The organism is Aeromonas sp. 2692-1 (assembly GCF_013085505.1).
Classification (GTDB): Bacteria; Pseudomonadota; Gammaproteobacteria; order Enterobacterales; family Aeromonadaceae; genus Aeromonas; species Aeromonas hydrophila.
In genome coordinates this window covers 1,981,204-2,038,874 of record NZ_CP038513.1, presented here as the reverse complement: position 1 = coordinate 2,038,874, position 57,671 = coordinate 1,981,204, and the positions used below count along the sequence as shown (strand labels likewise).

Genomic DNA, 57,671 nt, shown 5'->3' with positions numbered 1-57,671 from the left:
TGCAAACGACGATAAGACCACGTTTTCCAACACCAGCTTGATGAAGTATCTTTGCTAAAACTCCGCAGCATGTTTCTTGGTAACACAACTGCGGAAAATTGCTGTAATCATTGATCTTACTGCTTATTAAGTTATTAATAATTCTAAAAAACTCATTATTTCATTGAAGCTTCCAACCACCTGTCAAGGTCCTTGAACTTGGGGTTTCTCAGCTTCTTTGTCCCAACCACTATTGTCGGGAAATTCAGCTTTCCGTTCGAATAGAGGGAGCACAGTTCATCAGCAGCCGCGTCGTCTTCATGAACATCCAAAAAAACAAACTGGCTCCCTTTTTCTTGCAAGTACGAATGGTAAATCTTGGTTTTATGGCAGTCTTTATGACCGAACAGCTTAATCAACACGAACGGCTCCTTTTTTCAAAAGGTTCACTTTCATAAACCCCCTCGATTTAAAAATTATTCTACAAACTTCAATGACTCCGAGTTAATACAGAATCGGACCCCTGATGGCTCAGGACCGTCTGGAAAAGCGTGCCCCAGATGGGCTTCGCACACATTGCATAGCACTTCGATTCTGCGCCCGAAGGTCGTATCCAGTTCATATTGAATTACGTTGTCTGCGACTGGCTCAGAAAAACTCGGCCATCCCGTTCCCGAATCGAACTTTAGGTTCGAGTCAAAGAGTTCGGTGTCGCAGCCCACACAGGCGTACCTTCCAGCTTCATAAAATGAACAGAGTTCTCCGGTGTGCGCGCGTTCGGTGCCTTTCATCCGCATGACCCGAAATTGCGCTGGCGTCAGAATTTCTTTCCACTCTTCCTCGCTCTTTTCTACTTTTTTGGGAGGCGCGGGAGTGCCGTTATCCAGGTAGTTGTAAATGCTTTTCCAATTGAACATATATTTGCTCCTTTATTTTAGGGTTCACTCTTTAGCTATCAATCCACGAGAAGAAGTCTGTAGCACTACCAATGAATTCTCCATCCACAAAAACTTGCGGTACAGTTTGGAGATTTGTTCTTTCCTTCAACTCCAGGTAAGTCTTCGGATCGTCGTCTACGCGAATTTGTTTGAAATCGACCTTTTCAGCAGTTAGGTAATTCTTCACGCGTGCGCAAAATGGACAATGGTCTTTCGTATAAATAACAACATTCTTAAGTGCTTTCATTTTTTCCTCGTTCATTTGGTTCATGATTTAGTCTCTTTCAAAATGGCAAGAGTATCCGCTGGGATTCCTCTGCAAATAGTTTTGGTGATATGCCTCAGCGTCGTAGAATTCTTTTTCCAGGGTGACGGTCGTGACCACTTCATTCTCGAAGCGACCGATCTCATTGACCTCATCAATCACGTTTTCGATAATCGCTTTCTGTGCATCGTCACGATAGAACGCTGCCGAGCGATACGAAGTGCCAACATCATTTCCTTGGCGATTCTTCGTAGTCGGATCATGGATTTTGAAAAAGTAATGTAGAATCTCTTCGAGAGATATTTCGTCTTGGTCGTATTCCACGCGAACCGCTTCGGCGTGCCCCGTTTTCCCTGTTATAATATCGGCGTAGGTAGGATCATCAAAATCTCCGCCAGAGTAGCCCACCTTCGTTGACGTCACACCGTCCAGACTCCTAAGGAGGTCTTCGAGACCCCAAAAACACCCTCCGGCAACGATCACATAATCTAGTTTCATAAAGCCTCCTTAGTTTTCATCCACTTACTGATTAGACTGACTTTACAGCATGTAAAATAGATATAATATGTTCAATAGTTCGTATAACATGACCTATTGGACAGTTTACGTAGGAGCTATATATGGATGTTCTCAGTGAAATTTTAGATAAGGTAGAGCTTACTAGCAGCTACTGGTATAGAACCTCATTTGCGGGAGACTGGGGCATCAGCCTCCCGCAGGAAGAGAATCTAGCGAGATTTCACATCGTGACTCATGGCGAGTTTTGGTATGAGGTGCCAAAACTTAAACTTAAAGCATTGGCGGAGCAGGGCGATATTTTGATCTTTTTCAAAGGGATGGAGCACACCATGGCCAGTGCACCAAAAATCAAGGCCGAGCCTGCGGTCGAATTTAGAGCTAAAGCCAACCTCACCGAAGCTCAAGTTTTGGAATACGGTGATCAGAGCAAGCTCAAAGCCAACGTCGTTTGCGGACATTTTTGTTTTAATGGCGGACCCGATCATCCATTCTTAAATTCGCTGCCAAATGTCGTGCATATCAAGAGTGCTGATAACTCCCACTCGCCTTGGCTTGCCATGCTTTTAAGTATTATAGAGCAGGAAGCAAAATCAGGGCTTCCTGGAAGCAACACGTTAGTCAGAAAGCTGACCGAAATTATCTTCGTGCAAGCGTTAAGAATCCACATGTACAAATCCAATAAAAATGCTGGATTCTTCAAACTGATCGAAAATCCGCAACTCAGCAAAACCTTGGAGGCTATTCATCATAGTCTCGATAAAAAATGGGGTCTTGACGATCTCGCCGGGATTGCGGGGATGTCGCGTACGAGCTACAGCGTCAAATTTAAGGAGCTGTCAGGCATGACACCTCTTGATTATTTAACCTATTGTCGGCTTGAAAAAGCAAAGCAGCTGCTTAAAGAATCCGGTAAGTCTGTTCCCGAAGTGAGTGAAGCCATTGGGTATCCGGCACATGAACACTTTCAAAAGTTGTTTAAGAAAAAAATTGGCAAAACTCCTAGCGCGTACAGAAAAGAAAATTCTGAAAAGGTGTAAAAATGAATATCTATAACTCTCCTGTTACCAAAATAGCTTTCTGGGTCATAGTCATTGGTGGTGCGGCTTGCCTGCTTATCCCTTTGTTTGCACCTCTTCTTCCGCTGCAATATTTGAAAGGTTATGGCGAAATAGGAGATGTTCTTGGAGGTATTTCAAGCCCATTTGTACAAATTCTGGGTTCAGTGCTTCTCTTTCTGGTGTTAAAAGCTCAGATTGACGCTAATGGCATCCTCCATCAGCAAATCGAAAAGGAATATACGAAGGAGCAACTGAGGCACGAGTTGAATCAGCTTCACGAACTTTATATGTTCGTCGAAAGAAACATTAAAAATTTTAGCTACGATCAGGAAAAGATGATTGATGGCAAGTCGCAAATGATCCTTTTGCATTCCCGGCGAGCGATTAAATGTTTCATTGAGGATCTAGAGAGCTTAGATGTTGATATTCACAAAGATGACGACATTTTAAGGTTCGACGGGGTTAAAGAAATTATGAGCATTTTGAACAGCGTTGACCTATATTTCGACAAAATCAAAGACAGCGAGATTGCACCTTATCATAAGAGTTTTTATAAAACGCTTATGCAGCACGAACTTCTCTTCAGCGTTTTTCCTTATCAAGATCTCGACAATCAAGCGTACTTAAAACAAGAGCATTGCCCAGAGTGTGGTGAATATCATGCAAATTATCCGCCACTGATTTATGACCGGTTACAGAAAATTAAAAAAAGTTTCTCCTGATGTATTATGGATATTTATTCGGTATCGGTCCTACCAAAAAGCTATTTGTAGTATCTCGAGTACGTGCTGTGGTGTAGTAATTCCAATCTTAGAAAACTCAAAGCTTATTCTGAAACTATCGGAATTGTCGGTTGGGTGAGACTTAGTCGCCCCGTAAAGCCTTATCGGGGCGGCAAAGATAACTTTTTATATCACTGCTATTGATGACGTCCTTTGTTTACTAAAGTTGTAAGCCCTTATTCTTTGTTTTAGACCTTCAACCACTCCGGGCTTGTCACTAAATAACTGTGCGAAATAGTAGATCACTCAGGTAAGGGAACTCAATGCGGTTTGCGCGATCAGATCAGTCGTCAAACAAACCAAACCCACAAACGCATTGAGTATGAACAAAATAGCATTTTTGTACGGCGCTGAAACGCGCAGGTTAAAGAAAATTATTCATAAAACACGAGATAGAGACCTTTGCCGCCGTGCGAATGCCGTCTTGCTGGTGTTGAAAGGTAAAACCAAGTCAGAGGTTGCGAGCCTACTGCAAGCTGGCCGCTCATCGCTTAACCGCTGGTTGAAATGGTATGACGTTGCCGGTGTTGATGGTCTAAAAACTAAAGGCGTTGGTCGCCCCGTTAGGCAGAATCGGGATTTTATCTGTGGCGTGCTGAAAATATTGCTGAAGTACACGCCAAGGACGCTTGGATATCAGCGTTCACGCTGGAGTACTGAGTTGTTTGCGCTGTTACTGAACAAGTTATGCAACATTCAGATCCACAGTTCAACAATCAGACGCTGGTTGCCCAAAGCAGGAATTGTCTGGCGGCGAGCTGCGCCAACGCTTTATATCCAAGACCCGGATAAAAAGGAGAAACTGGCGGCTATCCGGGAGGCGCTGGCAGATAACAGTGTTGACCACCCGGTGTTTTACCAGGATGAAGTTGATATCCATCTGAATCCTAAAATCGGTGCAGATTGGGGGCTCCGTGGCGAACAGCGTAAGGTAGCAACACCAGGACAGAACAAGAAACATTATCTGGCGGGAGCATTACACGGCCAGACAGGGCAAATCGTTTATGTAGGTGGCGAGCGCAAGACCAGTGACTTATTTATTGAGTTGCTGGAAAAGCTTAAAGGCCAATATCGTCGGGCTAAGAGCATTCGGTTAATCGTGGATAATTACATCATCCACAAGAGCAAAAAAACGCAGAAGTGGCTGAGTGACAACCCAAAGTTCAAGTTACTGTTCTTGCCGGTTTATAGCCCATGGCATAACAAAATTGAAAAACTGTGGCATGCACTGCACGAAACGATAACCCGGAATCATCAGTGCAAAAACATGGATGATTTACTGGAGCAGGTTTACTACTTTATGGACACTGCCGCACCGTTTCCGGGCGGCAAGCATGGACTAAAGCGGGTGTATCACAATTAGGATCAGTTATTTAGGGAAGGTGCGAATAAGTCATATGGCACGAGAGCATTTACTGGTAACCCATTGATATTAAATGACTAAAATTTTCATTTTTTGTTCTTGGGATACTTGTTCGCACTTTCCCTAGAGCGAGGTAGCTGATAGGCTAACCCCCCCCTTAAGAACGCTTCAAAAACAACCAACCTCATCTTTTTTCGAACTTTTTTCATTTACCCCACTTGAAAAAATCGAAAAACTGTCCATTTACTATTATTGAGAACAATTAAAAAATTTAAGAATTTCAACATTCCGCTGCTTCGCAGCGAAGATAATCCAGATTTTTAATTCCTTCGAGCTAGCGTTCCTTAAAGTAAGAAAATTGCACTTACAATAAGAAATTACTAGAATATAGTGTGTCAACACTCATCTTTTGAGTGAATTATCTTTTATTAAAGTAATTAGCACACCTAACTCAGCAAGATCTAAATGTAGTGCGTGAGAGGCAATGATTATTTTCATGTTTTAACACGCCTCTCACACTGTCGACAGCTGTCGATTACAAATAAAAACTCAACACAAAAGATAAAAAATATCTTTTCTAGTTAATTCCGCCTTAGTCATATGAGCCGTGATCTTCAAATACGATTCCATCATCAAAATGTTCTTGACATAGCTTATCTACGACTCGCTGAGCCTTGTGATGCAAGACCATCTCTAGAGCTGGTAATGTCAGTGCAGGAAAAGTCTGCCCTTGGATAGTGAATGTATGCTTGTCACTACCCGCATGCATATCATAAGTTGTGGATGTATCGACCTCATTTAGGAGATCATACCCAATACTCTCTGCAAGAAGTACCCATATCCAACAACGATATAAGTCTTCCTTTTCATAGTTGCTAATCAACTTGTGCATTGCGTTAATAGACCCTTTTAAAGCAGCTTTAATCCACCAGTAATGTGCATGCTGCATATACCTAGCATCTTCGCATTTGACTGCTACAGTTTCATGATACGTGTAGTCTTTTAATACATTCATATATAAAGAAACATCAAGCCGATGGGTTGACAGTAACTCTATAGCCTCCATATCAAATCTCATCGCTGATTTTTTCAAGTGATGAAGCCAATAAACGTATCGTTCTTTATCTTTGCCAACTAATGAATTAATATCAGCTCCATTAAAGCCACTGGCTATTCTGTACAATTTTTGATGAAGTTCAAAATCGGTAAATGACGAGGCATTTCGGTCTGCAAATGCACTTAACTGGACCAATCCCTGGTGTACTAATGGCGAATTAAATTCATTCTGTTTAAACATATTCATTAATTCCCCAGCATAATGGTCTGAGGAGCTAAAGCGGCTAGCAGTAGTCGAATTAGGAGGAAGTTGACCATGCTTAGTCATGTCGTCGTCGTTAACACGACGCCTTAAAATCTCTCTTACACGTAGGCTTATAATACCCGCCTGCACTAACGATGTGGCCAATTTCTGAGCGGCAAGCTCAGGAATACTAATACCCAGAATATTAGCTCTAGCCTTAATTGCACTTACATCCAACGCAACCTGCCATTTCGTATTACTGAGCAGAATCGCATCAGCTTGCAATGACGCGTAAGTACTGTAGCCATAGGCCGCAGCAATCATCTCGTAGATATGACTACGTTTGAGGGAGATGCCTAGTACATCTTTGAGCTCAAGCTGGGTTGTGTGGACGAACGCTTTGATGGTCATGATCCAATCTCCTAGTCCTACCCTGGGGTATACATCGCACGTTTAATCCATCCAAGGTGAGGATTTGAGGTTGAGATCATGTTGCTTGAGAGTAGTAACCATTTTGACTCGTGCGAAAGTCTGGCCGGTCAGCCGAGACAAATGGTAATCCCCCCATTTTTAGGGGCATTCAAAAGTAGAGGTCATGCGGCCTGTGCCAGACGCTGTTTCGGCGTGTAGCCACCCAGCGCCATATTGGGCCGCTCATGGTTATAAACCCACAGCCAGTTCGTGGCAAACTCCTGTAGTTCATTCAGTGACTCAAACAGGTAATGGCCCAGCCAGTCGTAGCGCACCGTGCGGTTAAACCGTTCGATGTAGGCATTCTGCTGCGGATTTCCTGGCTGGATATAGCCCAGGGTTATCCCCTCCTGTTTCGCCCATCGCTTGAGCTCTTCGCTGATGTATTCCGGGCCATTGTCACATCGGATAATGGCGGGCTTACCTCGCCACGTGATCACCTGCTCCAGCGCCCGTTTGACTCGTGAGGCGGGTAAGGAGAAATCCACCTCGATGCACAGCGCTTCACGATTGAAGTCATCGATCACATTAAACAGCCGCACCGAGCGGCCATCGCTGAGCTGGTCATGCATAAAGTCCATCGACCAGCACTGATTAGGCTGGTCGGGAACCGCCAACGGCTCTGGCTTAGCCCGAACCAACCGTTTCCTGGGTTTTATCCGCAGATTGAGCTCCAGCGCCCGATAGATCCGGTATACCCGTTTGTGATTCCAGCCAAAGCCTTGGACGTTGCGCAGGTACAAAAAGCATAACCCGAAGCCCCAGTTGCGCTGGCTGGCCGTGATACGTAGCAGCCAATCGGCAATTTCCTGGTTTTCATCGACCAGCACGGGCTGATAGCGATAGCAGCTTTCACTGACCTTGAAGATCCGGCAAGCCAGACGGATGGATATGGCGTAGTGAGTCACGGCTTTGGTCGCCATCTCCCGGCGGGCAGATGGCGTTACCACTTTTTTGCCATGGCCTCGGTGATGATCTCTGCCTTGAGGCGCTCCTCGGCGTACATCTTCTTGAGGCGGCGGTTTTCGTCCTCCAGCTCCTTGAGTCGAGCCATGAGGGAGGCATCCATCCCCCCGAATTTGGAACGCCACTTGTAGAAGGTGGTCGTGCTGATGCCATGCTCGCGGCAGAGCTCCGGGACGGGAGCTCCAGCCTCAGCTTGTTTGAGGATGGCGATGATCTGGGTATCGCTAAAGCGTGATGTTTTCATGTAGAACCTCCTGCGTTCAAGGTACGGGAAAATTCTACTTATGAGCACCCTGGTTTTTCGGGGGGATTACCAAATCATAACCTAGTAAGTGGCACTGTCCAAGAGTCCATTCTCGCCCCGAGCCTCTCCGACACCCAGTAGACCAGCACTGTGAGTTGTGTCATGAGCCGAATGATGGCTATTATCGGTTCATACTGTGAGCCGAATAAGGTGTCAATTCGGCTCATTTGTGGCATTGCACTGCTTGCCCGCGACACAAAATCAGCGAGATTATCGATGACCGTAGACTGGATCTGGCAACACGATGAGTGGCCCAATTTTTGCTGGCAAGACCGGCAGTTACTGCCAAGGCTACGTCTGGCGCACCGCAATCTGGGTAAGTATTCACCGGAACAGTATTGACACAGGAAAAATGAGACGATCGTCTCTTGATCCCACTTTCCTGCTTGCTTGATCCTGCTCCTTAGATACGCTCCCCCCATGAGCAAAAACACCATGCATTCCGCGGGAATGCCCACCACTCCGGAGCAGGCCAACGAGCTGATTTATAAGCTCCTCGACCGCATCGCCGAGCTGGAGGACCGCCTCAATCAGCACAGCGGCAACTCCTCCAAGCCGCCTTCCAGCGACGGCCCCGGTGCACCGCCGCCGGCCCGCAAGCGTCCGGCGTCCGGCAAGCAACGGGGGGCGCAGCCCGGTCACAAGGGACATCGCCGCGAGCGGCATCCGCTTGATGCCCGCCTGACCCTGGTCCCGCATTACCCTGCCGCCGATTGCGCTTGCTGTGGCGGGGACATGGTGGCCCATGCCAAACCCTATCAGGTTCATCAGGTGTTCGAGCTGCCCGAGGTGAGCTATCTCGTCACCGAACACCAACTGTATCGTGCGACCTGCTCACGGTGTATCGGCACGACCCAGGCCGCACTGCCAGACAACGTCAGCAGCAGCCAGATGGGGGCCAATCTGCTCAGCTACATCGCGCTGCAAAGCGGCCAGTTTCACCAGAGCGTCAGCCAGATACAGCAGCAGCTCAAACAGCATTTCGGCCTGAGTTTTAGCCGGGGCGCCATCAGTGAGGCGCAGGGGCGGGTGAGTGCCATGCTCACCCCGACCTACCAGGCCATCAAGCAGCAGGTGCAGACGGCCACCCACGTTCATGCCGATGAGACCCGGCATCAGCGGGGTGGAGAGCGCCGCTGGATGTGGCTGGCGCTGAGCAAGATAGCCGTCTGCTTCATGACGGCCTATGGCCGTGGTCAGGAGGCGGCCAAGCGGCTGCTGGGCGCCGAGTTTGACGGGGTGCTGGTGACCGACCAGTACGCCGGCTACCGGTTTATCGACGCCGACCAGCGGCAACTGTGCTGGGCCCACGTGGCCCGCAATCTCGCGGCCATCGCCGAGAGTAGCGAGCAGTGCAACCAGCCCATCGGTGCCCGGTTGGTCTTGCTGGCGGATGCGGTGTTTCGTACCCGGCACCGTTGGGAAAGCGGTGCGTTGAGCAAGCAGAAATACCTGCGCAGGCTCGCGCGTTACCGGCAAAGCTGGCGAAGCCAGTTGGAGCGCGGCGCCCTGTTGTGCAGCAAACGCTACCGTGGACGATGCCAGTTGCTGCTGCGGGATGACGAGATGCTGTGGCGGTTTATGACTGACGACGAAATAGCGCTGACCAACAACGAGGCGGAGCGGGCGCTGCGTGGCTATGTGCTCTGGCGCAAGGGTAGCTACGGCGTGTGGTCTCACCGGGGCGAGCTGTTTCGCCAGCGCATCCTGTCGTTGGTGGAGACCGGCAAGCGATTGGGCCGCTGCCCACAGGAGTGGTTGAGGGCCGTGGTCAGGGCGTGCATCGAGAAGACAGATTATCCCATCCCGGCAGAACTGATGCCGTCAACCCCGTCCTGGTGAATAGATACCAATCTGGGACTACTCCAGGGCCTTCATTTATCAGCTCACAGCACAACACTGGCGCATCAGACACATGCCCTAGATACGCTGCTGGCCAATGTCGTCGCGTCCTCGGCTATCGAGAATCAACAACTGAACTCTCAGTCGTTACGTGCATCTCTGGCATGTCGCCTCGGGATACTGGAGCAGTCCCCCTACCCGACCTCAGTTAGATCCGAGGGACTGGCCGCGATGATTGTGGATGCAATTAACAGTGATGAGCAGTTGACGCTTGAACGCCTGCTGCAATGGCATCGCTGGCTTTTTCCCACAGATGACCGGAGATCGCATCAGATACGTGTTGGCCAGCTGCGTGGTGATGAGCCGATGCAGGTGATATCCGGAGCACGAGATCGACTGACCGTGCATTTCGAGGCACCACCACGAGAGGGGCTGGAGGAGGCATTGGCGACATTTGTCGACTGGTTCAGAAGCAGTCTCGATGAGCCCTGCCTAGATCCATTTCTGCGAGCCGCCATCTGCCATCTCTGGTTTGTCACGTTACATCCGTTTGATGACGGTAACGGACGGATTGCCCGAGCCCTCACCGATCTTGCACTCTCTCAGGCCGACAACCAGAGCATCAGTCTGTATGCAATGTCGACCGTGATTTTCGAGCGTCGAGCTGATTACTATCGCGCTCTGGAGCAGACTCAGAGAGGAGGCTTGGATGTCACAGAGTGGCTGGTTTGGTTTTTGGACACACTCAACGTCACGCTGGAACAGGCCCAAGAATCATGCACACATGCGCTTGCTCGAAACCGCTTCTGGCTGCTACACGCTAGTGACCAATTGTGCCCTGAACAGGTGATGATACTGAACCATTTGCTCGACGGTTACACACAGGACGGCCTACCGTATATTAGTGCCAGCCAGTATCAAAAAATTGCTCAGGTGAGCAAATCTACAGCCACGCGCCACCTTACTGATCTACTGGAAAAAAACTGCCTAGAAAAAGGGGCAAGTGGAGGCGGTAGAAGTACCCGTTATAGGCTCAAATTGACAAATCACTGATAAAGGGACTCAAATAGCCGGGACTACGCTGGCCAACATTCAGGATCCAGCTCTATATCCACACATTTGAGCTACGTCACGGCCACACGATATCCAACCATTCACTCGAGAATGACTTGACGCAAAACATACCAGAAGGACAGAGGGGAATTTTGCATTAGTTTAGGTGGTAATGGACCTCAATAAGGGGGCTGTAAACAAGCTACTGTGTTTCCAGCCCCACATACGTTGAGAATGCTATTTTCATCAAATTTGGAGTTTACGTTTTCGGTATGGGTGTTTTAAGCACCTACATACAACAATTTAAATTCCAGAATTGCCAGCAACACATTGAAACAAGCAAGATTAATCTTTAATTGTTCAGCATTAAAACTAAACTCACATCAATCATGGCTTTGCTTTTAACAGCACATCAACAGCCATTTTAAAATTCTTTAAAATAGTAGAGTCATTCACATTTTCAGACCCCATCTCTGCAAGAAACTCCTCAGCAGATTGGTAGTCATTACCTGGTCTATAGTAACTGGGCATGTTACTTTGGGCCCAACCAGAAAGTACCTGGTCATAAGTAACAGCCCTATCATTCTCATCATCGCCCAATGATGCCACGATATCATCATAATACATCTTAATAGATACATTATCTAATGCACTTGCTACAGATTCTGCAATGTCATGATTTAAAATCACAAATGCAGGGAAGTCATGGAGTTCATGAATATGGTTATAGTTTTTGAGCACAACATGCTTATCAAGGGGGCGGATAATTTTATTCAGGTTAAATCTACCCCTCAAAAGTTCAAGAGCTTCATTATGAGTCTCGATATCAATCGCACAAATATCATCGTTTACTTTTCTCATTACAATACTACCTTACATGTTAACATGGAATATTTCGCCACTTGTGTTTATCTATTGGTAGTTGAAGCTCCGCGAATAGCGGGGAGCTTATTACCAAAAATGACTTTTAGGTTAAAGTGCACCCATTCATCATTTGTAGATGTGAATGTATAGCATGCACCTTGTTGAAGTTAATTTAGGCTGATTTCATATAAATGGCAATAGCAAACAACAAAAAAAATCGAAAATATTTTATTCTGAAATTTTAATTGGTTTTTTGCTCTCTTTTTATTGTCAAAATGAGGGATTTCAAACGATGGAAATCAAAAAAACATTCACAGAAAAAGTTTTTTCTCGTGAAAAAAACAATAGGTTTCCACAGAATAATCCCACCATAAAAAGTAAAAAAAAACGGCATGAAACTCTCGCAAAAAATGATGCGATTATGAAAAAAAATGCTTAGGTGTTTTGGCAAAAATCGTGGCTTTTTTACGTGCGTAAACTGAGGTTTCTATGAACCTACATGAGCAAAAAATCGATTAGTAACAGACGTAGAAGGAGTAGACGTTACCGTGTGATAGATCTGATTTTTGTGTCCAGATCTCATGCAGGAGTCGGCACAATTCATGCTCATGTTTGTTGTAGCCTGAGCACGGAGCGTGAGTTGGTAGGGTAAGGCAGGTATGTGAAAGAAAAGTGCTTGCTCCAGGGCATCAATCTCCCCACCTCTAGGGAAGGTGCGAATAAGCGGGGAAATTCTTCTCGGCTGACTCAGTCATTTCATTTTTTCAGTTTGAGCAGATCTTTTCTCCCGTAAATGCCTTGAATCAGCCTATTTAGACCGTTTCTTCGCCATTTAAGGCGTTATCCCCAGTTTTTAGTGAGATCTCTCCCACTGACGTATCATTTGGTCCGCCCGAAACAGGTTGGCCAGCGTGAATAACATCGCCAGTTGGTTATCGTTTTTCAGCAACCCCTTGTATCTGGCTTTCACGAAGCCGAACTGTCGCTTGATGATGCGAAACGGGTGCTCCACCTTGGCCCGGATGCTGGCTTTCATGTATTCGATGTTGATGGCCGTTTTGTTCTTGCGTGGATGCTGTTTCAAGGTTCTTGCCGGGGCGCTCGGCGATCAGCCAGTCCACATCCACCTCGGCCAGCTCCTCGCGCTGTGGCGCCCCTTGGTAGCCGGCATCGGCTGAGACAAATTGCTCCTCTCCATGCAGCAGATTACCCAGCTGATTGAGGTCATGCTCGTTGGCCGCGGTGGTGACTAGGCTGTGGGTCAGGCCACTCTTGGCATCGACACCAATGTGGGCCTTCATGCCAAAGTGCCACTGATTGCCTTTCTTGGTCTGATGCATCTGCGGATCGCGTTGCTGCTCTTTGTTCTTGGTCGAGCTGGGTGCCTCAATGATGGTGGCATCGACCAAGGTGCCTTGAGTCATCATGACGCCTGCTTCGGCCAGCCAGCGATTGATGGTCTTGAACAATTGGCGGGCCAGTTGATGCTGCTCCAGCAGGTGGCGGAAATTCATGATGGTGGTGCGGTCCGGCAAGGCGCTATCCAGGGATAACCGGGCAAACAGACGCATGGAGGCGATTTCGTACAGAGCATCTTCGATCGCGCCATCGCTCAGGTTGTACCAATGCTGCATGCAGTGAATGCGTAGCATGGTTTCCAGCGGATAAGGTCGCCGGCCATTACCAGCCTTGGGGTAAAACGGCTCGATGACTTCCACCATGTTTTGCCATGGCAGAATCTGCTCCATGCGGGACAAGAAAATCTCTTTTCTGGTCTGACGGCGCTTACTGCTGAATTCACTGTCGGCGAAGGTGAGCTGATGACTCATGATGAACCCTGTTCCATGGCTCCAGATGACAAACATGATCTCATTGCGTATTCCGGCGAAGTTGAACAGCCATTCCGGCCAACGTGAACACCCTGATCCTTAACGCGCTCACGTCACCCCGTTTCTAACTCGAGTGTTCAGATTGGGTCAACTCACTTCTCCTCTTTCTCATCGATTCTCCCTTCAGTGACAGCCGGTGAGCGTTGTGCATCAGCCGGTCCAGGATCGCATCTGCCAGAGTGTTGTCCCCCAAGCTCGCGTACCACTCTTCCGTTGGCAGCTGACTGACCACGACCGTCGAGTATTTCCCGTACCGATCATCCATGATCTCCAGCAGGGCGTTGCGCTGCTCGGCATTCACCGCTTCCAGTCCCCAGTCATCCAGGATCAGCAGCTCTATCCTTGCCAGTTGACCCAGCAGTCTGGCGTAACTGCCATCTACCTTGGCCTGGCTCAGCTCAAGTAGCAGACGCGGCAGCCGGTAGTAACGAGTGCTGTGCCCCTGCTGACAGGCTTGGTAGCCCAGCGCACAGGCTAGGTAGGTTTTTCCGCAGCCACAGGGGCCGGTAATGAGCAGGTTCTGGCCCCGGCGCAGCCACTCTCCTTGGGCCAGGTTTGCCACCTGTGACCGCTCCAGGTTGCGTGCAGACTGGTAGTCCACCTCTTGCACCGTGGCCTGGAGTTTGAGCCTCGCCTGCTTGACCAGCCGAGCTTGTTTACGCTGCTCCCGGCTCAGTTGTTCGTGTTCGACCAGCAGGCTTAGCCGCTCGATGAAGGGCAGCCCTTCGTAGGTACTTGCCTGTTCCAGTTGTTGTTGCACGGCATCCGCCATGCCGGTCAGTTTCAGGTGTCTCAAGCGGGTCAGCGTTTGTTGGGTCATGGGACGTATCCTCTTTAGTGGAAGCTCTGGGGGCCACGGATGTTCTCGTGCTCTTGCGGTAACTCTGGGTAGCTCAGCGGGCTTGCGGGCAGTTGGTCGCGGCCACTGGTCAGCACCGACTTGAGCTGTTTGAGTCGCACCAGACCTTCCCGGTTGGCCAACTGGCAACAGGCTTCAACCCGTGATGGCGGATACTCCCGGCTAAGACTCAGCAGCCCCAGGCAGAGTCGGTATGCCTGCTCGGCATGGGCTTTCTCTTCCAACCGTTCGCTAACCCAGCACAAGGTGCTCGGTCCGATGTCAGCAGCCCACTGTTTAAGACGCCCTGGGGTCCAGCGTTGCTGCTTGCTGTGACGTTCCGGCATGTGCTCAGGGAGCGTGCTCATCCCCGGGATGGTTTTACGTGGATGGCTCGCGACCAGCTGTTGCTGGTGATAGACCTGAAGCAGTGTGTCGCCTGCATGGAGCTCCAGTTGCTGACCCACATACTGGTGCGGCACCGAGTAATGGTGCTGCTCATAACTGACGTGATAGTCGATGTTGACCTTGACCGTTTTGATGGCGACATAGCGATAGGGATGCACCGGCAGTGGTCCCAGTGCCGGGCGGTCCAACTGCTCAAATGCGTCACGTCGGTTACCGGGCAGTTGCTTGAACGGACGCTCGTTGAGTTCGTTCAGCAAGGCACGGATGCACTGGTTGAGTTCGGCAAGCGAGAAGAAGGTCTGATGGCGTAGACGGGCCAGGATCCAGCGCTCGACGATCTGCACACCCACCTCCGCCTTGGCCTTGTCCTTGGGCTTGTAAGGACGAGCTGGCATCACCGCCACCTGATAGTGCTCGGCCAACTGCTGGTAGCTGGGGTTGAGCTCGGGATCGTATCGGCAAGCCTTGCTGACACCGCTCTTGAGGTTGTCGGGGATCAGCAGTGCCGGTGTCCCGCCGAAAAACTCAAAGGCACGGACATGGCTTTGCAGCCAGTCCGGCAGTGACTGTGACCAGGTGGCCTCGGCAAAGGTGTAGTTGGACGCACCGAGCACGGCGACAAAGACTTGTGCCTGACGGACCTCACCCGTAGTCGGCGACACGATGGGCACCGTGGGCCCGCAGTAGTCGATAAAGAGCTTTTCCCCCGCCTTGTGGATCTGGCGCATGGAGCGCTTTTGCAACTGACACCAGGACTTGTAACGGTCACAGAACTGGGAGTAGCTGTAACAGCTATTGGGATAGCGCTGGGTGTACTCCTCCCAGAGCAGCTGTTTGGAGACCCCCTTGCGCTTGAGCTCCTGATGGACAGAGGGCCAATCCGGCACAACATGGCGGGCCGAGATGGTGGTATCGGCCTGCGGATAGAACAGGGCAGCCAGTCGGCCATCATCAAGCTCGGTAGGTAAGGGCCAGGTAAGGCCGAGCGCCTGGGCACTTTTGAGGAGTTTCTGGATGGAGCCGACACTGACCTTGGTACAGATACTGATTTGGCGAACAGAGAGGTCAGCTTCCAGCCGCAGTCGCAGTACTTCACGAATTTTACGCATTGCAATCCTCTTGGCAGACATAGGCTCTTCCCTGGCAAAAGGGAGAGCGTATCAAAGGTTTTTAAATCAATGCGTTAAGGATGATTCCGGTGAATGTGAACAGTGATTCCGGGATGTTGAACACTGTTTCCGGAAAGGAGGGGCGAAGTGTTCAGGTTGAACCGGAATGAGCGTTCACATTGGTCCGGAAATGGTGTTCACGTTGAATCGGAATTGGTGTTCATGATCGGCCGGAATATGCACTCATATCAGGGACTTGTTCGCACCTTCCCTAGTGCCACCAAAACACCGTCAATGAATGGTCCAATGGAAACCACGGGTAGATAACTGGATCACATGCACCACGACCAGTGGTGCAACCTAGAAAAAATGGCTACTGAGCTATCCTGCCTGGGGGGCGAGTACCGACAGATCTATGAACAATCCTCGCTACGCGAGAATGATAGCCATAGCTATTCACCTTTTCAGGTGAGAGGGATACGCTTTATCTATATATATAAAAACAATCCCTCTCAGCTACGCAACTCAGTTACCCTGCTGGACCAACCTCAGAGTTTCTCTCGCTCCTAGGCGGTTGGCTGCTCACGTTCGGCCATGAAGTCGGCGCTCATACAAGGCTCATCAAACCACCTATCCCAGGACTCACCTACAGGTGTGATTATGCGAGTACGACCAACCACGACGATCTCAACATGCGTGACCTCATCTGGCAGGGCCACTGCCTCGGGCAGGTATACCCCCTGGCCACGACCACACCTAAAAACTGTTGATTCCATCACGCGTCCTATGAACACAGTACCATGTGAACCGAACATAGCTAATGGGCCCGGTATGTCAACTGACACCGGATGCACACGTTATGCAATACGGCTATACTGTATATAAAAACAGTAACCAGTGAGCCACCATGTTCGCCATCCCACATCCAACCCCGGACGCTCTAGAGCTGCCGCTTTTTCTGTCCCCTGTGGTTTGCGGCTTTCCTAGCCCAGCACAGGACTATATTGAGCAAACCATAGATCTGAACCAGATCTGTATTGAGCATCCCGCTGCCACCTTCTATGTCAGGGCCAGCGGCCACAGCATGGTGGAAAAGGGCATCAATGACGGGGATCTTTTGATCGTGGATAGGGCGCTCAAGGCCCGCCACGGCGCTATCGTTCTAGCCTGCCTTGATGGTGAATTCACTGTCAAACAGCTGCAAGAACGCCCGTTCCCTGCCCTGCTACCCGCCAATCCGGATTTCCAGCCCATCCATCTATTGGACGGGCAAGAACTAGAGATTTTTGGCGTCGTAACCTATGTACTCCACAAGACCAAACTAGGCTAAACCATGCCCAACGCCATTGCCCTCGTCGATGTGAACAACTTCTATGCGTCCTGCGAGCGCCTGTTTAGGCCAGACCTCAAGGGGCGCCCGATCGTGGTGCTATCGAACAACGACGGCTGCGTTGTGGCTCGCTCGGCAGAAGCCAAGGCGCTTGGCATCAAGATGGGTGTTCCCTACTTCCAGATCCGTCAGTTCTTCGAGGCCGTAGGCGGTGTTTGGTTCTCGAGCAACTACGCCCTCTATGGTGATATGTCACAGCGCGTAATGACCACGCTGGAAGGCATGGTGCCAACTGTCGAGGTGTACAGTGTTGATGAGGCGTTTATTGAACTGAACGAATCATGGGCGGGAGACCTAACAGCATATGGTCGTCAGATCCGTGAACGAATACAGCAATGGACTGGACTCACAGTCGGCGTCGGGATCGGGCCAACCAAGACACTCGCCAAGCTGGCAAACTACGCCGCAAAGAAGTGGCCTGCGACTGGTGGAGTGGTTGATTTGCGTGATGAGGCACGTCGAGCGCGTTTGATGGCTATCACTCCAGTCGGGGAAATATGGGGAATAGGTAGAAAACTGACCACCAGGCTCGAAGCGCACGGGATCAATAGTGTGGCGGACCTAGTCGCTGTCGATGGTAAAAACCTACGGCATCGTTATGGGGTCGTTGTTGAGCGAACCGTGCTAGAGCTACGCGGCTATCCATGCGCCAGCCTGGAGCAGGACACACAAGCCAAACAGCAGATCATCTGCTCCCGATCATTCGGTGAACGGATCACACACATGAATTCCATGCATCAAGCACTCGCGGGATATATGGAACGTGCAGCTGAAAAACTCCGGGCAGAAGGAATGTGCTGTCGCCATGTCACCCTATTCATTCGTACCAGTCCCTTCAATGACAAAGAGCCCTACTACGGCAACCACGTGAGCACCACGCTGGCTGTGCCTACCAACGATACCAGGGAGCTGCTGGGAGTGATCCACTCACTGCTCTCTCATATCTGGCGGGATGGGCACCGCTACCAAAAAGGGGGCGTGATGCTAGCCGACTTCACTCCTATCGGCAGCCAGCAGGGAGATTTGTTCGACCATCATCAACATAAGCCCCGCAGTCAGGACCTAATGCAGATGATCGACCGAATCAACCAGGGACGATTAGGAAAAATTCATTTTGGATCTTGTGGGAGAGACAACAGTGATTGGATGATGAAGCGTGAAAAACTCAGTCCCCGCTATACAACCGCATTGGACGAATTACCCATTGCAAAGTGACAACCCGGATTTGCACTCAGCAAGGCGCTCTTGCGCCATCATCAATTCGCAACCGGTGATTCGGTCAACGCCTTTCACGTCACGCATTGGTGGTTTAATCACATGTCCGTTGAGCATTCCAGTTAGCATCCACTGCCGCAGTTGGCCCAATGAGAGCCCCAATTGCCTGGCAGCATCCACCATTCGCCATGACTGCTTAAATTGCAGATCGTCGGACACAGGGTCAAAGTTTCCAGCCTGCAATTTTAACAAAGCCCGGTGAGCAAGGGTCTCTGCCATTGGACCGAACCGCGCTTCGCTATAGGTGACTTTCTGCCCTAAGTAGCTTGCCTGCCACAGGCCACGAGATGGTTGGGTAATCCCCCCGAAAAACCAGGGTGCTCATAAGTAGAATTTTCCCGTACCTTGAACGCAGGAGGTTCTACATGAAAACATCACGCTTTAGCGATACCCAGATCATCGCCATCCTCAAACAAGCTGAGGCTGGAGCTCCCGTCCCGGAGCTCTGCCGCGAGCATGGCATCAGCACGACCACCTTCTACAAGTGGCGTTCCAAATTCGGGGGGATGGATGCCTCCCTCATGGCTCGACTCAAGGAGCTGGAGGACGAAAACCGCCGCCTCAAGAAGATGTACGCCGAGGAGCGCCTCAAGGCAGAGATCATCACCGAGGCCATGGCAAAAAAGTGGTAACGCCATCTGCCCGCCGGGAGATGGCGACCAAAGCCGTGACTCACTACGCCATATCCATCCGTCTGGCTTGCCGGATCTTCAAGGTCAGTGAAAGCTGCTATCGCTATCAGCCCGTGCTGGTCGATGAAAACCAGGAAATTGCCGATTGGCTGCTACGTATCACGGCCAGCCAGCGCAACTGGGGCTTCGGGTTATGCTTTTTGTACCTGCGCAACGTCCAAGGCTTTGGCTGGAATCACAAACGGGTATACCGGATCTATCGGGCGCTGGAGCTCAATCTGCGGATAAAACCCAGGAAACGGTTGGTTCGGGCTAAGCCAGAGCCGTTGGCGGTTCCCGACCAGCCTAATCAGTGCTGGTCGATGGACTTTATGCATGACCAGCTCAGCGATGGCCGCTCGGTGCGGCTGTTTAATGTGATCGATGACTTCAATCGTGAAGCGCTGTGCATCGAGGTGGATTTCTCCTTACCCGCCTCACGAGTCAAACGGGCGCTGGAGCAGGTGATCACGTGGCGAGGTAAGCCCGCCATTATCCGATGTGACAATGGCCCGGAATACATCAGCGAAGAGCTCAAGCGATGGGCGAAACAGGAGGGGATAACCCTGGGCTATATCCAGCCAGGAAATCCGCAGCAGAATGCCTACATCGAACGGTTTAACCGCACGGTGCGCTACGACTGGCTGGGCCATTACCTGTTTGAGTCACTGAATGAACTACAGGAGTTTGCCACGAACTGGCTGTGGGTTTATAACCATGAGCGGCCCAATATGGCGCTGGGTGGCTACACGCCGAAACAGCGTCTGGCACAGGCCGCATGACCTCTACTTTTGAATGCCCCTAAAAATGGGGGGATTACCTCAGCATCTCGCTGAACTCCGCCAGCTTACGCAGACGTTCAGCGTTTTCTTCCTGATATCGGAGCTCAGCAGCCTCACGCTCTGCAAACACCTCATCAAATTTGCTCTTAATCTCGACCAGTTGTTCGAATGGCAGTTCACGCAGAGCAGCCCGGAGACTACGAATGTTCAGCAGTGTTTAGATAAAATCATTCATGGATATCACGCCTAAAAAGTTATTTGTTTATCGCCTAGCATTATCTCCTAGCTGTAGTTTGGTGCCAATATTTTTCGATAAATTATTTGAGTTGCACAGGGAGGGTATGTTTGTTCGTTCAATGTGTACTGTATGCAATCCTCTCACCGGAGATCGACCTTCAACGGGTTCCATTAGTTACTGCTAGACTAGTTTATTCATGCTGGCAGGGACCTGGTGATGACGACAATCATTCTGCTAAGGAAGGTGCGAATAAGTACCCTATGTGCCAAAACTAAAAAGTTTAGCCATTTAATATCAATAATTTAGAATGGTGTGTTTTTGTGCCAAGTGACTTGTTAGCACCTTCCCTAGGACAAGGTGGAGTTTCCACTGTCTATGTCGTTAACAAAGAAAAGAGCTATACGATAACCTAATGTCAGTCAGCTCAGCTTGGCTGACATTGTTTTACTGACTGTTTTCACCGCCCCACTTCTGTGATCCAACAGTAACAATTCATCGATAGCTTCAAGATTCAACAGCAATACCTGATTCCGCGACCATATACCTATCACCACATCAATCTCACACCATTATCGGTAGTGAGAAATGGAACAACGCAGCTCTCCTACAACTGGTATAGCTGCTGGCGGCATAGCCGCAGCAAACACGAAAAAACTCCATTGGAGCCCGTTCGTAGACACCTCAACCCACACCGGTGATACTGCTCATATCTTGCACAGAACTTAGCCACTTACGTTCAGCGCAAAATGACTTTTTCAGGACCCACTCCAGCGAGGGTTCTTTTGAGGTAGCCATGGCACGCAAGCTTGATGATATATTGACCACAGAAATGCCCGACGTTGTCACTCAGGCCAGGGAAAAAGCAGATCTAATGCGGCTGGAGATTCATCTCACCCAACTGCGTGAAATGCTGACCCAGGCTGGCACCGAACCCATGATTTGCGATCAAGATCTATCAATAGAGGACGTTACACTGATGGACCTTAAACGCTGGGTCGAGGCTGCTGGGGGAAAACTACAGCTCAATGTTGAAATGCCAAACGGATCTCAGATCTCGTTTGCCGTTTAACTAGGGAAAGTGCGAACAAGTATCCCACGAACAAAAAATGAAAATTTTAGTCATTTAATATCAATGGGTTACCAGTAAATGCTCTCGTGCCATATGACTTATTCGCACCTTCCCTAGAAATCCATCTCTGCACACCGTAGCAATTATCGGCGGACAACAGGGAGATCTGTACCTCGGTGATCGCAGGGGCACACATCATCGGTATCGTGAAATGGAGTTTTGACCCAGGCAAACATCGATTGTCGGCTGACAACGAGGTGATCTGCACCAGAGCGCCAGTAGGCTGGAACTGCTACAGGTAGCGTGAAATGGAAATCTGACCCCAGCGAACTCGATGGTCGGCTGACAACGGGGTGATCTGAGCCGGAGTGCCCGCTGGCCCGAACTGCTACAGGTATCGTGAAATGGAAATCTGACCCCAGCGAACTCGATTGTCGGCTGACAACGGGGTGATCTGAGCCGGAGTGCCCGCTGGCCCGAACTGCTACAGGTATCGTGAAATGGAAATCTGACCCCAGCGAACTCGATTGTCGGCTGACAACGGGCTGATCTGCACCAGAGTACCCGCTGGCCCGAACTGCTACAGGTATCGTGAAATGGAATTCCGCCCCTGGTAAACATCGATTGTCGACTGACAACGGGCTGATCTGCACCAGAGTACCCGCTGGCCAGTACTGCTACAGGTAGCGTGAAATGGAATTATCACCCTGGCAAACATCGATTGTCGGCTGACAACACGCTGTTTTGTGCTGCTCGACATCGGGGCTTATCAGCTATAGGTATCGTGAAATGGAACCCTCGCTGCTGACTGGCTGCGATTGTCAGCTGACAACGGGCTGATCTGCGCCGGAGTGCCAGCTGGCCGGAACTGCTACAGGTAGCGTGAAATGGAAATCTAACCCTGGCAAACATCGATTGTCGACTGACAACGGGCTGATCTGCGCCGGAGTGCCAGCTGGCCGGAACTGCTACAGGTAGCGTGAAATGGAAATCTAACCCTGGCAAACATCGATTATCGGCTGACAACGGGGTGATCTGAGCCGGAGTGCCCGCTGGCCGGAACTGCTACAGGTAGCGTGAAATGGAAATCTAACCCTGGCAAACATCGATTGTCGGCTGACAACGAGGTGATCTGCACCAGAGCGCCAGTAGGCTGGAACTGCTACAGGTAGCGTGAAATGGAATTCCGCCCCTGGTAAACATCCATTGTCGACTGACAACGAGGTGATCTGCACCAGAGCGCCAGTAGGCTGGAACTGCTACAGGTAGCGTGAAATGGAAATCTGACCCCAGCGAACTCGATTGTCGGCTGACAACGGGCTGATCTGCACCAGAGTACCCGCTGGCCCGAACTGCTACAGGTATCGTGGAATAGAATTCTGACCCTGGCAGACAATGATTGTCGGCTGACAACGAGGTGATCTGCACCGGTGTGCCCGAGTGCGGAACCGCTATAGGTATCGTGAAATGAAACCCTCGCTGCTGACTGGCAGCGATTGTCAGCTGACAACGGAGTGTTCTGCACCTCAGCCCCGCTGACAACCGCATTATCGGTATCGTGAAATGGAATTCTGACCCTGGCAGGCAGTGATTGTCGGCTGACAACGGGCTGATCTGCACCAGAGTGCCCGCTGGCCGGAACTGCTACAGGTATCGTGGAATGGAATTCTGACCCTGGCAGGCAGTAATTGTCGGCTGACAACGGGCCGATCTGCACCTGAGTGCCCGCTGGCCGGAACTACTATAGGTATCGTGAAATGGAACCCTCGCTCCTGACTGGCAGCGATTGTCGGCTGACAACACGCTGTTTTGTGCTGCTCGACATCGGGGCTTATCAGCTATAGGTATCGTGAAATGGAACCCTCGCTGCTGACTGGCTGCGATTGTCAGCTGACAACGGGCTGATCTGCGCCGGAGTACCCGCTGGCCCGATGTGCTACAGGTATCGTGAAATGGAATTCCGCCCCTGGTAAACATCGATTGTCGACTGACAACGGGCTGATCTGCACCAGAGTACCCGCTGGCCAGTACTGCTACAGGTAGCGTGAAATGGAATTATCACCCTGGCAAACATCGATTGTCGGCTGACAACGAGGTGATCTGCGCCGGAGTGCCAGCTGGCCGGAACTGCTACAGGTAGCGTGAAATGGAAATCTAACCCTGGCAAACATCGATTGTCGGCTGACAACGGGGTGATCTGAGCCGGAGTGCCCGCTGGCCGGAACTGCTACAGGTAGCGTGAAATGGAAATCTAACCCTGGCAAACATCGATTGTCGGCTGACAACGAGGTGATCTGCACCAGAGCGCCAGTAGGCTGGAACTGCTACAGGTAGCGTGAAATGGAATTCCGCCCCTGGTAAACATCCATTGTCGACTGACAACGAGGTGATCTGCACCAGAGCGCCAGTAGGCTGGAACTGCTACAGGTAGCGTGAAATGGAAATCTGACCCCAGCGAACTCGATTGTCGGCTGACAACGGGCTGATCTGCACCAGAGTACCCGCTGGCCCGAACTGCTACAGGTATCGTGAAATGGAATTCCGCCCCTGGTAAACATCGATTGTCGGCTGACAACGAGGTGATCTGCGCCGGAGTGCCAGCTGGCCGGAACTGCTACAGGTAGCGTGAAATGGAAATCTAACCCTGGCAAACATCGATTGTCGGCTGACAACGGGGTGATCTGAGCCGGAGTGCCCGCTGGCCGGAACTGCTACAGGTAGCGTGAAATGGAAATCTAACCCTGGCAAACATCGATTGTCGGCTGACAACGAGGTGATCTGCACCAGAGCGCCAGTAGGCTGGAACTGCTACAGGTAGCGTGAAATGGAATTCCGCCCCTGGTAAACATCCATTGTCGACTGACAACGAGGTGATCTGCACCAGAGCGCCAGTAGGCTGGAACTGCTACAGGTAGCGTGAAATGGAAATCTGACCCCAGCGAACTCGATTGTCGGCTGACAACGGGCTGATCTGCACCAGAGTACCCGCTGGCCCGAACTGCTACAGGTATCGTGAAATGGAATTCCGCCCCTGGTAAACATCGATTGTCGACTGACAACGGGCTGATCTGCACCAGAGTACCCGCTGGCCGGTACTGCTACAGGTAGCGTGAAATGGAAACCTGGCCCTGGCAGACAGTGATTGTCGGCTGACAACGAGGTGATCTGCACCGGTGTGCCCGAGTGCGGAACCGCTATAGGTATCGTGAAATGGAACCCTCGCTGCTGACTGGCTGCGATTGTCAGCTGACAACGGGGGATCTGCACCTCAGTGGCCGCTGACAACCACATTATCGGTATCGTGAAATGGAACCCTCGCTGCTGACTGGCAGCGATTGTCAGCTGACAACGGAGTGTTCTGCACCTCAGCCCCGCTGACAACCGCATTATCGGTATCGTGAAATGGAATTCTGACCCTGGCAGGCAGTGATTGTCGGCTGACAACGGGCTGATCTGCACCAGAGTGCCCGCTGGCCGGAACTACTATAGATATCGTGAAATGGAACCCTCGCTCCTGACTGGCAGCGATTGTCGGCTGACAACACGCTGTTTTGTGCTGCTCGACATCGGGGCTTATCAGCTATAGGTATCGTGAAATGGAATTTGGCTCATTGCAGGCAGCGAGTGTCGGCTGACAACACGCTGATCTGTGCATGAGTACCCGCTGGCCGGAACTGCTACAGGTATCGTGAAATGGAAATCTGACCCCAGCAAGCTCGATTGTCGGCTGACAACGGGCTGATCTGCACCAGAATACCCACTGGCCCGAAGTGCTACAGGTATCGTGAAATGGAACCCTCGCTGCTGACTGGCTGCGATTGTCAGCTGACAACGGGCTGATCTGCGCCGGAGTACCCGCTGGCCCGATGTGCTACAGGTATCGTGAAATGGAATTCTGACCCTGGCAGGCAGTAATTGTCGGCTGACAACGGGGTGATCTGAGCCGGAGTGCCCGCTGGCCTGAACTGCTACAGGTATCGTGGAATAGAATTCTGACCCTGGCAGACAATGATTGTCGGCTGACAACGAGGTGATCTGCACCGGTGTGCCCGAGTGCGGAACCGCTATAGGTATCGTGAAATGAAACCCTCGCTGCTGACTGGCTGCGATTGTCAGCTGACAACGGAGTGATCTGCACCTCAGCCCCGCTGACAACCGCATTATCGGTATCGTGAAATGGAACCCTCTCTGCTGACTGGCTGCGATTGTCAGCTGACAACGGGCTGATCTGCACCAGAGTGGCCCGCTGGCCTGAACTGCTACAGGTATCGTGGAATGGAATTTTGACCCTGGCAAACATCGATTGTCGGCTGACAACGGGCTGATCTGCGCCGGAGTACCCGCTGGCCCGATGTGCTACAGGTATCGTGAAATGGAAATATGGCCCTGGCAAACAGTGATTGTCGGCTGACAACAGGCTTATCTGTGCCTGAGTACCCGCTGGCCGGAACTACTATAGGTATCGTGAAATGGAAATCTGACCCTGACAGGCAGCGATTGTCGGCTGACAACGAGGTGATCTGCGCCAAAACCCAAATAGGCCGGAACTGCTACAGGTATCGTGAAATGGAACTCAGACCCTGGCAAACAGTGATTGTCGGCTGACAACGGGCCAATCTGCGCCTCGGTGGCCGCAGGCGATCCAATTATCGATATCATGAATGGCAAAAAGGGCACTACATAAGCCTTAATGAGGTCAGATTGGAGTTAGCAATCGAGGACTAAAAATCATTTTTTGCCGTGTGGTGGCTCCCTACCAAAAAATCTGAACAACAAGCACCCAATCAGGCTAAAAAAGAAGCTTTCCGACAGAAAATCTACGCAGCTGTTTATTTTTATTAGTATTTTTATATAATGCACGCACGTCCCAGTGGCACAGCTGGATAGCGCGCGCCCCTCCTAAGGGCAAGGTCGCAGGTTCGAATCCTGCCTGGGACGCCATCTCGTAACCTCATCTCACCACCCAATAATGCATTTCTGCATGCCTTGCAAGCATTATTTTGCGCTATTTCAGCGCTATTCAAATCCATAAGAACTCTTAACTCATTGTTTTTTAACAAAATTTTTTATTTAAAAGCTCTTATAACCATCCCCTCCTAAGGGACAGGCCACTGGTTCGACTCCAGTCGGGAGCGCCATACAAAACAAGGGGTTGGCATCATCACGATGCCAACCCCTTGGTCGTTTTTGAGTCGGATGACACACCCGCTATCAAGCCAGATGGAAGAGCAAGGAGAGCTCCATGCTGATCGGGCTGTTATCGGGGTGCGATGGCATTATCTCTTGCATATAAGCCCACCACTGCTGGCAAATAGCTGTACTGGCCACCTCGCACCAGCGCCCCTCATCTTCAATCTCGACGTAACCAAACAGCTGACAGCTCTCCGGATGGAGAAAGATGCTGTAGTTGCTGGCCCCATGCGCCTTCAGAGTTGCGGCCAGCTCGGGCCAGAGCTCATCGTGACGGCGACGGTATTCCACCTCACAGCCAGGGTGCACCGACATCAGGAATGCCTTGCGGATCATCTTATCGCTCCTTATGCCATACCCATGCCGACCAGATTGGCGGCACCGACTATCACCAGCATGCCAATGCAGAGGATCCGCACCGGACGAGTGCCGACCCCTTTCCATTCCGCCATCAACAGCCCCACGATTCCGCCACACAACACATAACCGCTCATGTGCAGCATCCAGTTTACGAAGGAGAGATGTTCGGGAATGCTGGCTTCGCCCCAGGCATAAAAGAAGAACTGCAGATACCACATGATGCCACCGGCCGCGGCCAGCAAGCCATTAAGCAGCAGACTCCGCGCTGGCTGGGCCAGATCATTGCGCAGTGACAGTTCGGAGCGCGTTGCCAGCCGGATGAAGCAGTAGCCCATGTTGACGATGGCCCCACCGCCCATGATGATGCCGTAGCTCGGCAACACGGCGTAGAGCGGGTTGATGCCAAGCGCTAGCGATGCCTGCCGGATGGGAGCAGCGGCTTCCAGACCGAAGGCAAATCCCGAGGAGAAGATGCCGCACATCACCGCCAGCAGCAGCCCCTTCTTCAGGTTGAATTCCTGGGTAGTCGTGCCCAGGGCAATCTCTTTCTGATGCCCAGCCCAGGTGACTATGCCTATGCCGATCAATGCGACAAAGACACCGAGCAGGGTGATTTGGCCACTGGCCGTGGTGAGCAGTTGAACAAATTCCCCACGCAATATGGGTGGCATCAGGGTGCCCATCACCAGGGTCACACCGATGGCGATCCCTATGCCCAGAGACATGCCCAAATAGCGCATGGTCAAGCCATAGTTGACATTGCCTATCCCCCACATGGCACCAAACAGAAACATGCCCCAGAATGCCTTGCTGTCCACCACGCTGTAGAAGGCGCCGAAGTCATCGATCAGCGTGGAGGTGACCAGCCAGGGCAACAGGATCCATGAAAACAGGCCGGCGAAGGCCCAGGTGGTTTCCCACGACCAGCGCTGGACCTTGCTGAGGGGAGCATAGAAGGAGGCCGCCGAGGCGGCGCCAACCAGATGCCAACCGATTCCCGATACGATTGCAGACATGAGATGTTCCTTGCTTGAGGTTTGATTGTGTTTTTGCTTCCCGATGGAGGGAAGCGTCCTTGATGACAACCGCGCTGTTTTTGTTGTTTTTCTGACGCCCGCCACAGATGGCGGGCGTCAGCAGAGGGTGAACTCAGCGACGAGTGAGCAGCTCCTGCACCTCGTACTCCTTGACGGCGTCGAGCCAGTCGACGCCCACCGCAACCCCTTCACGGGCGCAGGCGTAGTCCCAGACGGCTTGCCACGGCAGGCTGCGGGTCTCCTCCATCAGAGCCAGGCGGGTCGAGTAATCCCCCTTGCATTCGGCTTGACGCAGCATCTCAATGGGCTCGAGCAGAGCACGCAACAGCGCCTTCTTCATGTTGCGGGTACCGATAACCCAGGCCGCGATGCGGTTGATGGAGGCATCGAAGAAGTCGAGGCCGATATGCACCCGCTCTAGCAACTCATTGCGGATGATTTCATTGGCGATGGCCTGGGTTTCGTCATCCAGAAGCACCACGTGATCGCTGTCCCAGCGCACCGGGCGGCTGACGTGCAGCAGCAGGTGCCGGACAAATAGAGAGGCCGCGCTGATCTTGTCGCTGATGACCTCGGTGGGGTGAAAATGGCCGGCATCCAGACACAGGGCTATGTCACGGGAGCTGGCATAACCCAGATAGAACTCGTTCGACCCGACCGTGTAGGACTCGGCTCCTATGCCGAACAACTTGCTCTCCACGGCATCTATGTGGTGCGCCTCGTCGATCCGCTCGGCCAGCACCTCATCCAGTGCCGCCATCAGCCGTTGACGCGGTCCGAGCCGGTCGGCGGGCAGATCCTTCATGCCATCCGGGATCCAGATGTTCATCACGGACGGCGTACCCAGCGCCTGACCAAAGGAGGCCGAGATGCGGCGGCTCGCCTTGCAGTGATCGATCCAGAACCGGCGGATTTCGGGATCCGGATGTGACAGCGTCATGCCATCGGCGCTCAGCGGATGGGAGAAACAGCTGGGGTTGAAGTCCAGACCCACGCCTCTCTCCTTGGCCCAGCGCACCCAGTTGGCAAAGTGCTTGGGTTCAATCTTGTCCCGCGCAACCGGGCTCTCCGCCTCCAGATAGATGGCGTGCAGGTTGAGCCGCTTGGCCCCCGGGATCAGTGACATCGCCAGATCCAGGTCGCGACGCAGCTCGATGGCATCGCGCGCCTTGCCCGGATAGTTGCCGGTCGCCTGAATGCCGCCGGTCAGGGCGCCGGCATCCGCTTCGAAGCCACCGACATCGTCCCCCTGCCAGCAGTGCATGGAGACGGGAATGGTGGCCAGGGTAGTCAACGCCTGATCCACATCGACGCCGAGGGCGGCATATTGCTGTTTGGCCAGGGAAAAGGCGGTTTCAATATTCGGGTTCATACAACTTCCTCGATTAACGTGTCTGAATGGGTGTGCGCGCAGAGCGCGGCAAAGCGCGTCCGGTAATAGTCCAGCTGCGGGACCTCATGCGGATGCAGGGTGTCGATGCGGGTGTTGTGGCGTATCAGGCGGCGCACGTCCGTCAGATCCTGTAAAAGGCCCAGCCCCTTGAGCTGCCAGCCGATGTTGCCGAGCGCCGAAGCCTCCACAGGCCCGGTGAGCACTGTGCATTGGCAGATGTCGGCGCAAAGCTGGTTGAGCAACCGGTTCTGGGAACCACCGCCGACGATATGCAGCCTGGTGATAGACTCGCCGGTGACGTTTTCCAGCTCCCTGAGCACCTGGTCGTAGCACAGCGCCAGACTGTCCAGCACGCAGCGCACCAGTTCGCCCGGGGTCTGCGGCGTGCCCTGTCCCGTCTCCTGACAGAAGTGCTGGATGGCGCTGCGCATGCAGGCGGGATTGAGAAAACGTTCGTCGTTGGGGTGGATGAGGTAAGCAAAGGGCTCGGCCTGTTCCGCCTGCGCCACCAGCTCTGCGAAGCCCAACTGCGGCCACAGCGCCTGCAGCCCCTGCACCAGCCACAACCCCATGACGTTCTTGAGCAGACGCCAGGTCCCCTCCACCCCCCCTTCATTGGTGAGGTTGGCAGCCAGGGCGGCAGCATCGGTCAGCGGGGCATTGCGCTCGACCCCGACCAGCGACCAGGTGCCCGAGCTGATATAGGCAGCGCCGCGCCCGCTCAGCGGGGTGGCGACTATGGCCGAGCCGGTGTCGTGGGTGGCAGGCAGGATGACGCTGACCTGACGACCGGAGGGGCTGATCCAGTGACCCAGCCGGGTGCCGGGGGCAGCGATCGGCTGCAGCCACTTGCCCCCTTCGCCGATCAGCGCGATCAGTTCGGGATCCCAATCCCTGCTGCGAGCATTGACCAGCTGACTGGTGGAGGCATTGGTAAATTCACAGCTGAACTGGCCGGTCAGCCGATAGTGCAGGTAATCGGGGATCAGCAGCAGGCGGGTGACCTTGTCCAGCCAGGCCGGTTTTTCATCGAGCAGGGCCCGGATCTGATAGAGGCTGTTGAACTTGAGGAACTGGATACCGCTGCGACGATAGATCTCATCGCGGGACAGTTGCTGCCAGACCCGCTCCGGCACGCCGTCGGTACGGGCATCGCGATAGGCCACAGCATCACCGAGCATCTGGCCCGCCGCATCCAGCAGGACAAAATCGACCCCCCAGGAGTCGATACCCACCGCATCGAGCACAATGCCGGCGTCATCAATTTTTTCCAGCCCGAGCAATATATTGGAAAAGAGCCGCTCCGGTTCCCAGCAATCATGCCCATTGCTATGCACCATGCCATTGGTAAAGCGATGCATCTCCTGCATGGTGATATTTTCATTGACCGGATCATAGCTGGCCCATATTACCCGCCCGCTGGAGGCACCTAAATCCACTGCTGCAATATTGACTGACATCGAACCGACTCCATAAATTTCGATGTCGTTACTCTAGGTTCCCTGATGGTTGGCAACCTTTCTGTTGTGGCCAAATAAATATGTTCAACTGGCATAAAAATCGAGAAATAGAGGCTGAATGACAATTGTGTGAGTGATATCAAATAATGCTACAGCGTAAAGGGAGGCAATCGAGACCCATCAATAAATAAATGCGAGGTAACTGTGAAAACCCTCACGAAATCCGTGCTATTTGATTGACCAGAGCCGGCTCCTGCGCATATTCACTGATTATTACCTTATGAAGATAGCGACCATGTTTCGCCTGCAGCAGACCGATTTTTTTGACCACAACAAAGTCATCAACGTATTGCCACGCGCTCCGCAGGAACCCTTTCCGGAGCACTGCCATTCGTTTCATGAACTCGTACTGATCAAGTCTGGCTGTGCCATCCACATCACGGACGGCAGCGCCGTGCATATCCGCCGCGGCAGTGTCTTCTACCTGCGCGAAGACGATGCCCACATGTTCGATCAGATGAAGGATCTCTGCCTGACCAACGTGCTGTTCAGGCCGGAGGGATTCCACTTCGCAGACGGGTTGCAAACCCTGCTGCAAACCAGCTGCCATCCTACCAGTGGCGGACTGCAACTACCCCCTTCCCTGCAACCACAGAGCGAGCTGCTGCTAAACCAGATAGCGGCAGAAAACAGCCGGCGAGATGCCTGTTCTCCGGTGATGATCGAAGCACTGTTTTCCCAGTTGGCCGTGCTGCTCTGGCGTACCCATCAGCAAGGAGGGGAAGCTGGCGGCAAGGGGGAAGGAGATCAGGAAAGGCTATTGGCCCTCATTAATTATCTCGATGAAAACTATCAGGAAGAGATCGACTGGAGCGAACTGTCTGAACGTTTTTCCATTCCACTGCGCACCCTGAACCGAAAAATACAGGAACATACCGGCTTGACCCCCAACAATTATCTCGGACGAGTACGACTCTGCCATGCATCCTGGTTGCTCAGCCATACCAACAAATCGGTTACCGATATTGCCTTTGAGAGTGGATTCAATGATGGGAATTATTTCTCGAGTAAATTTCACCATGCCTTTGAACTGACACCACTGCAATATAGAAAACGCCATAAATAAACTTCACTTCTTGGCCACTATATTTTCCTCACTGGCCAAAGGTTAAAGGCCTTCCGCCACAACAAGCTTAATATCCCCTTAATTTCATCTAAAGAAGAGGGATATCTGATGGCTTTTGCATTGTGTCTACCCCAGCTCAGCCTGTCCGGCAGTGGCGCTATCTACGATCTGGTGCAATTGATGTGCAACCAGCCCGCCCGTCGTCCGCTGATCGTGACCGAGCGGGCCCTGATCTCGTTCGGCCTGCTGGACGGTCTGCTCGGGGCGCTGCGGGATCAGGGCTTCACCCCCCTGGTCTATGACGGCGTAGAGCCCAACCCGACCGATAAGGTGGCCAGTGCGGCACTGGCAAGCTGGCAAGCCGGACAGTGCGATGCCCTCATCGGCTTTGGCGGCGGCAGCGCCATGGATACCGCCAAGGCGGTGCGCGCTCTGGTTGCCAACCCGGGCAAACAGATCCATGACTTCGAAGGTATCGGCAAGGTCGTCCACACGGGCCCCTTCATGGCCTGCATCAGCACCACCTCGGGCACGGCCGCCGAAGTGACCAGCAATGCGGTGATCACCGACACCCGGCGCAAGGTCAAGATGGTCATCATAGACCCGGCACTGATCCCAACTGTGGCAGTCAACGATCCCACCCTGATGGTGGGGCTGCCCCCGGCCGTTACCGCCGCCACCGGCATGGATGCCCTGACCCACGCCATCGAAGCTTATGTCTCCATCGGTGCTCATGTGCTGACCGATCACTCGGCCCTCGCCGCCATCCGGGTGATTGCCGAATATCTGCCGCAAGCGGTGGCGAACGGCCAGGATCTGACCGCTCGCGAGATGATGGCACACGGCCAGTTCCTGGCCGGCATGGCGTTCAACAGCGCAGGGCTTGGCTATGTGCACTCCCTCGCTCACCAGCCCGGCGCCACCCACAACCTGCCGCATGGCGTATGCAACGCCATCCTGCTGCCGGTGGTCTGCGAATTCAATCTGGCCGTCAGGGAGGATCGCTTCGCCGACATAGCCGCCGCCATGGGTGTGGATACCAGCGCCATGAGCAAGGCTGGTGCCGCCGTTGCCGCCATCCAGGCCATTCGTGCCCTCTCCGCTCGGGTGGGTATTCCCTCTGGCCTGCATCAACTCGGTATACAGCCAGGGGATCTCGCCGGCTGGATCGATGCCGCTGCCGCCGATCCCTGTTCCGGCTGTGCCCCCAGAGTAGCCAGCAAGGCAGAGCTGCTGGCCCTCTATCAGGCCGCGTTCTGACCACGAACCCGACCGACAAGCGGCCGCCCCCGGGCGGCCTCTCTGTTTTCGGCAGCCTGCATCCACTGGCATCCAATCCCCACCCCTTTGTGCACTTCTTGAAAATCCGGCCAACTCCCCTCATGACTTGGCGTCCCCGTTGAGGCTCGGCGGCGCGCCACTGGTTACAGTGGGCCCCATTCACAATGGCTCTTCAATGCAAGGTAGAGGGAATGATGCAGCAGATTGAATTCAACGCAGCCGTGCGGGCTGAAATCGAAAAAGTCGTCGAGGTATCCGCCTATTTGTGGCAACGGGAGTGGGCCGAGCGCAACGGTGGCAACATTTCCGTCGATCTCACCGACATCTTTGGTCCGGCGCCCGCAGACCTGAGCCAGTATCCCCACTGCCCCCTGTCCATGGTAGGGGGGGAAGGCGCCTTCCCGGCCGACAGCGCCGGTCATGTCTTCTTCGTCAAGGGCACGGGGGAACGCATTCGAGAGCTGCGCAGCCCGGAGCTCGCAGGCTGCATCCTGCGGATCGATGACGAGGCCCGGGGTTACCATATCCTGTGGGGAGGCCGTGGCTTGCACGACTACCAGCCCACCAGCGAATTCATCTCCCACGTGGAGATCGTCATGGACAAGCAGCGCAGGGGCGCAGCCGATCGCTGCGTAGTACACACCCATCCACTCGAGCTGATTGCACTCTCTCACCATCCCCGTTATGCCCGCGACAGCGCCGCTTACACCCACGCCTGCTGGAAGATGCTGCCCGAGGTGCGGGCCTTTGTGCCACGCGGCATAGGTGTGGTGCCCTACTGCATGCCCGGCAGCCAGACCATGGCGGATGGCACCACGGCCGCCCTGCGCCAGCACGATGTGGCCATCTGGGAAAAACATGGGGCTGTGGCCACTGGCACGGATGCGCTGATGGCCTTTGACTTCGTCGATGTGGCAAACAAGGGGGCCAAGCTACACCTGATGTGTCTCGCCAGCGGTTTCGAGCCGGAAGGAGTCAGCCCGGAAGCCATGCTGGCTCTGCAGGAGACCTTCGGTCTGTAGCAAGCGACCGGTATAGGCCCTGCCTGCGGGTCTTAGGCTGATGCCACGCTCAAAACCACTGCGCCTAAAGGAGGGCCGGTCTGCTAGACTGGCCCTCTTTTTGTTCATTCATCTGCAAAGGAGTGTCGGATGTCTGCTGCTTCGTGGTGGGACAAGTCCACCGGGCTGGCGCTGCTGACCATAGTACTGTGGGCCTCGCTGGCGGCGCTCACCTCCCGGGTTACCAGCGTGTCGCCGCTGGTGCTGGTGGGGCTGGTGCTGTTCTTCTGCGGGGCGGGTGCCCTGCCATTCTGGCGTCAGTGGCGAGCTCGTCCGGTCAACTGGCTGGTGACCATCAGCGCCCTGCTGCTCTATCACCTGCTGCTGTTCATGAGTTTTCGCCACGCCCCCGTGCTGGAGGCGAACCTCATCAACTACCTGTGGCCACTGTGCATCATCCTGTTCACCCCATTGCTGCTGCCGGGTCACCCGCTGCACGGTCGTCACCTGCTGGCCGGCGCCCTGGGCCTGGCCGGCTCAGTGCTGGTAATGGTGAACGGCGAGCTGCAGCTGCAACAGGCCTATCTGCCGGGCTATCTGCTGGCGCTGGGGGCCGCCATCGTCTGGGGCGCCTACTCGGTGCTGTCGCGCCGGCTGCCGCCGGCCCCGGCGGTGATGACGGCGGCGGCCTGTCTGCCCGCCGGGTTGCTGGCACTGCTGCTGGCCTGGCTACTGGAGGGACCGCTGCCGGTGGCCCGCATCCCGACCGGTGACTGGGGCCTCATCATCGGGCTGGCACTCGGCCCCATGGGGGCGGCTTTCGTCACCTGGTATCTGGCGCTGCGAGACGGGGATCCGCGCCGGATCGGCGCGCTGGCCTATCTGACGCCGCTGCTGAGCACGCTGCTGCTGGTGCTGCTCAATGGTGAGCAGCTGACCCCCCGTCACCTGGTGGCCGGCGCCCTCATCATAGGTGGCGCCCTGCTCGGCATGCTGGGCAAGCCCCCTGCCCGCCAGCAGCAGGAAGCCCCCGCCCCACTGCAATAATCCAGTCCCCCTCGACAGTCAGCCTAGGCCGCCGGGCTGACTGTCATAAAAGCGCCATCTCTGCTGCTTAAGCTCACGCCGACGCCCATCGCCGTGGTTCAACAAGCAGGAATGCTGCCGTGAAAATTGCCCATTACGCCTCCCTCTCTTCTCTCGCTCTGCTGCTGGTCGCCGCCGTGCAGGTCGGTGCCCTCTGGCACGGCTGGCAACAGCTCAACCAGGCCGAGCAGGCCCAGTACCAGCACGAACGGCTGCAGCAGCGGCTCACCGGCACCCTGCAGGGCACCCTGCGCGACTACCTCGCCAGCGGCGATCCGCTGCGGCTGACCGAGGCCGAAGCGGTGCGCAAGCAGGCGCTTGCCCAGCTCGCCCAGCAGGATGTGGCGCTCACGGCCCAGTTGCGCACCCTGCTCGAACAGATGGGTGCGCGCATCGACAGCGACTATCTGGCGGCCGGCAAGCTCTCCGGCAACAGCCAGTGGCTGCTGCAAAATGCCGAGAACGAGCTGACCGATCAGGCCAGGGCGCTGCTGCGTTACGGCCAGCAAGGGGCGATGGGGAGCGACCCGGCCAGCGCCGAGCGCTATCGCCAGCTGTCCGGTGACCTGCTGGCAGCCCTGCCGGGGCTCGCTCACCTGCGCCAGAACTACATGGAGCAGGCCAGCCCAAAGCTGCTGGAAGGGTTGCAGTTCGAGCTGGCAGCCTTGCAAAAACAGGCTGAGCAGCTGGCGGCCCTGCCGCCGCTCGGCCTGTTCGAGGCGCCCCCCGCCGACGAATTCACCCTGGGTGAACCGGAACGCAAGGAGCTCGGGGATCTGCCCAAAGCCGAACTGCTCTCGCTGCTCAAGCGCTACCCGCAGGAGCTGGAGAACAGCCGCAAGGCGCTGCAACAGCAGCAGGCGGGCCGTCTCGCGGTGCAACAAGACATAGGCCAGATGCTGCAGGCCACCGGCCACATAGGCAGCGAACTGGCCGCCGCCCGCCAGGCGGTCAACCAGCGGCTGGCCGCCATCCTCGGCAGTCTGGCGCTCTGTCTGGTGCTGGTCGCCCTGCTGTTTGCGCTGGTGCAGCGCCGCTGGCTGGTAAGGCCATTGCTGCGCCTGCGCACGGCCTTCCTGCAGCTCGACGAGACCGGGCAGGCCGAGACCCTGCCAGAGGGGCGCGAGCGCAACGAGCTGGCCGACATTGTCGCCAGCTACAACCGCCTCATCCTGCGACTGCAGCAGGATCAGCAGCAGAAAGAGGGCCAGCTCTCGGCGGTGTCGCAAAGTCTGCAGGGGATGGTCAACCAGGTGCAGGAGATCCATCACAGCACCCGCACCACGGAGCAGGCGGTGGACGAGAGCGACCTGATGATGAGCGAGCTGAACCAGCTGGCTGGCGAGGTGCATCAGGTGGCTGCCGAGATAGCGCAGCACGCCCAGCACAACGAGCACTCCATGAGCCAGAGCGAGCAACTGGTGGGCGGCATGTTGCAGGCCACCGCCCAGACCGGGCTTGCCATCGACGAGAGCGGTGGCGCCCTGGCCCAGCTCAAGCGCTCGGTGGAAGATGTGACCGCCATCGTCGACGTGATCGGCCACATCTCCCAGCAGACCAACCTGCTGGCGCTCAACGCGGCCATCGAGGCGGCGCGGGCCGGCGAACAGGGGCGCGGCTTTGCGGTGGTGGCCGACGAGGTGCGCCACCTCTCTGCCGATACCCAGCGCTCCCTCGGCCAGATCACCGAGATCCTGACCAGACTCACCCAGGCGGGGGAGCAGCTCGGCACCGTACTGGCGCGCATCACCGCAGAAGCCGCCGCCCAGCGCCAGCAGGCGGAGCAGCTGCGCCAGACCACCCAGGCGGTGCGGGAGATGGCGCGCAGCACGGCGGTCATCGCCCTGCAGGGGGCCGACAACGCCAAGAGCCAGGAGCACAAGCTGGCCAGTTTTGCCGATCTCATCGGCCGCATCAGCCAGCACGCCCGCCAGGGCAGCCGCCTTTCGGTGCAGGTGTCGGAGCACATCCACCACCAGGCCAGCCAGATCCCGCGCATCCTCGGACACCAGGCCTGAGCCGCGCCGGTTTAGCCGGCACCTCCCTACCCGGCCCCTGCCATCGCGCAGGGGTTTATCTTTTTTTGTGGCACAAAATTATCTGTTATCCGCGGGTTAACGAAGAAAGATCCCTCTGCAGCGTGCGATCCGTCCGGATCGGCCGGCAATTTCATCTGAAAACGTTGTCATCACCGATATCAGCGGGCTAGGAGTGTCCACAGCAAGCGTCATGATTATTTGCACTCGGTCATATTTTTGAAACTTGGTGGGAACTTTCCATTGATATTTCGCACCGCGAACGTACTCTTGGATTGTCCGATAGCCAAGGATCGGAACACAAAAAAACAAAATATGTGATGAACAGAACTGCACCACCGCAGATGTGCCAAGACGTCGCGGCCGCAGCCGACATACTCGAACTTTTTGCCCTTCGGGGTCTTGATTGCAATGCCAATACCGAGCGGCGGGCGCTTGCCTGACTGCCGGACAAAAAAAGCTAAGTCCATAAAATCAGGAGCAATACAAAATGGAAAAAGTGATCTTCAAACGTGCCGCATTGAGCGCAGCCATCGTTGCTGCCATGCTCGCCCCCGGTATGGTGTTGGCTGCCGACGAAGCCGGCCCCACCTATGCAGCCGCCGCCAGCAAATTCTATGAAGAAGGCAAACTCAACGGTGGCCTCTTCTACTTCCAGCGTGATCGTCAGCGTATCGATGGCGACCCCACTGCCAAGAACAAAGAAGGCAAGTACCAGTCCAACCTGAGCCACGCCACCACCCAGGCCTCCCTGAACTTCAACTCCGGCTACGCCTGGGACGTGGTGGGTATCGATGTGGGCGGTTTCGGTGCCTATGACCTGGCCGTGACCGAGAACCACCCGGTCAACCAGGAGAACGAATTCTCCTTCGCCGGCAACAAATGGGGCGAAAACTACAAGGATGGCTCCCCGGAAGGCGGCTTCAGCTTGGCCAACGCCTCGCTGAAATTCAAGGCGCTGGACGGTGCCCTCACCGCCAAGGGTGGTCTGACCCAGCTCTACGTACCGGGCGTGATCGGCGTGAACTGGTCCTATCAGCCGGGTACCTACCGTGGTGGCCAGATCGAGGGTAACTTCGGTGGTCTCTACCTGACCTACGCCATCGCCGACGAGTACAAATCTCCCTGGTACAAAGAGACTCAGAAGTTCTCCCGTGCCAAGGCATGGATGGATCCGTTTGCCGATGAAAACGTCATCGACTACATCCAGGGTGTCGCCGCCCGTTACACCTTCGAGAACGGCACCGCCATCACCGGTTCCTACGGTAACTCCGAAAACTACATGGACAGCTACCACTTCAAGCTGGCCCATAAATTCGACGTGCTGAACGGTCTCTCCACCAGCTACCAGTTCTACGGTTCCGACACCAAGACCTATCAGAAGGGTGGTGCCGACATCGAGACTTACGACGGTCTGGCATGGCAGCAAGCGCTGACCGCCGCCTGGGGCATGGGCCCGTACGGCTTCCGTCTGGAAGGTCTGTGGACCAAGGCCGAGGGTAACGAAGGCAACTACCTGCCCCGTCTGACCCGTGGCTACGGCAACTCCCAGGGCGCGAACGAAATCTGGTGGGACTCCCGCTCCGACTGGAACGCCAACAACGAGAAAGCGCTGTACTTCGGCGTGACCCGTTCCCTGGATGATCTGGTGGGTGCACCTGGCTGGTCCGTCGGTGTCTCCGGTGCCTACGGCTGGGATATCCAGAAAGGCGACGGCACCAAGGCCACCAACGGTGAAGATACCGAATGGGCAGCCAACTTCGACGTCATGTACACAGTGCAGGATGGCAAGCTGAAGGGTACCCTGTTCAAGCTGCACTACACCGATTACAACAACGACATCAGCCAGGGCGGCGGTTGGACCGAATACCCCAACATCTTCGCCTCCGAGAAAGACGTCAAGTTCCACATCATCATGCCGTTCACCATCCTGTAAGCAGGTGGTTGAAGTTAGCAAACCGGGCCGATTGGCCCGGTTTTCTTTTTTCTGATCAGCGGGTTAACATGCAAAACCGCAGGCGCTTCTGCCTGCCTCGTCACACAAGGATGCGCCCATGTCCCGCTTCGTTCTGATCACCGGCTGCTCCAGCGGCATCGGCCTGGCCGCCGCCAAGGCGCTCGGCCAGCACGGCTACACCGTCATCGCCTCCGCCCGCAAGGCCGAGGACGTGGCGCAGCTGCGCCAGCTGGGTTTGCTGGCGGTCGAGCTGGATCTGGCCAACGAGGCCAGCATAGAGAGGGGCGCGGCCGAGGCGCAGGCACTGGCCGGCGGCCGCCTCTATGGCCTGTTCAACAACGGCGCCTACGGCCAGCCCGGCGCGCTGGAGGATTTGCCCACCCAGGCGCTGCGCGAGCAGTTCGACACCAACCTGTTTGGCTGGCACCACCTGATTCGCCAGCTGCTGCCGGCCATGCTGGCGGCCGGCGAGGGGCGCATCGTGCAGAACAGCTCGGTGCTGGGGCTGGTGGCCATGAAATATCGCGGCGCCTACAACGCCAGCAAGTTCGCGCTGGAAGGATATACCGATACCCTGCGCCTGGAGCTGGCCGGCAGCGGCGTGCAGATCAGCCTGATCGAGCCGGGTCCCATCGACACCCGCTTTCGGGCCAATGCCCGCGCCGCCTTCCTGCGCCACATAGAGCCCGCCGCCAGCCGCCATCAGGCCGCCTACCAGCAGACCCTGAGCCGGCTGGAGCGTGAAGGGGGTGCCCGCGGTTTTACCCTGCCAAGCGAGGCCTGCATTGCGCCGCTGCTGCACGCACTCGGCAGCCCGCGCCCCAAACACCGCTACCCGGTCACCTTCCCGACCCGGCTGTTCGGGGTGCTGCGCCGCCTGTTGCCCAGTCGCCTGCTCGACCGGATCCTCGCCAAGTCGGCCTGACGGCGACCACTTCGCTGCCCGGCACGCCCGCAAGCAGCCTGCAGCCAGGGACGACGACGAGCGTCGTCGCCTTTCGTCTCATCCCCACCAACCGGCACCAGAATGCGGCACCAGAGTGGCTTGAATCAGCCAAGCCGCCATCCCTGGCAGTCCCCGCTCAGTAGTGCTGGCCGTTGCTGTAATAGCAGCTCTTGACGATGGGCAGCACCTGCACCACCACATAGGTCTGCTCCCCCAGCACCGCTTTCAGGTGACGGGTGATCAGCGCCGCCGCCGCGTCCTGCAGCTCCTGCGGGCGTTCGAACCAGACCAGCTCGACGAACGGAAAGCCGGCCTCGACCTCCCCCTCGCGCACCCAGTGGCTGTCGATGCTCTCCAGGGTGACGAACTCCGGTTTGCCCCCGGTGAGGGCACAGAGATCCGCCAGCAGGGGGGCGCTTATCTGCTTGAGGGTGTCGACGGAGACGGCCCGAAAACGAAGGTGGGGCATGGGAAAACCTCTTGGCTGTGACAAATGAGGACTTATCATAGGGGTTATTGTGACGAAGAGAAGCCATCCGCTGACATAAGGTGCCCCATGAGACTCCATCGCCTGCTGCTCCCCTTCCTGCTCTGCCTGCTGCTGCCGCTGAGCGCCTTTGCCGACCCCGCCTTCTATAAGGTCAGCAAGGGCGATCAGCAGCACTGGCTGCTGGGCTCCATCCACGCGGGCAAGCCCTCGCTCTATCCGCTGCCCGACCCCATCGAGCGGGCCTGGCTGCAGAGCCGCGCCTTGGTGCTGGAGGTCGACCTGACCCACATCAGCCAGCAACAGTGGCAGGAGATGGGGGCCATCACCCGGCTGGTGGACGGCAAGACCCTCAAGGAGCACGTGCCGCTCGATCTCTACCGGCGCACCATCATCGCCGCCGGCCAGAACGGCCTGACCGAGAACATGCTGGCTCCACTGCGCCCCTGGTTCGCCGCCATCACCCTCACCCAGGCGGCGCTGGAGCGCACCGACTTTCGCAGCGCGCTCGGGGTGGATCAGCACTTTGCCAAGCAGGCCGGCGACAGCGGCAAGCCCATCATCGGCTTCGAGACCCTGCTCGAGCAGCTCGGCTACCTCGCCAGCGTCGGTGACAACCAGACCCTGATGCTGGAGAGCACCCTCGACGAGCTGCCCGAACTCGAGCGCGGCTTTCGCGAGGTGATGAAGGCGTGGGAAGAGGGGGACGAGGCGACCCTCATCAACCTGCTCAAATCGGAAATGGCGCCACCCAAGCTGCAGGCCTGGCTCGAGCAGACCCTGCTGGCGGAGCGCAACCACAACTGGCTGAAGAAATGGTCCACCCTGCCGAACGAGAGCTTCATCGTGGTAGGAGCGCTGCATCTTTACGGCGACCAGGGCTTACTCGCGTTGCTGGAACAACAGGGCTGGCGCATCACCCCGCTCACCGAGCCGGGTCCGCGCAAGCAGCCCCGCCAATAAGGCGCAGGCGGGGCCACATCGGCCCCGCCAGGGTCTTTATATGGGAGGGCGCTCACAGATCAGGCTGCCGATTTAATAACCACAGAAGGACTTGATCGAGATCATCTCTTTGCTCCCAAAGAGGTATCTATCATGCCTGTCATCAATGGGATGACTGGAGTGCATGAGATGGAATTTTGGATGAACCTGATGTTCGGCAACAGCGTGGGACTGATGTCCATGTTGGTGATTATCGGTACCTTCCTGCTGATCAGTTCCTACGCGGCCTATTTCATCTACAAGGTGATGAACGCCAAGCCGCCGAAAGAGGGCCAATAAGCCTGCGTCAGGCGATCCCCGATCGCCTGATCCCACCCTTGCCTCCCCTTTGCTCACGGGCTGAGCAACCCGGCGCCACCAGCGCGCCCGCCACTTTCAGATCCGCCCCCGCCCGCTATAATGGCCGCTCATTCCACCTGCGGGGAGCCTGCCGTGTCTCATAACGACGAACTCTCACTGTTTCGCAATGAAGTGGCCGATGTGCGCCCCATTCGCAACGACCATATCCGCCTCCAGACGGCGGGCAGCAGCCCGACCGACGCCCAGCTGGCGCGGCGCCAGGCCGCCACCGCCGAGCAACTCGCCCTGGATCACCTCAGCATGGAAGCGGTCGAGATGCTCGATCCCCACGCCATCGTCGGCTTCAAGCGCGACGGGGTGCAGGAGGGGGTCTACAAGAAGCTGCGACTCGGCAAATACGAGCTGCAGGCGAGCCTGGATCTGCACCAGAAGACCCTGAACGAAGCGCGCCAGAGCCTGGTGCAGTTCATTGCGGATTGCGAACTGCGCGACATCCGCTGCCTGCTGATCCTGCACGGCAAGGGAGAGCGCAGCACGCCGCGCGCCCTGCTCAAAAGCTATGTCAGCGCCTGGCTGCCGCAACTGCCGGCGGTGATGGCCATGCACAGCGCCGAGCGTCGCCACGGCGGCGGCGGTGCCCTCTACGTGCTGCTGCGCAAGAGCGAGCGCAAGAAGGCAGAGAACCGCGAACGCCACCAGAAGCGCCTCGGCTGACTGCCTGAGGGTGGCACCAGGGTGGATGGCAGTGCTAGCATCGGGCGGCCCCGATCATGCCAGGTACGGGGTGCATACCATCAGGGACGATAACAAGGACAATCCCATGTCATACCAGAAACTCGAACAACATCAGCAACAGCTGCACCGCCTCTCCCACCTCTCCGCCATCTGCGGCTGGGATCAGGCCGCCATGATGCCGGAGGGGGGCAACGAAGCCCGCGCCGAGGCCATGGCCGAACTGGGGCTGCTGATCCACCACAAGAGCACAGCCCCCGAGCTGGGCGACTGGATTGCCAAGGCCGAGAGCGAGCCGCTGGATGAGCTCCAGCGCGCCAACCTGCGCGAGATCAAGCGCCACTGGCAAGATGCAAGCCTGCTGCCCGGGGATCTCGTGGAGGCGCTGTCGCTCGCTGGCAGCAAGTGCGAGCACGCCTGGCGCCGCCAGCGCAAGGAGAACGACTGGACAGGCTTTGCCCCCAACCTCACCGAGGTGGTGACACTCTCGCGCGAGGTGGCTCGCCTGCGTGCCGACGCGCTGGGGGTACGCCCCTACGACGCCATGCTGGCGCTCTATGAGCCGGGCATGACCAGCGCCCGGCTCGACGAGATCTTCGGCGATCTGACCGGCTGGCTGCCAAACCTGATCCGGACCGTGAGCGAGCAGCAAAAGCGCGAGTCGGTGCAGATCCCGCAAGGCCCCTTCCCCATCGCCGCCCAGCAGGCGCTCGGGCAGCAGGTGATGGGGCTGCTCGGCTTCGATTTTGCCCATGGCCGACTCGATGTGAGCAGCCACCCGTTCTGCGGCGGGGTGCCGACCGACGTGCGCATCACCACCCGCTACAACGAGAAGGAGTTCGTCTCCAGCCTGATGGGCATAGTCCATGAAACCGGTCACGCCCGTTACGAGCAGGGCCTGCCGCGCCAGTTGCTGGGCCAGCCGGTGGCCGAGGCGCGCTCCATGGGCATTCACGAGAGCCAGAGCCTGTTCTGCGAGATGCAGCTCGGCCATGATCCCGCCTTCCTCACGCTGCTGGCGCCGCACATTCGCGCCCACTTCGGCGAGCAGGCGGCGTTGGCGCCGGCGAACCTGGTCAAGCTTTACAATCGGGTCGAGCCCGGCTTTATCCGGGTCGATGCGGACGAGGTGACCTACCCGGCCCACGTCATCCTGCGCTACGAGCTGGAGCGCGACCTTATCGAGGGGCGCATCGAGGTGGCGGACATCCCCGCGCTGTGGGACGCCAAGATGCAGCAGTGGCTGGGGCTCTCCACCCAGGGCAACTACCAGAATGGCTGCATGCAGGACATTCACTGGACCGACGGCTCGTTCGGCTACTTCCCGAGCTACACGCTCGGCGCCATGTACGCGGCGCAGCTGCGCTTCGCACTCGAGCGGGAGCTCGGCAACATGGGCGAGCTGATCGCGGCGGGCCGCCTGCCGGAGATCTTCGCCTGGCTGGGTCGCCACATCTGGTCCCAGGGCAGCCGCTACGGCACCGACGAGCTGGTCAGCCGCGCCACCGGCGAGGCGCTGAATCCACACTGGCTGCGCCGCCATCTGGAGCTGCGCTATCTGAAGTAGGGCCAGCGCGCCCGCCAGCAGATAACAAACGGGGCCTCGCGGCCCCGTTTTTCATGGTGACACGGCGCGTCAGCGCCCGTCCGGCACGCCAACAAACTCGCGCAGCTGCAGGATGTTGCCCTCGGGGTCGAACGCATTGCGCACCACGAAACCGGGGCCGGACCACTGCTGCGGCAGCAAGCCGCCACCGAGATCGGCCGCCTTCGCCTCCGCCCAGGCGAGGCTCGGCACGGTAAAGAACAGCTTGATGGCACCCTGCTCGCGCAGCTGCGGCGGCGTGGTGATGACCACCTGCTCGGCATAGGGAGCGGGGATTGCGTGCAGCAACAGCTGGATGTCGGCGTTTTCCTGCACGATCAGCTCGTCGCTCTGGCTGCGGATCTCCATCTGCAGCAGGGTGCGATAAAAGTGGCTCAGCAGGCCGGGATCCCTGGCATAGATCAGGGCGCCGGCACGTGCGGGTCCTGGCATGGCTCTCTCCTCCTTGGATGTTGTCACCCCAGATTCGCACACTTGCCCTGCCAAACCGATCTGTTTTTCACGCCCTGCGATCGCGGGCGCGGCCTCGGCTTTATTTCAATTGCTGTCCGTTTCTGGCTAGTCATCGCCTTCGTTCCTGCTTAGTCTCTCACTCATCCGGGCCGCCGCGCCCACCCCGCTTTCGGCGCAAGGAGCCACCGATGCCAACAGATCACGCCATGACGATGCCGCCGGCCGCAGAGCATGAGTCAGACCTGCCGCTCAGCGCCGAACAGTGCCATGCCGCCCGCCTGGCCCGCGATGCGCGCTTCGACGGCCGCTTCTTTACCGGCGTGCTCTCCACCGGCATCTACTGCCGGCCTGTTTGTCCGGCGCGGCCGCCACACGAGCACAACGTGCGCTACTTCCAAAGCGCCGCCGCAGCGGAGCAACACGGCCTGCGCCCCTGCCTGCGCTGCCGGCCTGAGCTCGCGCCCGCCGCCCCCGGCGATCTGCCGCCGACGCTGGCGCGCCTGCTGGCCCGGATCGATCGCGGCGAACTGGCGGAAGGCTCGCTCACCACCCTGGCGGAACAGGCCGGCATCAGTGAGCGCACGCTGCGCCGCCAGTTCGAGCAACACCTCGGCGCCTCGCCGAAACAGGTGGAGCAGACGCGCCGGCTGCTGCTTGCCAAGCGGCTGTTGACCGAAACCCGGCTGCCCATCACCGACATCGCGTTTGCGGCGGGCTTTGCCAGCATTCGCCGCTTCAACGATGCCTGGCAACAGGCATACGGGCTGGCGCCGCGGGCGCTGCGCCGTCAGAACGAGCCAGCCGGCGACGCCGCCGCCCTGACGCAGGCTGAACCGCAGACCGAGGAGGGGGCGATGCTCACGCTGCAACTGCCCTACCGCCCCCCGTACGACGTGGCGGCCATGCTGGCGTTCTACCGGCTGCGCGCCATTCCGGGGCTGGAGCGGGTAGATGGCGAGGTCTATGAACGCTGGCACCGGGTCGGCGATCAGCTCGCGCGGGTGCGCATCAGCCAGGGCAAGGGGCACAGCCTGCAGCTCAGCGTCCATGATCTGCCGCCCGCTGCGCTGCCGGATCTGCTGTATCGGGTGCGCCGGATGTGGGATCTCGATGCCGACATGCAGCGCATCGGTGCGCGGCTCGGGCAGGATCCGCTGCTGGCACGCCTGCAGGCGCGCTGGCCGGGGGTTCGGCTGCCCGCCGGCTGGGATGAGTACGAGGTGATGCTGCGCGCCATCGTCGGCCAGCAGGTGTCGGTCAAGGGGGCCATCACCATACTCGGACGGCTGGTGGCGCGCACCGAGGCACAATTCGGGGTGGCGCAGTTGCCCACCCCTGCCCAGCTGTGCGAGCTCAACCTGGACGGTATCGGCATGCCCGGCAGCCGGATCAGAACGCTGCAGGGGCTGGCACAGGCGCTGGCCAGCGGCGAGTTGAGCTTGCTCAGCGCCAGCGATGAACAGCTGCTGGCACTGCCCGGTATCGGCCCCTGGACGGTCGCCTACTGGCGGCTGCGCTGCGGGCTGGATCCGGATGCCTTCCCCGCCTCGGATCTGGTGCTACTGAAGGCGCTGGGGGGCGGCACCAAGTTGCCGGTGAAAGCGGTATTGGCCCACAGCGAAAGGTGGCGGCCCTGGCGCGGCTACGCGGCGAGCTGGCTGTGGCATGCCATGAGTGAAGAGCCGGCCCTGCTGACCGAGTCGGCACCAGGCCGCGCAGCAAGCGACAACCAAGCAGAGGAGACAACCCCATGATCCGCTACGATATCTTGCCCAGCCGCTGCGGCGATCTGCTGGTAGCCATCGACGAGCACGGCCTGCAGCACGTGGACTTCGTGGCGGGACTGCGCGCACTGCCCGACATGAGTGGCTGGCAACAGGACAAGACGGCGCTGGCCCCTTTTCTCGCACAATTTGAGGCCTACTTTGCCGGCCGTCTGCAACGCTTCACCCTGCCGCTCGCACCAAGAGGCACGGCGTTTCAGCAAGCGGTCTGGCAGGCGCTTTGCGACATCCCCTACGGCGAGACCCGCAGCTACAGCGACATCGCCCGCGCCATCGGCAAGCCCAATGCGGTGCGGGCGGTGGGTGCCGCCAACGGCCGCAACCCGCTCTAGATCATCATCCCCTGCCATCGGGTGATCGGCCAGAACGGCAGCCTGACCGGCTATGCGGGGGGCTTGCCCATCAAGCAGGCGCTGCTCACGCTGGAAGGGATCCCCTGTTGACGACTCGGCGCCCACTCACAGGCGCTCGGCCAGCCAGCCCTGAAACCCGAGCGCCTGAAAATAGCGCCGACCAACGCCAAAGCCCGCCGCCTGCAACAGGTATCGGGTCTGTTTCTCATCGAGGGGAAAGAAGTCCTGGGCCAGGCGCAACACCATCTGTTCGCTGGCGCTCCGAGGCAGACCGGCCCGGTGTGCGTGCAGCCCCATCACGGTGCGCTCGTCATCGTCTTGCGCAGCCATCAGGTCGGCCAGCAACAGAGGGCCACCGCGCCTGAGCTGGCGGGCGATGTCGGCGAGCAGTGCCGCCTTTTGTTCCTGCGGCAGAAAGTGCAGCACCAGCAGACAGAGTGCACCGTCACACGCCATGCTGTCGGCCGGCAACGGCCCCTCCCACCATGTGATCCGCGCAGTCATCCCCGCCTGCTCGGCTTGCCTTCTGGCCTGCGCCAGCATGTCGGCCGATATGTCCTGGGCAATGAACTGCCAGTGGGGACACAAACCGCCCAGCAACAGCAGTTCGCTGCCCGTGCCGACCCCCACCAGCAGAACGCGCGCCTCCGGCCCAAGCCGTGCCATCAATTGGGACGCACTGAGCTGGTGCAGCAGCTCATAACCGGGCACCAGCCGGGTAATGCGCTGGTCATAATCCAGCGCCCCCTCTCCATTGAATCGCGTCATCCTCGCCTCTCCTCCCGTGAAAACTCCTTGATAGAGCCTGCCGCCGGGAGAAGGTAAAGCATCAGATGTCGGGAGAGGTGAGTTTCATCAACGCTTCAAACTCCCCATCACATGCATTTCGCAGCGGTGGCAGTCAAACCGCAGGCGGAAGGTGTCCTTGCCCATCTTGAGCTCCAGCGGCTCGGCCTTGAGGCCGGGCACCTCGTTCGGGCAGAGGTTCTGGCTGTAGCGGATGCAGTGTTTGGTGATCATCAGCACCACTTCCCGCTCCTCCTTGTTCGCCTCATAAGCGGGGGCGATGCGCTCCACCCCGTGCTCGCGGAAGAACTGTTCGGCCGCGCTGTTCAGCACGTTGCCAAGGTAGGAGAGACGATGCTGGGGATAGTGGATATCCCGCAGGGCGATGCGCCGCTCGGGGCGCTGGTAGCCGGCCATACGTGCCGCCTCCAGCGCGGCGATACCCTCCCGGCGCAAGCCGTTGAGCATGGATGCCGCGATGAATAGCGGGTGAGTAAACGCCAACTCAATCTTGCGCGCCACAAATAGGGTATTGCCGAGTTTGCCGAGTTGGTCGCGCGCCTGTTGCAGCGCCCGCTCCGGGTTGTCGGCAGGCTGTTTGTCACAAGGCAGGGTCACCGCGGCGCTGATGCCCTGCTCGTCGGTAAGCGTAAGGCACACGCCCTCATCGCACTCTGCCAGCACCATATCGACCCGGATGCGGCGATCAGCGCTGGCCTTCTCCAGCATCTTGCTGAATGCCTGATCGTGGTTGCGGTAGATTTCGGTGCCTACCTTCAAGCCCGGCATGCGCTCTGACAGGAGTAACTGCTTACCTTCCACCTTGTTCAGGCGCATCCCCACCAGCTCGTTGTTCGGCTTGAAGAAGCCTAAACCGTCGCCGTTGTTAAGGGTGACCTGTTTGCCGTCGATCTCGATGCCATCCTTGGTGACTCTGGTGACCCGGCCCAGCGGCTCGCCCACGTATTTCGGGCTCTTGGTGGAGTCGATTCCGGGCTGGCGGCCATGAAGGAAGTAGTCAGTGCTGCCGCGGTTGAAGCTCTTTTTGGGATCAGGCGCGAAGCTGTAGCTGCAACGGCCGGCCGAGGAGGCCACCAGATCGCTGCGGCTATCCAGAATGGCATCGAGCTTCTGCCGATACCAGGCGGTGACGTTCTTGACGTAATCGAGCCCCTTGAGGCGCCCTTCAATCTTGAAGGAGCGGATCCCCGCCTCGATCAGCGCCTCCAGGTTGTCGGTTTGGTCCATATCCTTGAGGGACAGCAAATGGCTGTCGGCCACCAGCACTTCACCGTCCGGCTTTTGCAGCGAGCAGGGCAGGCGACAGAGCTGGGCACATTCGCCACGGTTGGCGCTGCGGCCGGTCCGGGCATGGCTGATGTTGCACTGACCGCTGTAGGAGACGCAGAGCGCGCCGTGGATAAAGAACTCCAGTTGCACGTTGGTCGTGGCGCTTATCTCGCGGATCTGCGCAAGGGACAGCTCACGCGCCAGCACCACCTGGGAGAAGCCCACATCCTGCAGAAATTTCACCTTCTCCGGGGTACGGTTGTCGGTTTGGGTACTGGCATGCAGCGCAATGGGGGGCAAGTCGAGCGCCAGCAGCCCCATGTCCTGCACGATCAGCGCATCGGCTCCGGCTTCGTAGATCTGGTGAGTCAGCCGCCGGGCCTGCTCCAGTTCGTGATCATGCAGCAGGGTGTTGAAGGCGACGAAGACCCGGGCACCGAAGCGATGGGCATGGCGCGCCAGCGCTTCGATATCCTCGAGGGAGTTGCCCGCCGCGCTGCGGGCGCCAAAGGCGGGGCCGCCCATGTAGACGGCATCGGCACCGTGGTTGATGGCTTCGATGCCGTAGGCGAGATTCTTGGCCGGAGCCAGCAGCTCCAATCGGTTGTTGTGGCTTAACGGGTGCTTGTTCTGGTGCATGGTCTCGGGATCAGGGCGGACAGCAAATGAGCGCCACTCTAGGGCATTGCCACCCTCCCCGCCTTGATCCCGCTTAAGATCACCGCAAAATACAGGATTGGATCAGAACACCACCTTCAAAGCCAGCCCCAGCAGCACCAGACCGCTCACCTTGTCGATGACGAAGGACTTGGCCTTGAGCCAGGCAAGCACGGGGCCACGAGAGAGCACCAGCGCCACCAGCACGTACCAGACAGCATCGATCCCGCCGGCGGTCAGCATCATGATGCCCCCCTCGCGCCAGCCGGTGTCGGCATGCACAAACTGGCTGAACAGGGCGATGAAGAAGACCGCGAGCTGGGGGTTGAGAAAGGCCACCATAAAGCCTTCGAAGGCGCCTTGCCGACCGCGCAGCTGGTGCACCTCTTCGCTCGCCTCCCCCTTGGCAGGCTTGGCCAGCAGCGCCTTGACCCCGAGCCAGGCGAGAAATGCGGCGCCGCCGTGGCGGATAACATCAAACAGCAGCAGGGTCTGGGTGATCAGGATGGCCAGACCCAAAGCAGTGATCAGCGCATAGATGCCAACCCCGAAGCCGTGGCCAAGCGCGGTGGCCACTCCGTGTCCCTGCCCCCCCTGCACCGTGTTGCGGATGATCAGCGCCAGGCTCGGCCCCGGGCTGATGGCGCCCATCACGCAGATTGCGGCCAGTGCCAGCCAACTCGTCAGTTCCATGGTGTTCCTTGTCTCAAGCGGAATATGAATGTCTGCGCTCAGGGTAAAGGGCCCCTGGTTATGCCAGAAGTGAAAGTTGGGAATAGAACCCATAGCCAACGGCTATAGGCCAACACAAGCGTCTGTTGCTAGCGGGGCGGGTTCAACACCTTGCGGCTCGCCGCCACCGTGCGTTGCAGGTGCTCGCGCAGGAAGGGGTAGGCCAGTTCGCGAAACCACTTGTGGGCCGGATCCTGGTGATGGCGCTGGTGCCACAGCAGATGATACTGCTGGGTACGGCTAACAAACGGCAGATCGCAAAAATGCAGGGCGTGCTCGCAGGAGAGCTGCCAGGCGATGTGAGCCGGGGTGGTCAGCAGGCAGTCGGTGCGCAGCAACACCTCCACCGCCGCCTGAAAGAAGGGTACCCGGGCAAACCAGCGCCGGGACAACCCCTGCGGTGCCAGCACCTGTTCCACCGGGCTGTCCTTGTCACCCCCGCCGCTCACCTGCAGGTGAGGCCAGGCGAGGTAGTCATCGAGGCTGAGCGAGCGCCCTGCCAACGGATGGTGGCTACCCATCAACACCACCAGCCGATCTTCCCCCTGATGCAGGCCGCGGATCTGATCCGGCACCAGTTCGGTGATGGTGGAGACCATGTCCAGCTCGGATTGCCACAGCTGCGGCAGCAGACGCTTGTCCCACAGACTGTATTCCAGCGCCGCCAGCGGCGCCTCCCTGGCCAGCGCCGCGCAGATATCCGGCAGGATGTGCTGGGCCACGTAATCGGAGGAGGCGAGCCGGAACACCCGCTCGCAGCGGCTCGGGTCAAAACCGGGGGCCTCGTAGAGCCGCTCCAGCGCACCGAGGGAGTCCGCCAGCTGGGCAGCCAGCGCCTCGGCCCTCGGTGTCAGCAGCCAGCGCTGCCCCTCCCGCACCAGCAACTCGTCGCCAAACTCGCTGCGCAGCTGGCCGAGCTGCTTGCTGATGGAGGGTTGGCTCAGGTGCAGCAGCTCCGCCGCCCGGCTGATGTTGCGGGTCTCCAGCAGCACCTTGAGGGTGGGCAGCAGGTTGAGATTGGCTTTGTGCAAGGGGGGAGTTCCATCCAGTGGCGAAAGCCCTATCTTAGGGCAGCCAAGCCCTGTGGTTTAAGCGAAATTTCCCGGCGGCCCCCGCAACCTGGCGTGACCCTGCTGCCAGATAACCATGACCACAAGATGACAGTGGTTGCCCCGTGCGGCATAATTGCGCGATTTTCCGCCCGCGGGCGATCCACTTGAGAAGCGGTAACAAGATGAAATACGCCAATATCACAGGCTGGGGCAAATGCCTGCCTCCCTCCGTGCTGACCAACGACGACCTCAGCACCATCATGGATACGTCGGATGAGTGGATCTACCCGCGCACCGGCATCAAGGCTCGCCGCATCTCCCACGTCAGCACCTCCGATCTGGCCACCCTGGCCGGACGTCGTGCGCTGGCCTGCGCCGGGCTGGAAGCCAGCGACCTTGACGGTATCATCCTGGCCACCGCCACACCGGACAATCTGCTGCCGAGCGCCGCCTCCGCGGTGCAGAAGAAGCTGGGCGCCGTCAATGCCGCCGTGTTCGACCTCAACGCTGCCTGCACCGGTTTCGTCTACTCCCTCTCGGTCGCCACCTCGCTGGTACAGACCGGGATGATGAAGAAGGTGCTGGTGATCGGCGCCGAGCGCCTCACCTATCTGCTGGACTGGGCCCGTCGCGATACCGCAGTGCTGTTTGGCGACGGCGCCGGCGCCGTGGTGATCGAGGCGAGCGAGCAGGAGAGCGGCCTGATCGCCAACAAGCTGGGTTGTGACAGCGAGGCGCGCGAGATCCTGCACGTGCCGAACTTCGGCACCGACCGGGTGCGCTTTGCCGACATCGACGGCCTCTTTACCTTCAACTTTGAAGGCCAGGAGATCTTCAAACGGGCCGTACGCGGCATGGGCGAAGCCACCAACACGGTACTGGCACAGGCCGGCATCGCTCCGGAGCAGATCGATCTTATCGTGCCGCACCAGGCCAACATCCGCATCATCGAGACCCTCGCCAAGCGCATGAACGCGCCGATGGAGAAGGTGATGGTCAACATCGAGCACTACGGCAACACCTCCGCCGCCACCGTGCCCATCGCCCTATGCGAGGCACTGGAACAGGGCCGCGTCCAGCCGAACAGCTATCTGCTGACCGCCGCCTTCGGTGCCGGCCTGACCTGGGGCGCCGCCATCATCAAGTGGGGCGATCGCGTGACTCCCATCAAGACGTGCGAGGCTGAACTGCCGCCGTGCGACAAGAGCGCGCTCGAGCTTATCGCCCATGCCGTGGAAGGGTGCCAGAAGGCCCACGCCGACGAAGCGTAAATCGACACATACAGCACCAAGAGCCTGCCAATGCAGGCTCTTTTTATTGCCTCGCCCAGCACTTCTCTCCTCCTCCCAGGTTCCGGCCCTCTCACCGCTGTGACTCCCGACGATGGCCCTGTGACAGTCGCCATATTCCAGTTTTCTCAGTAGCGCCCCCCGAATAGGACCAATTTGTAACCAGCCCATTTTTTTGCGCTAACCTTACTGAGCTATTGATAACTAGCAAGTTGGCGCTTGGGTCCCTACCTGAGGGGACGGCGGTTCACCTTCTTCCATCCATATGCAGGGGCAAGTTCGCGTATGACAGACAACACAAGGGCACACTCCTCCCCTTTCTGGGAGCCTGTCAGCTGGGCCTGCAGCCTTGGTCTGGGCCTGTTCAGCACCCTGCTGCTGGTACTTGCGGGCAGCCCCTTGCCGTATCTGCTGGCCAACCTGGTGCTGGCCGTGGCTGCCGCCCTGTGGGGTGCCCGCCACTACCACGCCAAACCTGCCGGCAAGCCCGATGAACAAGAACAGACTCCGTCATGGTCCGCTGCCGGGCTCAACCACTCCATCATCGGACTCGAGCAGGTGTGCGAAAAGGCCGTGCCCATCTGGTCGCAACAGATTGAAAACTCTCGCCAGCAAACCGAAGGGGCCATGATTGACCTCACCCAGCGCTTTGCCGGGCTGACCACCAAGCTGGAAGAAGCGGTCGCCGCCTCCCACAACGCCGCCGGGGATCTGGGCGGCGAGAAATCGGCCGGCATGACCGCCGTGCTGGCCGAGAGCCAGGCCCAGCTCAACCAGGTCGTCGCCATCATGCACTCCACCCAGGCCAACCGTGACGCCATGCTGGCAGAGATAAAAACCCTCACCGCCTACACCATCGAGCTCAACACCATGGCGCTCGACGTGGCCAAGATAGCCTCCCAGACCAACCTGCTAGCCCTCAATGCCGCCATCGAGGCAGCCAGGGCTGGTGAAGCGGGTCGTGGCTTCGCGGTGGTGGCGGACGAAGTGCGCACCCTGTCGCGCCTCTCCAGCGAGACCGCCCAGAAGATGACCGACAAGGTCGATACCATCAACACCGGCATCGGCCGGGCCTTCCAGATTGCCGAGAGTGCGGCAGGGCGGGATCAGGCCGCCGTCAGCGACGCCGAACATGCCATCGAACAGGTACTGGAGCGCTTTCGGATGGCCACCACCAGCCTGGCCGAATCGGCAGCCCTGCTGCAGAGCGAGAGTACCGGGATCCACCGTGAGATTTCCGATGTCATCGTTTCGTTACAGTTCCAGGATAGGGTCAGTCAAATCCTTGGCCATGTTCGTCAGAACATGGACAGCCTCAACGATCACCTGATCTCGTCGCGCACCAGAACGCACCAGTCCGGCCCCATCCAGATCGATGCTGAGAGCTGGCTGGCAGACATGGAGCTCTCATATGCCACCGATGAGCAGCGCAATATCCATCACGGTCGCAAAACCCCGACGGCAACCCCATCCAGCAACGCTGATGTCACTTTTTTCTAGGAGAGAGATATGGCCAAAACAGTCCTGATCGTGGATGACTCGGCAACCATACGCCAGGTCGTCGGCATGACGCTCAAGGGAGCCGGTTATGAGGTGATGGAGGCTTGTGATGGCAAGGACGCCCTCAAGAAACTCGACGGCAAGAAGATCAACCTCATCATCAGTGACGTCAACATGCCGAACATGGACGGCATCAGCTTCGTCAAGGAGGCCAAGAAGCTGGCCAGCTACAAGTTCACCCCGGTGATCATGCTGACCACCGAGTCCCAGGACAGCAAGAAGCAGGAAGGGCAGGCTGCGGGAGCCAAGGCCTGGGTGGTCAAGCCGTTTCAGCCGGACCAGATGCTGGCTGCCGTCGCCAAGCTCATCATGCCCTGAGTCGGGAGGCATTCATGCCGCTGCATATCGAAACGGGCGAAGAGAAGACAGTTGTGGCCATTGCGGGTGAGATGACCATCTATACCGCAGCCGAACTCAAACAGGCGCTAACCCCCCTGCTTTATCGCCAGCAAGAGCTGGAGCTGGATCTCTCCCAGGTCAGCGAAATGGACAGTGCCGGCCTGCAACTGCTGCTGGCCGCCAAGAAGACGGCGCTGCTGGGTGGCTATCCACTGCATCTGGTCATGCACAGCCATGCGGTACTCGATGCCCTTGAGCTGTGCCAGCTGGCAACCTTCTTCGGCGATCCCACCCTCATCCCTCACCCCGATCACGCCTAGCCGGTTTCGCGGACAAGGAGTCATTCGTGAGCATCAATCTTGATCAGGCCCTGCAAACCTACATCGCCGAGGCGCGTGAGCTGCTCGAGGAGATGGAGTCCGCACTACTGACGCTGGAAAACGAGCCGGACAATAGCGAGCTCATCGGCGCCATCTTCCGGGCGGCCCACACCATCAAGGGCTCCGCCGGCCTGTTTGGCCTGCAACCCATCGTCAGCTTCACCCACATTGTCGAGGATCTGCTCGATCAGGTGCGCAACCAGCAACTGGCGATCAGTGAAGCACTCATCAAGGATCTGCTGGAGAGCCGGGATCACATCGAACGCCTGGTCAGCCTGGTGGCCGAACAAGGGGAAGCGCTCGGTGCGGATGAACAGGCTCAGGATGAGCAACTGAGAAGCAACCTGGCACTCCATCAAACCACCAGCCAAGCCGGCCTGCCGGAACACAACCCACCAGCCGAGACCAGCCCGGTCAGCAAGGAGGAGGGTCATGTCAGCGCCACGTCTCTGTGGCACATCTCCCTGCGCTTTGGCCCGGATGTGCTGCGCAACGGCATGGATCCCACCTCTTTTCTGCGCTACCTCGGCACCATGGGTACCCTCTGCGCCATCGAGACCATTCACCATGCTCTGCCCGACTGGGAACATTTCGATCCGGAGAGCTGCTACTTGGGCTACGAACTCGATCTGGACACCCAGGCCGACAAGAATGCCCTGAGCGATGTGTTCGAATTTGTGCGCGATGACTGCCGTATCACCATCATTCCACCCCACAGCAAGCTGGCCGAGTACATCGACCTCATCAATGCCCTGCCGGAAGACAACGAGATGCTGGGGCAGTTGCTGGTCAAGACCGGCGCCCTGACGGCCAGCGAGCTGGTACTCGGGCTGCAAGCCCAGCATGAACAACCGCAGACCGACACCGGCAAGCTGGGAGAGATCCTGATTGCCCAGGGTGCCGTCAGCGAGGTGGTGGTGGATGCCGCGCTCAAGAAGCAGAGCCAGAACAAGGAGAGCAAAAACAAGGAGGGGCGCTATGTCCGGGTCCATGCCGACAAGCTGGATGACCTGATCAATCTGGTGGGCGAACTGGTGGTCGCCAGCTCGGGGGCCAACCTGCTGGCTCAGCGTTCCCGGGACAGCCAGTTGCAGGAGGCCAACTCCACCATTGCCATGCTGGTCGAAGAGATCCGGGATGGTGCCCTGCGCCTGCGCATGGTGCCCATCGGCGATACCTTCAACCGCTTCCAGCGGGTAGTGCGGGATGTCAGCCATGAACTGGACAAAGACATCGCCCTGGTCATCACCGGCGGCGATACCGAACTGGACAAATCGGTGGTGGAGAAGATCGGCGATCCCTTGATGCACCTGGTACGCAACGCCATGGATCACGGCATCGAATCGGCTGAAAGAAGAGTGGCCGCCGGCAAGCCGGCAAGGGGCACCCTGACTCTCAACGCCTATCACGACTCCGGCAGCATCGTCATCGAAATCCAGGACGATGGCGCCGGCCTCCACAAGGCCAAGATCCTGCAAAAGGCGCAAGAACGCGGCCTGGTGACCACCAATGCCACCCTGACAGATCAGGAAATCTACCAGCTCATCTTCGAACCCGGCTTCTCCACGGCGGAGGCCATCACCAATCTCTCCGGCCGCGGGGTGGGCATGGATGTGGTCAAACGCAACATCCAGGCCCTGCGCGGCAGTGTCGAACTCGACAGCAAACCCGGCCTCGGCACCCGGGTCCAGATCCGGCTGCCGCTCACTCTGGCCATCATCGATGGTTTTCTGGTGCGCGTCAGCACGACCCACTACGTCATCCCCCTCGACATGGTGATCGAATGTGTGGAGCTGACCCAGAGCGCGCTGGCCGATACCCAGGGGCGCAACTACATCAATCTGCGCGGTGAAGTGCTGCCTTTTGTCCGGCTGCAGCACTATTTCGATGTCGAGGGCACTAGAGGGCGCCGGGAAAACATCGTGGTCGTCAGCCACGGCGGCAAGAAATCCGGCCTGGTGGTCGACGAACTGCTGGGTGAATTCCAGACCGTCATCAAGCCGCTTGGCAAGCTGTTCCAGCGCCTGCAGGGGATCAGCGGCTCCACCATTCTGGGAGGCGGTGAAGTTGCCCTCATTCTGGATATCCCCTCTCTCATTCAGCACGCCATCGAGCAGGAGCTGGGCCAGCTGAGCCAGTACGCCATTCCACGTCTGCAAACCCAACCTAGAGTCAATTAACGCCAGGAGCCTGTCATGTTCAAAAACTCCACCATCAAGCTGCGACTCACCATTCTACTCTGCCTGCTCTGCGCACTGCTGCTGGGAGTGGGTGCATTGGGGCTCTACAACATGCAGAGCAGCAACAAGGGTCTGCAGCGGGTCTACAACGATCGGGTGGTGCCGCTCAAACAGCTCAAGACCATCTCAGACAATTATGCCGTCGCCATCATCGACAACGTCAACAAGGCCAATGCGGGCCTCATCAGCGCCGAAGAGGCGCGGCAGCAGATCCAGCATGCCCAGCAGCAGATCAAGCTGGAGTGGCAGCATTACCAGGCCACCAAGCTGACCGAAGCCGAGCAGAAGCTGTCAGCCGAGGCCAACAGCCTGTTCAGCGCAGCGGATCGGGATATCACCCGGCTGGAAGCGTTTCTCTCGACCCAGCGCGGTGTCGTCACCGG

At 57.1% G+C, this 57,671-nt stretch carries 49 protein-coding genes, 1 tRNA gene and 4 pseudogenes (1 of these 54 running past the window's edge); 31 read left to right on the top strand and 23 right to left on the bottom strand.

Annotated features, from left to right (window positions below; all coding sequences use genetic code 11):
- Positions 1-155: 155 nt before the first annotated feature.
- The 4 genes from E5E97_RS09885 to msrA are packed head-to-tail and all read right to left on the bottom strand — an operon-like array spanning position 156 to position 1,680.
- Positions 156-401, bottom strand: a complete 246-nt coding sequence (locus E5E97_RS09885) for a glutaredoxin domain-containing protein (RefSeq protein ID WP_011711656.1) — start codon at positions 399-401, stop codon at positions 156-158.
- Between the two features lie 54 nt (positions 402-455).
- A complete protein-coding gene (gene msrB / locus E5E97_RS09880; RefSeq protein ID WP_005403705.1) occupies positions 456-896 on the bottom strand; it encodes a peptide-methionine (R)-S-oxide reductase MsrB in 441 nt (146 codons plus the stop codon).
- A 31-nt stretch (positions 897-927) separates the two neighbouring features.
- Positions 928-1,188, bottom strand: a complete 261-nt coding sequence (locus tag E5E97_RS09875) for a glutaredoxin (protein ID WP_005403706.1) — start codon at positions 1,186-1,188, stop codon at positions 928-930.
- Between the two features lie 3 nt (positions 1,189-1,191).
- Positions 1,192-1,680: a peptide-methionine (S)-S-oxide reductase MsrA gene (gene msrA, locus E5E97_RS09870; RefSeq protein WP_069785042.1), complete on the bottom strand. Its 489-nt coding sequence runs from the start codon at positions 1,678-1,680 to the stop codon at positions 1,192-1,194.
- A gap of 122 nt (positions 1,681-1,802) precedes the next feature.
- Between msrA and E5E97_RS09865 the strand changes: the two genes are divergently transcribed.
- From E5E97_RS09865 to E5E97_RS09855, 3 genes are all read left to right on the top strand, one after another.
- Positions 1,803-2,738 carry an AraC family transcriptional regulator gene (locus E5E97_RS09865; protein ID WP_069785041.1) on the top strand — a complete coding sequence of 312 codons (936 nt, stop codon included), beginning with the start codon at positions 1,803-1,805 and terminating at the stop codon, positions 2,736-2,738.
- A gap of 2 nt (positions 2,739-2,740) precedes the next feature.
- Positions 2,741-3,481 carry a hypothetical protein gene (locus E5E97_RS09860; RefSeq protein WP_011711659.1) on the top strand — a complete coding sequence of 247 codons (741 nt, stop codon included), beginning with the start codon at positions 2,741-2,743 and terminating at the stop codon, positions 3,479-3,481.
- A 382-nt stretch (positions 3,482-3,863) separates the two neighbouring features.
- A complete protein-coding gene (locus tag E5E97_RS09855; protein ID WP_163136448.1) occupies positions 3,864-4,904 on the top strand; it encodes an IS630 family transposase in 1,041 nt (346 codons plus the stop codon).
- Between the two features lie 592 nt (positions 4,905-5,496).
- On the opposite strand, the gene E5E97_RS09850 is transcribed toward E5E97_RS09855, so the two are convergent.
- Positions 5,497-6,615: a hypothetical protein gene (locus tag E5E97_RS09850; RefSeq protein WP_171280222.1), complete on the bottom strand. Its 1,119-nt coding sequence runs from the start codon at positions 6,613-6,615 to the stop codon at positions 5,497-5,499.
- Between the two features lie 182 nt (positions 6,616-6,797).
- Positions 6,798-7,885 (bottom strand): IS3-like element ISKpn10 family transposase gene (locus tag E5E97_RS09845; protein WP_099368947.1). Its coding sequence is split into 2 segments (ribosomal slippage): positions 6,798-7,633 and positions 7,633-7,885, totalling 1,089 coding nucleotides; the frame shifts between segments, so codons are not numbered across the junction.
- Positions 7,886-8,047: 162 nt separating this feature from the next.
- Here E5E97_RS09845 and E5E97_RS23755 point away from each other — a divergent pair.
- From E5E97_RS23755 to E5E97_RS09830, 4 genes and pseudogenes are all read left to right on the top strand, one after another.
- Positions 8,048-8,287 carry a DUF4172 domain-containing protein gene (locus E5E97_RS23755; protein ID WP_367396483.1) on the top strand — a complete coding sequence of 80 codons (240 nt, stop codon included), beginning with the start codon at positions 8,048-8,050 and terminating at the stop codon, positions 8,285-8,287.
- Between the two features lie 78 nt (positions 8,288-8,365).
- Positions 8,366-9,787 (top strand): IS66-like element ISKpn15 family transposase, encoded by a 1,422-nt coding sequence (locus tag E5E97_RS09835; protein WP_171280220.1) that lies wholly within the window; start codon positions 8,366-8,368, stop codon positions 9,785-9,787.
- Positions 9,788-9,955, top strand: a pseudogene (locus E5E97_RS23675) (DUF4172 domain-containing protein); the annotation flags it as partial. It lies immediately after the preceding gene.
- Positions 9,956-10,018: 63 nt separating this feature from the next.
- The gene (locus tag E5E97_RS09830; protein WP_253265150.1) at positions 10,019-10,840 is read left to right on the top strand and encodes a Fic family protein; all 822 of its coding nucleotides are present in this window, start codon (positions 10,019-10,021) and stop codon (positions 10,838-10,840) included.
- Between the two features lie 387 nt (positions 10,841-11,227).
- Here the strand turns inward: E5E97_RS09830 and E5E97_RS09825 are convergent, their stop codons facing one another.
- The 5 genes and pseudogenes from E5E97_RS09825 to vapB form a co-directional block, all read right to left on the bottom strand.
- A complete protein-coding gene (locus E5E97_RS09825) occupies positions 11,228-11,701 on the bottom strand; it encodes a hypothetical protein (RefSeq protein WP_139127910.1) in 474 nt (157 codons plus the stop codon).
- An 856-nt stretch (positions 11,702-12,557) separates the two neighbouring features.
- A pseudogene (locus E5E97_RS09820) lies at positions 12,558-13,425 on the bottom strand (IS5 family transposase).
- A 232-nt stretch (positions 13,426-13,657) separates the two neighbouring features.
- Positions 13,658-14,413: an IS21-like element ISAs29 family helper ATPase IstB gene (gene istB / locus E5E97_RS09815; RefSeq protein ID WP_000194037.1), complete on the bottom strand. Its 756-nt coding sequence runs from the start codon at positions 14,411-14,413 to the stop codon at positions 13,658-13,660.
- Between the two features lie 14 nt (positions 14,414-14,427).
- Positions 14,428-15,969, bottom strand: coding sequence for an IS21-like element ISAs29 family transposase (istA, locus tag E5E97_RS09810; RefSeq protein ID WP_001274811.1), 1,542 nt, complete (start codon positions 15,967-15,969; stop codon positions 14,428-14,430).
- Between the two features lie 545 nt (positions 15,970-16,514).
- Positions 16,515-16,724: a type II toxin-antitoxin system VapB family antitoxin gene (gene vapB, locus E5E97_RS09805; protein WP_087756365.1), complete on the bottom strand. Its 210-nt coding sequence runs from the start codon at positions 16,722-16,724 to the stop codon at positions 16,515-16,517.
- A 131-nt stretch (positions 16,725-16,855) separates the two neighbouring features.
- On the opposite strand from vapB, the gene umuD reads away from it, so the two are divergent.
- Complete coding sequence (gene umuD, locus E5E97_RS09800; protein ID WP_010676201.1) at positions 16,856-17,278, top strand: translesion error-prone DNA polymerase V autoproteolytic subunit; 423 nt, start codon at positions 16,856-16,858, stop codon at positions 17,276-17,278.
- Between the two features lie 3 nt (positions 17,279-17,281).
- On the top strand, positions 17,282-18,553 hold the full coding sequence (gene umuC, locus E5E97_RS09795; RefSeq protein ID WP_171280219.1) for a translesion error-prone DNA polymerase V subunit UmuC: 1,272 nt from the start codon (positions 17,282-17,284) through the stop codon (positions 18,551-18,553).
- On the opposite strand, the gene E5E97_RS09790 is transcribed toward umuC, so the two are convergent.
- Positions 18,536-18,832 (bottom strand): hypothetical protein, encoded by a 297-nt coding sequence (locus E5E97_RS09790; protein ID WP_206829980.1) that lies wholly within the window; start codon positions 18,830-18,832, stop codon positions 18,536-18,538. The genes umuC and E5E97_RS09790 overlap by 18 nt on opposite strands.
- 146 nt (positions 18,833-18,978) lie before the next feature.
- Here E5E97_RS09790 and E5E97_RS09785 point away from each other — a divergent pair.
- A protein-coding gene (locus E5E97_RS09785) for an IS3-like element ISKpn10 family transposase (RefSeq protein ID WP_099368947.1) occupies positions 18,979-20,066 on the top strand; the annotation gives its coding sequence in 2 pieces (ribosomal slippage) (positions 18,979-19,231 and positions 19,231-20,066; 1,089 coding nt in all).
- 37 nt (positions 20,067-20,103) lie between these two features.
- Here the strand turns inward: E5E97_RS09785 and E5E97_RS23505 are convergent.
- Positions 20,104-20,280: pseudogene (locus E5E97_RS23505) on the bottom strand (transcriptional regulator); the annotation flags it as partial.
- 817 nt (positions 20,281-21,097) lie between these two features.
- Here E5E97_RS23505 and E5E97_RS09780 point away from each other — a divergent pair.
- Together E5E97_RS09780 and E5E97_RS09775 are read left to right on the top strand one after the other, a co-directional pair.
- Positions 21,098-21,373: a transcriptional regulator gene (locus E5E97_RS09780; protein ID WP_109422697.1), complete on the top strand. Its 276-nt coding sequence runs from the start codon at positions 21,098-21,100 to the stop codon at positions 21,371-21,373.
- A gap of 4,864 nt (positions 21,374-26,237) precedes the next feature.
- Positions 26,238-26,314: transfer RNA gene (locus E5E97_RS09775), tRNA-Arg, on the top strand.
- A gap of 270 nt (positions 26,315-26,584) precedes the next feature.
- On the opposite strand, the gene rhaM is transcribed toward E5E97_RS09775, so the two are convergent.
- The 4 genes from rhaM to rhaB all read right to left on the bottom strand — a co-directional run bounded on the left by rhaM (position 26,585) and on the right by rhaB (position 30,813).
- Positions 26,585-26,899 (bottom strand): L-rhamnose mutarotase, encoded by a 315-nt coding sequence (gene rhaM / locus E5E97_RS09770; RefSeq protein ID WP_029303765.1) that lies wholly within the window; start codon positions 26,897-26,899, stop codon positions 26,585-26,587.
- An 11-nt stretch (positions 26,900-26,910) separates the two neighbouring features.
- Entirely contained in the window at positions 26,911-27,939 is a 1,029-nt protein-coding gene (gene rhaT, locus E5E97_RS09765) for an L-rhamnose/proton symporter RhaT (RefSeq protein WP_171280218.1), read from the bottom strand.
- 133 nt (positions 27,940-28,072) lie between these two features.
- Positions 28,073-29,332, bottom strand: a complete 1,260-nt coding sequence (locus E5E97_RS09760; protein ID WP_118881763.1) for an L-rhamnose isomerase — start codon at positions 29,330-29,332, stop codon at positions 28,073-28,075.
- Positions 29,329-30,813, bottom strand: coding sequence for a rhamnulokinase (gene rhaB, locus E5E97_RS09755; protein WP_118881764.1), 1,485 nt, complete (start codon positions 30,811-30,813; stop codon positions 29,329-29,331). The genes E5E97_RS09760 and rhaB overlap by 4 nt, the downstream gene beginning before the upstream one ends.
- Positions 30,814-31,108: 295 nt before the next feature.
- Here rhaB and E5E97_RS09750 point away from each other — a divergent pair, with 295 nt between their 5' ends.
- The 7 genes from E5E97_RS09750 (at position 31,109) to E5E97_RS09720 (ending at position 40,225) form a co-directional block, all read left to right on the top strand.
- Positions 31,109-31,939 (top strand): helix-turn-helix domain-containing protein, encoded by an 831-nt coding sequence (locus tag E5E97_RS09750; RefSeq protein WP_205421750.1) that lies wholly within the window; start codon positions 31,109-31,111, stop codon positions 31,937-31,939.
- A 108-nt stretch (positions 31,940-32,047) separates the two neighbouring features.
- Positions 32,048-33,199, top strand: coding sequence for an iron-containing alcohol dehydrogenase (locus E5E97_RS09745; RefSeq protein WP_118881765.1), 1,152 nt, complete (start codon positions 32,048-32,050; stop codon positions 33,197-33,199).
- 212 nt (positions 33,200-33,411) lie between these two features.
- Complete coding sequence (gene rhaD, locus E5E97_RS09740; protein WP_029303770.1) at positions 33,412-34,242, top strand: rhamnulose-1-phosphate aldolase; 831 nt, start codon at positions 33,412-33,414, stop codon at positions 34,240-34,242.
- 129 nt (positions 34,243-34,371) lie between these two features.
- Positions 34,372-35,268: a DMT family transporter gene (locus tag E5E97_RS09735; RefSeq protein ID WP_171280217.1), complete on the top strand. Its 897-nt coding sequence runs from the start codon at positions 34,372-34,374 to the stop codon at positions 35,266-35,268.
- 119 nt (positions 35,269-35,387) lie between these two features.
- Positions 35,388-37,325: a methyl-accepting chemotaxis protein gene (locus E5E97_RS09730; protein WP_171280216.1), complete on the top strand. Its 1,938-nt coding sequence runs from the start codon at positions 35,388-35,390 to the stop codon at positions 37,323-37,325.
- A gap of 508 nt (positions 37,326-37,833) precedes the next feature.
- Positions 37,834-39,279 carry an OprD family outer membrane porin gene (locus E5E97_RS09725; protein WP_113995764.1) on the top strand — a complete coding sequence of 482 codons (1,446 nt, stop codon included), beginning with the start codon at positions 37,834-37,836 and terminating at the stop codon, positions 39,277-39,279.
- A 118-nt stretch (positions 39,280-39,397) separates the two neighbouring features.
- Entirely contained in the window at positions 39,398-40,225 is an 828-nt protein-coding gene (locus E5E97_RS09720; protein ID WP_043159901.1) for an SDR family oxidoreductase, read from the top strand.
- 157 nt (positions 40,226-40,382) lie between these two features.
- Here the strand turns inward: E5E97_RS09720 and E5E97_RS09715 are convergent, their stop codons facing one another.
- Positions 40,383-40,715, bottom strand: a complete 333-nt coding sequence (locus tag E5E97_RS09715) for a DUF1904 family protein (RefSeq protein WP_039215483.1) — start codon at positions 40,713-40,715, stop codon at positions 40,383-40,385.
- A gap of 87 nt (positions 40,716-40,802) precedes the next feature.
- Between E5E97_RS09715 and E5E97_RS09710 the strand changes: the two genes are divergently transcribed.
- From E5E97_RS09710 to E5E97_RS09695, 4 genes are all read left to right on the top strand, one after another.
- Positions 40,803-41,696, top strand: coding sequence for a TraB/GumN family protein (locus E5E97_RS09710; RefSeq protein ID WP_171280215.1), 894 nt, complete (start codon positions 40,803-40,805; stop codon positions 41,694-41,696).
- A gap of 168 nt (positions 41,697-41,864) precedes the next feature.
- Positions 41,865-42,014 (top strand): DUF3149 domain-containing protein, encoded by a 150-nt coding sequence (locus E5E97_RS09705; RefSeq protein ID WP_064773827.1) that lies wholly within the window; start codon positions 41,865-41,867, stop codon positions 42,012-42,014.
- Between the two features lie 153 nt (positions 42,015-42,167).
- Positions 42,168-42,749: a DNA endonuclease SmrA gene (smrA, locus tag E5E97_RS09700; protein ID WP_029301641.1), complete on the top strand. Its 582-nt coding sequence runs from the start codon at positions 42,168-42,170 to the stop codon at positions 42,747-42,749.
- A 106-nt stretch (positions 42,750-42,855) separates the two neighbouring features.
- A complete protein-coding gene (locus E5E97_RS09695) occupies positions 42,856-44,334 on the top strand; it encodes a carboxypeptidase M32 (protein WP_171280214.1) in 1,479 nt (492 codons plus the stop codon).
- 69 nt (positions 44,335-44,403) lie between these two features.
- Here E5E97_RS09695 and E5E97_RS09690 read toward each other — a convergent pair whose 3' ends face one another.
- On the bottom strand, positions 44,404-44,805 hold the full coding sequence (locus E5E97_RS09690) for a VOC family protein (protein ID WP_024944412.1): 402 nt from the start codon (positions 44,803-44,805) through the stop codon (positions 44,404-44,406).
- 209 nt (positions 44,806-45,014) lie between these two features.
- Between E5E97_RS09690 and E5E97_RS09685 the strand changes: the two genes are divergently transcribed.
- Positions 45,015-46,580: an AlkA N-terminal domain-containing protein gene (locus E5E97_RS09685; RefSeq protein WP_171280213.1), complete on the top strand. Its 1,566-nt coding sequence runs from the start codon at positions 45,015-45,017 to the stop codon at positions 46,578-46,580.
- A pseudogene (locus tag E5E97_RS09680) lies at positions 46,577-47,053 on the top strand (methylated-DNA--[protein]-cysteine S-methyltransferase). The gene E5E97_RS09685 and the pseudogene E5E97_RS09680 overlap by 4 nt, the downstream one beginning before the upstream one ends.
- 15 nt (positions 47,054-47,068) lie before the next feature.
- On the opposite strand, the gene E5E97_RS09675 reads toward E5E97_RS09680, so the two are convergent.
- The 4 genes from E5E97_RS09675 to E5E97_RS09660 all read right to left on the bottom strand — a co-directional run bounded on the left by E5E97_RS09675 (position 47,069) and on the right by E5E97_RS09660 (position 51,459).
- Complete coding sequence (locus tag E5E97_RS09675) at positions 47,069-47,731, bottom strand: class I SAM-dependent methyltransferase (RefSeq protein WP_171280212.1); 663 nt, start codon at positions 47,729-47,731, stop codon at positions 47,069-47,071.
- 87 nt (positions 47,732-47,818) lie between these two features.
- A complete protein-coding gene (locus E5E97_RS09670) occupies positions 47,819-49,678 on the bottom strand; it encodes a U32 family peptidase (protein WP_171280211.1) in 1,860 nt (619 codons plus the stop codon).
- 102 nt (positions 49,679-49,780) lie between these two features.
- Positions 49,781-50,389, bottom strand: a complete 609-nt coding sequence (locus E5E97_RS09665; RefSeq protein ID WP_171280210.1) for a LysE family translocator — start codon at positions 50,387-50,389, stop codon at positions 49,781-49,783.
- A gap of 128 nt (positions 50,390-50,517) precedes the next feature.
- Positions 50,518-51,459, bottom strand: a complete 942-nt coding sequence (locus E5E97_RS09660; RefSeq protein WP_017782062.1) for a LysR family transcriptional regulator — start codon at positions 51,457-51,459, stop codon at positions 50,518-50,520.
- A gap of 203 nt (positions 51,460-51,662) precedes the next feature.
- Here E5E97_RS09660 and E5E97_RS09655 point away from each other — a divergent pair, with 203 nt between their 5' ends.
- The 6 genes from E5E97_RS09655 to E5E97_RS09630 all read left to right on the top strand — a co-directional run.
- A complete protein-coding gene (locus E5E97_RS09655) occupies positions 51,663-52,751 on the top strand; it encodes a ketoacyl-ACP synthase III (RefSeq protein ID WP_118881777.1) in 1,089 nt (362 codons plus the stop codon).
- Between the two features lie 303 nt (positions 52,752-53,054).
- Positions 53,055-54,269 (top strand): methyl-accepting chemotaxis protein, encoded by a 1,215-nt coding sequence (locus E5E97_RS09650; protein ID WP_011704968.1) that lies wholly within the window; start codon positions 53,055-53,057, stop codon positions 54,267-54,269.
- 9 nt (positions 54,270-54,278) lie between these two features.
- Positions 54,279-54,647 carry a response regulator gene (locus tag E5E97_RS09645; RefSeq protein ID WP_011704967.1) on the top strand — a complete coding sequence of 123 codons (369 nt, stop codon included), beginning with the start codon at positions 54,279-54,281 and terminating at the stop codon, positions 54,645-54,647.
- 14 nt (positions 54,648-54,661) lie between these two features.
- Positions 54,662-54,988: an STAS domain-containing protein gene (locus E5E97_RS09640; RefSeq protein ID WP_029301651.1), complete on the top strand. Its 327-nt coding sequence runs from the start codon at positions 54,662-54,664 to the stop codon at positions 54,986-54,988.
- A gap of 26 nt (positions 54,989-55,014) precedes the next feature.
- Complete coding sequence (locus E5E97_RS09635) at positions 55,015-57,228, top strand: chemotaxis protein CheA (protein WP_171280209.1); 2,214 nt, start codon at positions 55,015-55,017, stop codon at positions 57,226-57,228.
- A 15-nt stretch (positions 57,229-57,243) separates the two neighbouring features.
- Positions 57,244-57,671, top strand: the 5' portion of a protein-coding gene (locus E5E97_RS09630; RefSeq protein ID WP_171280208.1) for a methyl-accepting chemotaxis protein. Its footprint extends 1,495 nt past the window's final position; 428 of the gene's 1,923 nt are visible here — the first part of the coding sequence; its start codon is at positions 57,244-57,246; its stop codon lies off the right edge, out of view.

Excerpts from the sequence above, each read along its gene's own strand:
- msrB (WP_005403705.1), bottom strand. The coding sequence starts at position 896 with ATGTTCAATTGGAAAAGCATTTACAACTACCTGGATAACGGCACTCCC.
- E5E97_RS09875 (WP_005403706.1), bottom strand. The coding sequence starts at position 1,188 with ATGAACCAAATGAACGAGGAAAAAATGAAAGCACTTAAGAATGTTGTT.
- msrA (WP_069785042.1), bottom strand. The coding sequence starts at position 1,680 with ATGAAACTAGATTATGTGATCGTTGCCGGAGGGTGTTTTTGGGGTCTC.
- E5E97_RS09865 (WP_069785041.1), top strand. The coding sequence starts at position 1,803 with ATGGATGTTCTCAGTGAAATTTTAGATAAGGTAGAGCTTACTAGCAGC.
- E5E97_RS09860 (WP_011711659.1), top strand. The coding sequence starts at position 2,741 with ATGAATATCTATAACTCTCCTGTTACCAAAATAGCTTTCTGGGTCATA.
- E5E97_RS09855 (WP_163136448.1), top strand. The coding sequence starts at position 3,864 with ATGAACAAAATAGCATTTTTGTACGGCGCTGAAACGCGCAGGTTAAAG.
- E5E97_RS09850 (WP_171280222.1), bottom strand. The coding sequence starts at position 6,615 with ATGACCATCAAAGCGTTCGTCCACACAACCCAGCTTGAGCTCAAAGAT.
- E5E97_RS23755 (WP_367396483.1), top strand. The coding sequence starts at position 8,048 with ATGAGCCGAATGATGGCTATTATCGGTTCATACTGTGAGCCGAATAAG.
- E5E97_RS09835 (WP_171280220.1), top strand. The coding sequence starts at position 8,366 with ATGAGCAAAAACACCATGCATTCCGCGGGAATGCCCACCACTCCGGAG.
- E5E97_RS09830 (WP_253265150.1), top strand. The coding sequence starts at position 10,019 with ATGATTGTGGATGCAATTAACAGTGATGAGCAGTTGACGCTTGAACGC.
- E5E97_RS09825 (WP_139127910.1), bottom strand. The coding sequence starts at position 11,701 with ATGAGAAAAGTAAACGATGATATTTGTGCGATTGATATCGAGACTCAT.
- istB (WP_000194037.1), bottom strand. The coding sequence starts at position 14,413 with ATGACCCAACAAACGCTGACCCGCTTGAGACACCTGAAACTGACCGGC.
- istA (WP_001274811.1), bottom strand. The coding sequence starts at position 15,969 with ATGTCTGCCAAGAGGATTGCAATGCGTAAAATTCGTGAAGTACTGCGA.
- vapB (WP_087756365.1), bottom strand. The coding sequence starts at position 16,724 with ATGGAATCAACAGTTTTTAGGTGTGGTCGTGGCCAGGGGGTATACCTG.
- umuD (WP_010676201.1), top strand. The coding sequence starts at position 16,856 with ATGTTCGCCATCCCACATCCAACCCCGGACGCTCTAGAGCTGCCGCTT.
- umuC (WP_171280219.1), top strand. The coding sequence starts at position 17,282 with ATGCCCAACGCCATTGCCCTCGTCGATGTGAACAACTTCTATGCGTCC.
- E5E97_RS09790 (WP_206829980.1), bottom strand. The coding sequence starts at position 18,832 with ATGGCAGAGACCCTTGCTCACCGGGCTTTGTTAAAATTGCAGGCTGGA.
- E5E97_RS09780 (WP_109422697.1), top strand. The coding sequence starts at position 21,098 with ATGGCACGCAAGCTTGATGATATATTGACCACAGAAATGCCCGACGTT.
- rhaM (WP_029303765.1), bottom strand. The coding sequence starts at position 26,899 with ATGATCCGCAAGGCATTCCTGATGTCGGTGCACCCTGGCTGTGAGGTG.
- rhaT (WP_171280218.1), bottom strand. The coding sequence starts at position 27,939 with ATGTCTGCAATCGTATCGGGAATCGGTTGGCATCTGGTTGGCGCCGCC.
- E5E97_RS09760 (WP_118881763.1), bottom strand. The coding sequence starts at position 29,332 with ATGAACCCGAATATTGAAACCGCCTTTTCCCTGGCCAAACAGCAATAT.
- rhaB (WP_118881764.1), bottom strand. The coding sequence starts at position 30,813 with ATGTCAGTCAATATTGCAGCAGTGGATTTAGGTGCCTCCAGCGGGCGG.
- E5E97_RS09750 (WP_205421750.1), top strand. The coding sequence starts at position 31,109 with ATGTTTCGCCTGCAGCAGACCGATTTTTTTGACCACAACAAAGTCATC.
- E5E97_RS09745 (WP_118881765.1), top strand. The coding sequence starts at position 32,048 with ATGGCTTTTGCATTGTGTCTACCCCAGCTCAGCCTGTCCGGCAGTGGC.
- rhaD (WP_029303770.1), top strand. The coding sequence starts at position 33,412 with ATGATGCAGCAGATTGAATTCAACGCAGCCGTGCGGGCTGAAATCGAA.
- E5E97_RS09735 (WP_171280217.1), top strand. The coding sequence starts at position 34,372 with ATGTCTGCTGCTTCGTGGTGGGACAAGTCCACCGGGCTGGCGCTGCTG.
- E5E97_RS09725 (WP_113995764.1), top strand. The coding sequence starts at position 37,834 with ATGGAAAAAGTGATCTTCAAACGTGCCGCATTGAGCGCAGCCATCGTT.
- E5E97_RS09720 (WP_043159901.1), top strand. The coding sequence starts at position 39,398 with ATGTCCCGCTTCGTTCTGATCACCGGCTGCTCCAGCGGCATCGGCCTG.
- E5E97_RS09715 (WP_039215483.1), bottom strand. The coding sequence starts at position 40,715 with ATGCCCCACCTTCGTTTTCGGGCCGTCTCCGTCGACACCCTCAAGCAG.
- E5E97_RS09710 (WP_171280215.1), top strand. The coding sequence starts at position 40,803 with ATGAGACTCCATCGCCTGCTGCTCCCCTTCCTGCTCTGCCTGCTGCTG.
- E5E97_RS09705 (WP_064773827.1), top strand. The coding sequence starts at position 41,865 with ATGGAATTTTGGATGAACCTGATGTTCGGCAACAGCGTGGGACTGATG.
- E5E97_RS09695 (WP_171280214.1), top strand. The coding sequence starts at position 42,856 with ATGTCATACCAGAAACTCGAACAACATCAGCAACAGCTGCACCGCCTC.
- E5E97_RS09690 (WP_024944412.1), bottom strand. The coding sequence starts at position 44,805 with ATGCCAGGACCCGCACGTGCCGGCGCCCTGATCTATGCCAGGGATCCC.
- E5E97_RS09685 (WP_171280213.1), top strand. The coding sequence starts at position 45,015 with ATGCCAACAGATCACGCCATGACGATGCCGCCGGCCGCAGAGCATGAG.
- E5E97_RS09675 (WP_171280212.1), bottom strand. The coding sequence starts at position 47,731 with ATGACGCGATTCAATGGAGAGGGGGCGCTGGATTATGACCAGCGCATT.
- E5E97_RS09670 (WP_171280211.1), bottom strand. The coding sequence starts at position 49,678 with ATGCACCAGAACAAGCACCCGTTAAGCCACAACAACCGATTGGAGCTG.
- E5E97_RS09665 (WP_171280210.1), bottom strand. The coding sequence starts at position 50,389 with ATGGAACTGACGAGTTGGCTGGCACTGGCCGCAATCTGCGTGATGGGC.
- E5E97_RS09655 (WP_118881777.1), top strand. The coding sequence starts at position 51,663 with ATGAAATACGCCAATATCACAGGCTGGGGCAAATGCCTGCCTCCCTCC.
- E5E97_RS09650 (WP_011704968.1), top strand. The coding sequence starts at position 53,055 with ATGACAGACAACACAAGGGCACACTCCTCCCCTTTCTGGGAGCCTGTC.
- E5E97_RS09645 (WP_011704967.1), top strand. The coding sequence starts at position 54,279 with ATGGCCAAAACAGTCCTGATCGTGGATGACTCGGCAACCATACGCCAG.
- E5E97_RS09640 (WP_029301651.1), top strand. The coding sequence starts at position 54,662 with ATGCCGCTGCATATCGAAACGGGCGAAGAGAAGACAGTTGTGGCCATT.